At 73.4% G+C, this 57,671-nt stretch carries 40 protein-coding genes, 3 tRNA genes and 4 pseudogenes (2 of these 47 only partly in view); 19 read left to right on the top strand and 28 right to left on the bottom strand.

The window, feature by feature from the left end; all coding sequences use genetic code 11:
* Nucleotides 1–234: the 5' end (the start) of a molybdopterin oxidoreductase family protein gene (locus RM812_RS17935; protein ID WP_311573581.1), read on the bottom strand. The gene continues 1,872 nt to the left of window position 1, outside the view; 234 of the gene's 2,106 nt are visible here — the first part of the coding sequence; the start codon lies at nucleotides 232–234; its stop codon lies off the left edge, out of view.
* Nucleotides 235–337: 103 nt separating this feature from the next.
* The gene (locus tag RM812_RS17930) at nucleotides 338–1,024 is read right to left on the bottom strand and encodes a SanA/YdcF family protein (RefSeq protein ID WP_311573580.1); all 687 of its coding nucleotides are present in this window, start codon (nucleotides 1,022–1,024) and stop codon (nucleotides 338–340) included.
* A 164-nt stretch (nucleotides 1,025–1,188) separates the two neighbouring features.
* On the opposite strand from RM812_RS17930, the gene RM812_RS17925 reads away from it, so the two are divergent.
* The 5 genes and pseudogenes from RM812_RS17925 to RM812_RS17905 all read left to right on the top strand — a co-directional run.
* Nucleotides 1,189–2,028, top strand: a complete 840-nt coding sequence (locus tag RM812_RS17925; protein WP_394816466.1) for a sirohydrochlorin chelatase — start codon at nucleotides 1,189–1,191, stop codon at nucleotides 2,026–2,028.
* 59 nt (nucleotides 2,029–2,087) lie between these two features.
* A complete protein-coding gene (locus RM812_RS17920; RefSeq protein ID WP_311573579.1) occupies nucleotides 2,088–3,362 on the top strand; it encodes a deoxyguanosinetriphosphate triphosphohydrolase in 1,275 nt (424 codons plus the stop codon).
* Nucleotides 3,363–3,507: 145 nt separating this feature from the next.
* Nucleotides 3,508–4,773 carry an NAD(P)/FAD-dependent oxidoreductase gene (locus RM812_RS17915; RefSeq protein ID WP_311573578.1) on the top strand — a complete coding sequence of 422 codons (1,266 nt, stop codon included), beginning with the start codon at nucleotides 3,508–3,510 and terminating at the stop codon, nucleotides 4,771–4,773.
* Nucleotides 4,774–4,865: 92 nt separating this feature from the next.
* On the top strand, nucleotides 4,866–6,782 hold the full coding sequence (gene dnaG, locus RM812_RS17910; RefSeq protein WP_311573577.1) for a DNA primase: 1,917 nt from the start codon (nucleotides 4,866–4,868) through the stop codon (nucleotides 6,780–6,782).
* A gap of 166 nt (nucleotides 6,783–6,948) precedes the next feature.
* Nucleotides 6,949–8,223: pseudogene (locus RM812_RS17905) on the top strand (sigma-70 family RNA polymerase sigma factor); the annotation flags it as partial.
* Between the two features lie 7 nt (nucleotides 8,224–8,230).
* On the opposite strand, the gene RM812_RS17900 reads toward RM812_RS17905, so the two are convergent.
* The 5 genes from RM812_RS17900 to RM812_RS17880 form a co-directional block, all read right to left on the bottom strand.
* On the bottom strand, nucleotides 8,231–8,569 hold the full coding sequence (locus RM812_RS17900) for a hypothetical protein (protein ID WP_311573576.1): 339 nt from the start codon (nucleotides 8,567–8,569) through the stop codon (nucleotides 8,231–8,233).
* A 35-nt stretch (nucleotides 8,570–8,604) separates the two neighbouring features.
* Entirely contained in the window at nucleotides 8,605–10,536 is a 1,932-nt protein-coding gene (locus RM812_RS17895; RefSeq protein WP_311573575.1) for an ABC transporter ATP-binding protein, read from the bottom strand.
* Entirely contained in the window at nucleotides 10,536–12,269 is a 1,734-nt protein-coding gene (locus tag RM812_RS17890; protein ID WP_311573574.1) for an ABC transporter ATP-binding protein, read from the bottom strand. The genes RM812_RS17895 and RM812_RS17890 overlap by 1 nt, the downstream gene beginning before the upstream one ends.
* Nucleotides 12,270–12,404: 135 nt before the next feature.
* On the bottom strand, nucleotides 12,405–13,859 hold the full coding sequence (locus tag RM812_RS17885; protein WP_311573573.1) for a xylulokinase: 1,455 nt from the start codon (nucleotides 13,857–13,859) through the stop codon (nucleotides 12,405–12,407).
* Nucleotides 13,860–13,914: 55 nt separating this feature from the next.
* Entirely contained in the window at nucleotides 13,915–14,220 is a 306-nt protein-coding gene (locus RM812_RS17880; RefSeq protein ID WP_311573572.1) for a YtxH domain-containing protein, read from the bottom strand.
* A 148-nt stretch (nucleotides 14,221–14,368) separates the two neighbouring features.
* On the opposite strand from RM812_RS17880, the gene RM812_RS17875 reads away from it, so the two are divergent.
* The 3 genes from RM812_RS17875 to RM812_RS17865 all read left to right on the top strand — a co-directional run bounded on the left by RM812_RS17875 (nucleotide 14,369) and on the right by RM812_RS17865 (nucleotide 14,848).
* Nucleotides 14,369–14,441 (top strand) — tRNA-Asn (locus RM812_RS17875).
* 5 nt (nucleotides 14,442–14,446) lie between these two features.
* Nucleotides 14,447–14,519: transfer RNA gene (locus RM812_RS17870), tRNA-Asn, on the top strand.
* Between the two features lie 255 nt (nucleotides 14,520–14,774).
* A tRNA-Ile gene (locus RM812_RS17865) sits at nucleotides 14,775–14,848 on the top strand.
* A 351-nt stretch (nucleotides 14,849–15,199) separates the two neighbouring features.
* Here RM812_RS17865 and RM812_RS17860 read toward each other — a convergent pair.
* A pseudogene (locus RM812_RS17860) lies at nucleotides 15,200–15,716 on the bottom strand (GNAT family N-acetyltransferase).
* 205 nt (nucleotides 15,717–15,921) lie between these two features.
* Here RM812_RS17860 and RM812_RS17855 point away from each other — a divergent pair.
* Entirely contained in the window at nucleotides 15,922–16,449 is a 528-nt protein-coding gene (locus RM812_RS17855; RefSeq protein WP_311573571.1) for a hypothetical protein, read from the top strand.
* A gap of 136 nt (nucleotides 16,450–16,585) precedes the next feature.
* On the opposite strand, the gene RM812_RS17850 is transcribed toward RM812_RS17855, so the two are convergent.
* The 8 genes from RM812_RS17850 to RM812_RS17815 all read right to left on the bottom strand — a co-directional run bounded on the left by RM812_RS17850 (nucleotide 16,586) and on the right by RM812_RS17815 (nucleotide 28,576).
* Nucleotides 16,586–16,735: a hypothetical protein gene (locus RM812_RS17850; RefSeq protein WP_311573570.1), complete on the bottom strand. Its 150-nt coding sequence runs from the start codon at nucleotides 16,733–16,735 to the stop codon at nucleotides 16,586–16,588.
* Nucleotides 16,736–16,847: 112 nt separating this feature from the next.
* Complete coding sequence (locus RM812_RS17845; protein WP_311573569.1) at nucleotides 16,848–17,525, bottom strand: ANTAR domain-containing protein; 678 nt, start codon at nucleotides 17,523–17,525, stop codon at nucleotides 16,848–16,850.
* A gap of 242 nt (nucleotides 17,526–17,767) precedes the next feature.
* Entirely contained in the window at nucleotides 17,768–19,222 is a 1,455-nt protein-coding gene (locus RM812_RS17840; protein WP_311573568.1) for a sensor histidine kinase, read from the bottom strand.
* Between the two features lie 38 nt (nucleotides 19,223–19,260).
* Entirely contained in the window at nucleotides 19,261–20,310 is a 1,050-nt protein-coding gene (locus RM812_RS17835; protein ID WP_311573567.1) for a rod shape-determining protein, read from the bottom strand.
* Nucleotides 20,311–20,439: 129 nt separating this feature from the next.
* Complete coding sequence (locus RM812_RS17830) at nucleotides 20,440–25,524, bottom strand: SAV_2336 N-terminal domain-related protein (protein ID WP_311573566.1); 5,085 nt, start codon at nucleotides 25,522–25,524, stop codon at nucleotides 20,440–20,442.
* The gene (locus tag RM812_RS17825) at nucleotides 25,514–26,539 is read right to left on the bottom strand and encodes an AAA family ATPase (protein ID WP_311573565.1); all 1,026 of its coding nucleotides are present in this window, start codon (nucleotides 26,537–26,539) and stop codon (nucleotides 25,514–25,516) included. The genes RM812_RS17830 and RM812_RS17825 overlap by 11 nt, the downstream gene beginning before the upstream one ends.
* Before the next feature lie 37 nt (nucleotides 26,540–26,576).
* Nucleotides 26,577–28,220, bottom strand: a complete 1,644-nt coding sequence (locus tag RM812_RS17820) for a VMAP-C domain-containing protein (protein ID WP_311573564.1) — start codon at nucleotides 28,218–28,220, stop codon at nucleotides 26,577–26,579.
* Nucleotides 28,217–28,576, bottom strand: a complete 360-nt coding sequence (locus RM812_RS17815) for a CU044_2847 family protein (RefSeq protein WP_311573563.1) — start codon at nucleotides 28,574–28,576, stop codon at nucleotides 28,217–28,219. Before RM812_RS17815 ends, RM812_RS17820 begins: the two co-directional genes overlap by 4 nt.
* Nucleotides 28,577–28,797: 221 nt before the next feature.
* Here RM812_RS17815 and RM812_RS17810 point away from each other — a divergent pair, with 221 nt between their 5' ends.
* Nucleotides 28,798–32,433 (top strand): S8 family serine peptidase, encoded by a 3,636-nt coding sequence (locus RM812_RS17810; protein WP_311573562.1) that lies wholly within the window; start codon nucleotides 28,798–28,800, stop codon nucleotides 32,431–32,433.
* Nucleotides 32,434–32,493: 60 nt separating this feature from the next.
* On the opposite strand, the gene RM812_RS17805 is transcribed toward RM812_RS17810, so the two are convergent.
* From RM812_RS17805 to RM812_RS17790, 4 genes and pseudogenes are all read right to left on the bottom strand, one after another.
* A complete protein-coding gene (locus RM812_RS17805) occupies nucleotides 32,494–32,616 on the bottom strand; it encodes a hypothetical protein (RefSeq protein ID WP_311573561.1) in 123 nt (40 codons plus the stop codon).
* Between the two features lie 49 nt (nucleotides 32,617–32,665).
* Entirely contained in the window at nucleotides 32,666–34,036 is a 1,371-nt protein-coding gene (locus tag RM812_RS17800) for a carboxyl transferase domain-containing protein (protein WP_311573560.1), read from the bottom strand.
* Nucleotides 34,029–35,503, bottom strand: a pseudogene (locus tag RM812_RS17795) (acyl-CoA synthetase). Before RM812_RS17795 ends, RM812_RS17800 begins: the two are co-directional and overlap by 8 nt.
* Nucleotides 35,504–35,727: 224 nt before the next feature.
* A pseudogene (locus tag RM812_RS17790) lies at nucleotides 35,728–36,343 on the bottom strand (hypothetical protein).
* Nucleotides 36,344–36,568: 225 nt separating this feature from the next.
* Between RM812_RS17790 and RM812_RS17785 the strand changes: the two are divergent.
* Both RM812_RS17785 and RM812_RS17780 read left to right on the top strand, forming a co-directional pair.
* Complete coding sequence (locus RM812_RS17785) at nucleotides 36,569–37,342, top strand: IclR family transcriptional regulator (protein ID WP_311573559.1); 774 nt, start codon at nucleotides 36,569–36,571, stop codon at nucleotides 37,340–37,342.
* Nucleotides 37,339–38,181, top strand: a complete 843-nt coding sequence (locus RM812_RS17780; protein WP_311573558.1) for an SMP-30/gluconolactonase/LRE family protein — start codon at nucleotides 37,339–37,341, stop codon at nucleotides 38,179–38,181. Before RM812_RS17785 ends, RM812_RS17780 begins: the two co-directional genes overlap by 4 nt.
* A 514-nt stretch (nucleotides 38,182–38,695) precedes the next feature.
* Here RM812_RS17780 and RM812_RS17775 read toward each other — a convergent pair.
* From RM812_RS17775 to RM812_RS17755, 5 genes are all read right to left on the bottom strand, one after another.
* A complete protein-coding gene (locus RM812_RS17775; RefSeq protein ID WP_311573557.1) occupies nucleotides 38,696–40,099 on the bottom strand; it encodes an NAD(P)/FAD-dependent oxidoreductase in 1,404 nt (467 codons plus the stop codon).
* Nucleotides 40,089–41,291 (bottom strand): MAB_1171c family putative transporter, encoded by a 1,203-nt coding sequence (locus RM812_RS17770; RefSeq protein WP_311573556.1) that lies wholly within the window; start codon nucleotides 41,289–41,291, stop codon nucleotides 40,089–40,091. The genes RM812_RS17775 and RM812_RS17770 overlap by 11 nt, the downstream gene beginning before the upstream one ends.
* A gap of 31 nt (nucleotides 41,292–41,322) precedes the next feature.
* Nucleotides 41,323–42,507: an MAB_1171c family putative transporter gene (locus RM812_RS17765; protein WP_311573555.1), complete on the bottom strand. Its 1,185-nt coding sequence runs from the start codon at nucleotides 42,505–42,507 to the stop codon at nucleotides 41,323–41,325.
* On the bottom strand, nucleotides 42,504–43,034 hold the full coding sequence (locus RM812_RS17760; protein WP_311573554.1) for a toxin: 531 nt from the start codon (nucleotides 43,032–43,034) through the stop codon (nucleotides 42,504–42,506). The genes RM812_RS17765 and RM812_RS17760 overlap by 4 nt, the downstream gene beginning before the upstream one ends.
* Before the next feature lie 91 nt (nucleotides 43,035–43,125).
* Nucleotides 43,126–44,361, bottom strand: a complete 1,236-nt coding sequence (locus tag RM812_RS17755) for a DUF6545 domain-containing protein (RefSeq protein ID WP_311573553.1) — start codon at nucleotides 44,359–44,361, stop codon at nucleotides 43,126–43,128.
* 290 nt (nucleotides 44,362–44,651) lie between these two features.
* On the opposite strand from RM812_RS17755, the gene RM812_RS17750 reads away from it, so the two are divergent.
* Genes RM812_RS17750 through arfA form a run of 5 tightly spaced genes read left to right on the top strand, consistent with a single transcriptional unit; the run spans nucleotide 44,652 to nucleotide 50,352 of the window.
* Nucleotides 44,652–46,001 (top strand): extracellular solute-binding protein, encoded by a 1,350-nt coding sequence (locus tag RM812_RS17750; RefSeq protein ID WP_311573552.1) that lies wholly within the window; start codon nucleotides 44,652–44,654, stop codon nucleotides 45,999–46,001.
* Nucleotides 45,998–46,939 carry a carbohydrate ABC transporter permease gene (locus RM812_RS17745; RefSeq protein ID WP_311573551.1) on the top strand — a complete coding sequence of 314 codons (942 nt, stop codon included), beginning with the start codon at nucleotides 45,998–46,000 and terminating at the stop codon, nucleotides 46,937–46,939. The genes RM812_RS17750 and RM812_RS17745 overlap by 4 nt, the downstream gene beginning before the upstream one ends.
* Nucleotides 46,936–47,799: a carbohydrate ABC transporter permease gene (locus RM812_RS17740; RefSeq protein WP_311573550.1), complete on the top strand. Its 864-nt coding sequence runs from the start codon at nucleotides 46,936–46,938 to the stop codon at nucleotides 47,797–47,799. Before RM812_RS17745 ends, RM812_RS17740 begins: the two co-directional genes overlap by 4 nt.
* Nucleotides 47,800–47,821: 22 nt before the next feature.
* A complete protein-coding gene (locus tag RM812_RS17735) occupies nucleotides 47,822–48,790 on the top strand; it encodes an arabinan endo-1,5-alpha-L-arabinosidase (RefSeq protein WP_311573549.1) in 969 nt (322 codons plus the stop codon).
* Between the two features lie 56 nt (nucleotides 48,791–48,846).
* Nucleotides 48,847–50,352, top strand: coding sequence for an arabinosylfuranosidase ArfA (arfA, locus tag RM812_RS17730; protein WP_311573548.1), 1,506 nt, complete (start codon nucleotides 48,847–48,849; stop codon nucleotides 50,350–50,352).
* Between the two features lie 50 nt (nucleotides 50,353–50,402).
* Here arfA and RM812_RS17725 read toward each other — a convergent pair whose 3' ends face one another.
* Nucleotides 50,403–53,192 (bottom strand): beta-galactosidase, encoded by a 2,790-nt coding sequence (locus RM812_RS17725; protein ID WP_311573547.1) that lies wholly within the window; start codon nucleotides 53,190–53,192, stop codon nucleotides 50,403–50,405.
* A 95-nt stretch (nucleotides 53,193–53,287) separates the two neighbouring features.
* On the opposite strand from RM812_RS17725, the gene RM812_RS17720 reads away from it, so the two are divergent.
* A complete protein-coding gene (locus tag RM812_RS17720; RefSeq protein ID WP_311573546.1) occupies nucleotides 53,288–53,746 on the top strand; it encodes an RrF2 family transcriptional regulator in 459 nt (152 codons plus the stop codon).
* Nucleotides 53,747–53,842: 96 nt separating this feature from the next.
* Here the strand turns inward: RM812_RS17720 and RM812_RS17715 are convergent, their stop codons facing one another.
* Nucleotides 53,843–55,408: a substrate-binding domain-containing protein gene (locus RM812_RS17715; RefSeq protein ID WP_311573545.1), complete on the bottom strand. Its 1,566-nt coding sequence runs from the start codon at nucleotides 55,406–55,408 to the stop codon at nucleotides 53,843–53,845.
* A gap of 278 nt (nucleotides 55,409–55,686) precedes the next feature.
* Here RM812_RS17715 and RM812_RS17710 point away from each other — a divergent pair, with 278 nt between their 5' ends.
* The gene (locus tag RM812_RS17710) at nucleotides 55,687–56,655 is read left to right on the top strand and encodes an arabinan endo-1,5-alpha-L-arabinosidase (RefSeq protein WP_311573544.1); all 969 of its coding nucleotides are present in this window, start codon (nucleotides 55,687–55,689) and stop codon (nucleotides 56,653–56,655) included.
* A 262-nt stretch (nucleotides 56,656–56,917) separates the two neighbouring features.
* On the opposite strand, the gene RM812_RS17705 is transcribed toward RM812_RS17710, so the two are convergent.
* Nucleotides 56,918–57,671, bottom strand: partial view of an aldose epimerase family protein gene (locus tag RM812_RS17705; RefSeq protein ID WP_311573543.1) — the 3' portion only. Its footprint extends 395 nt past the window's final position; the window shows 754 of its 1,149 coding nt (coding positions 396–1,149); the start codon falls outside the window, past its right edge; the stop codon is at nucleotides 56,918–56,920.

Below are 57,671 nucleotides of genomic sequence, written 5' to 3'. Positions count from 1 at the left end.
CCACGGGGCCGGCACCAGCGCGCCGTCACCGTCACGCACCAACGGGGAGGTCAGGCGCACGCTCGAGGAGAGCACCGCCGGCGCCGTACGCCCCTTGCCGCACAGGGCCCCCCGGTTCACCGGGAAGTCCGCGCGCTCGCTCACCTCGACACTCCCGTCGGCGGCGGGCGTCAGATTCATCCCGCACTGCAGGGCGCAGTACGGGCAGTGCGTGGGCGTCGCGGTGTTCTGCATGCCGCCCAGCCTGCGGCGCCCGTGTTACGCGACCGGGCGGCGGTTTGTTACGCCACCGGGACGGTGACCTCCCCGCCGCCCTCCGGCCATGGTGAGGGGCGCTTCACCGCTCTCCGGCCAGGGCCCGCGCCACCCCCGTCTCCTTCGGCCCGAGGAAGGTGGGATCCGGCTCGAACACCGCGTCCAGCGCCGCCTTGCCCGCCGCGAGGATCTCCCGCGCACCCCCGTAGTACCAGGTCGCGTCGTGTACGGCATCGACCCCGACGCCGTACGACACCACACCCGCCTCCTGGCACAGCGCCACCGCCCGCCGGATGTGGAAGCCCTGGCTGATCAGCACCGCCCGGTCCACGCCGAAGATCTTCTTCGCCCGGACGCAGGAGTCCCAGGTGTCGAAGCCCGCGTAGTCGCTGACGATCCGCCCGTCGGGCACGCCGTGCCGCACGAGGTACGCGCGCATGGCGTCCGGCTCGTCGTACTCCGCACGGCTGTTGTCGCCGGTCACGAGCACCACCTCGATCCGCCCCGCGCGGTACAGGTCGGCCGCCGCGTCCAGCCGGTGGGCCAGGTACGGAGACGGCTCGCCGTCCCACAGCCCGGCGCCGAAGACGACCGCGACCTCGGTACGGGGCACGTCGGCCGTGGTGCGCAGCCGGTCGCCGGTGACCAGGTGCATCCACGTCGCGGGCAGCAGGGCCAGCACGCAGACGGCCATGACCCCCTGGACCAGCCTCCGCCATCCGCTACGGGTGCGCGGCAGGCGCGGTCTGCGAAGTCTCGGGCGGCGCATCGGACGGTTCCCTCCCCGGTCGGTTCCTGCCTCCAGGGACGTCCGGGCGGGCCGTCCGGTTCGCCGCCCGCTCACAGGCGGGGCCCGGCGCCGTGTGAACCGACGGAAAACGCCTGTGACACCCACGCAACGGGGAGGCAACGTCCCGCCTCCACCATCGCTGCATGACGGCGATGACAGCGTTGGGCAGCAGGACGAGCAGGAACCCGAGCAGGACGCGCACGGGGAACCCCGGCGGCGCACCCGCCCTGGTCGTCGTCGCCCACGGCAGCCGCGACCCGCGTGCGCTGCGCACCGTACGCGCCCTCCTCGACCGGGTCGGCGCCCTGCGCCCCGCCCTGCCGGTGCACCTCGGGCACATCGAACTGAACGCACCCCTGCTCCCGGACACGCTGGCCGCGCTCGGCGACGGAGCGGCCGTCCTCGTCCCCCTCCTCCTCAGCCGCGGCCACCACGTCGAACGGGACATCCCCGACATGGCGGCGGCCTCCCCGGCCCGGACCCGCGTGGCCGCGCCGCTCGGCCCGCACCCCCTGCTCGTGGACGCCCTCCACGACCGCCTCACCGAGGCCGGCTGGCCCTCCCACGCCCCCCGCGACAGCGCCGTCGTCCTCGCCTCCGCGGGCTCCCGCGCCCCGGCCTCCCGCGCGGACACGGCCCGCACGGCAGAGCTCCTCACCGCCCGCCTGGGCGTCCCGGTCGTCCCCGCGTACGCCTCGGCGGCGGCCCCGACGGTGCCGGACGCGATCCGCGCCCTGACCGCCCGGGGGCACCGCCGCATCGCCGTCGCCTCGAACTTCACGGCCCCGGGCCGCTTCGCGACGGAGTGCGCGGCGGCGGCCCCGTGGATCGCGTCCGCCCCCCTGGGCACCCACCCGGCCATGGCCCGCCTGCTCCTGCACCGCTACGACCAGGCACTTGTGACAGGCGGCGAGGACAACGCACCTGAAGGGGCGCGGGGAACTGCGCGACCGGCCACAACCGAACCCGCACTCGCCCGATAACCGAAGCAGGCAGACGCACGGGCCCCCAACTGTCACACCTTCCGCATACTGTTCACGACATGGAAGGCATCACACCCCCACCCCCGTACGACCCCGCGTCAGTGGCCCGCTTCGCCCCGGAACCGGACAAACGCCCCGGCCGCACCGCCTTCCAACGCGACCGCGCCCGCATCCTGCACTCCGCGGCCCTGCGCCGCCTCGCCGGCAAGACCCAGGTCGTCGCGCCGGGGGAGCGCAACCCCGTCTGGGACGCCAGCCCCCGCACCCGCCTCACCCACTCGCTGGAATGCGCCCAGGTCGGCCGCGAACTCGGCGCCGCCCTCGGCTGCGACCCCGACCTCGTCGAGGCCGCCTGCCTCTCCCACGACCTGGGCCACCCGCCCTTCGGCCACAACGGCGAACAGGCGCTCAACACGTTCGCCGAGGACTGCGGCGGCTTCGAGGGCAACGCCCAGTCGCTGAGGCTCCTCACCCGCATCGAACCCAAGCGGTTCACCGAGGAGGGCTCCGTCGGCCTCAACCTCACCCGCGCCACCCTCGACGCCGCCACCAAGTACCCCTGGCCCCGCGGCGCCCACCCCACCGACCCGGCCTCGCCCAAGTTCGGCGTGTACGACGACGACCGGCCCGTCTTCGAATGGCTGCGCAAGGACGCCCCCGGCGCCCGCGCCTGCTTCGAGGCCCAGGTCATGGACTGGGCCGACGACGTGGCGTACTCCGTGCACGACGTCGAGGACGGCCTGCACGCCGGCCACATCGACCCGAACTGCCTGCTCGCCGACCCCGAGCGCGAGGCCGTCTTCGAGGTCGCCGTCGGCCGCTACGTCCCCGCCGGCACCGACCACGCCGAACTCGCCGCCGCCCTCGACCGCCTCCTCGCCCAGGACTGGTGGCCGCACGGCTACGACGGCTCGGCCGTCGCCCAGGCCCGGCTGAAGGACGCCACCAGCCAGCTCATCGGCCGCTTCTGCCTCGCCGCCGAGACCGCCACCCGGGACGCGTACGGGGCCGGCCGGCTCACCCGGTACACCGCCGAGCTGGTCGTCCCCCGCGAGGCCCGCATGGAATGCGCCGTCCTCAAGGCGGTCGCCGTCCGGTACGTCATGCAGCGCACCGAGCAGGAGCGGCTCCGCGCCGACCAGCGCGTCGTCGTCGCCGAACTGGCCGAGGCGCTCACCGCCCGCGCCCCCGAGGGCCTCGACCCCCAGTTCCGCTCCCTGTTCGACCGGGCCGCCGACGACCGGGCCCGCAAACGGGTGATCGTCGACCAGATCGCCTCCCTCACCGATGTCTCGGCCCGCTCGCTTCACGCCCGTCTGACGGGGCATCCATGAGACTGGCGGGACAGGTGTGACCAGAAAGGCCAGGCGGCGCCCGAAACACGGCCCTCCTTGGCCTGATCGGGCCACTCCCTCTTCCCGCACCTTGCCGCGTGCGGGACGCTCGCATGTGGCGGCACCCCGACGAGGAGGCAGACAAGTGGTCGACGCGGATCAGACATTCGTCATCGTCGGAGGCGGCCTGGCCGGCGCGAAGGCGGCCGAGACGCTCCGTACGGAGGGCTTCACCGGCCGGGTGATCCTCATCTGCGACGAGCGCGACCACCCCTACGAGCGCCCGCCGCTGTCCAAGGGCTACCTCCTCGGCAAGGAGGAACGCGACAGCGTCTTCGTGCACGAGCCCGCCTGGTACGCGCGGCACGACATCGAGCTGCACCTCGGCCAGACCGTCGTCGCCGTCGACCGCGCCGCCAAGACCGTCCACTACGGCGACGACGGCACCCGCGCCCGCTACGACAAGCTGCTCCTCGCGACCGGCGCCGAGCCCCGCCGCCTCGACGTCCCCGGCACCGACCTCGCGGGCGTCCACCACCTGCGCCGCCTCGCCCACGCCGAGCGCCTCAAGGGCGTCCTCGCCTCCCTCGGCCGGGACAACGGCCACCTCGTGATCGCCGGCGCCGGCTGGATCGGCCTGGAGGTCGCGGCGGCGGCCCGCGAGTACGGCGCGGAGGTCACCGTCGTCGAGCAGGGCCCGACCCCGCTGCACGGCGTCCTCGGCCCCGAGCTGGGCGCCGTCTTCGCCGAACTGCACGAGGCGCACGGCGTCCGCTTCCGCTTCGGCGTGACACTGACCGAGATCGTCGGCCAGGACGGCATGGTGCTGGCCGCCCGCACCGACGACGGCGAGGAGCACCCCGCGCACGACGTGCTCGCCGCGATCGGCGCGGCCCCGCGCACCGCGCTCGCCCAGGCCGCGGGCCTGGAGATCGCCGACCGCGCCCACGGCGGCGGCATCGTCGTCGACGCGAACCTGCGCACCTCCGACCCCGACATCCACGCCGCCGGCGACGTGGCCTCCTTCCACCACGCCCTTTTCGACACCCGGCTCCGCGTCGAGCACTGGGCCAACGCCCTGAACGGCGGCCCGGCCGCCGCCCGCGCGATGCTCGGCCGGGAGCTCGTCCACGACCGCGTGCCCTACTTCTTCACCGACCAGTACGACCTGGGCATGGAGTACTCCGGCTGGGCGCCGGCGGGATCGTACGACCAGGTGGTGATCCGCGGTGACGCCGCCAAGCGCGAGTTCATCGCCTTCTGGGTGAAGGACGGCCGGGTGCTGGCCGGGATGAACGTGAACGTGTGGGACGTCACAGAGCCCATCCAGCAGCTGATCCGCTCGAAGGCCCAGGTGGACACGGAGGCGCTGGCGAACCCGCACGTCTCCCTCGAAAGCCTCGTCCCGTAGGCGGCGGTCCCGCCCGCACCGCTTCCGGCGGGCCGGGCTCCCGGCCGGTCACCGCGCCGGGGGATGCCGGCGCCGCCCCGTAGAATCGCCATGTGGCAGGACGGATCAACGACGAGGACGTGAAGGCGGTACGGGACGCGGTCCCGATCGACGCCGTCGTCTCGGAGTACCTCCAGCTGCGCAACGCGGGCGGCGGCAACCTGAAGGGGCTGTGCCCGTTCCACGACGAGAAGTCCCCGTCCTTCCAGGTCAGCCCGAGCAAGGGGTTCTTCCACTGCTTCGGCTGCCAGGAGGGCGGCGACACCATCACGTTCGTGATGAAGATCGACCACCTCACCTTCTCCGAGGCGGTCGAGCGCCTGGCCGGCCAGGCCGGCATCACCCTGCGCTACGAGGAGGGCGGGTACAACCCGACCCACCAGCGCGGCGAACGCATCCGCCTCGTCGAGGCCCACAAGATCGCCGCCCAGTGGTACGCCGAGCAGCTCGCGACCGGCCCCGAGGCCGACACCGGCCGCGCCTTCCTCGCCGAGCGCGGCTTCGACCAGGCCGCGGCGGAGCACTTCGGCGTCGGCTACAGCCCCCAGGGCTGGGACCACCTCACCCGCTACCTGCGCGGCAAGGGCTTCAGCGACAAGGAACTGCTCCTGTCCGGCCTCGCCCAGGAGGGCCGCCGCGGCCCCATCGACCGCTTCCGCGGCCGGCTGATGTGGCCCATCCGCGACATCGGCGGCGACGTCGTCGGCTTCGGCGCCCGCAAGCTCTACGAGGCGGACAACGGCCCGAAGTACCTGAACACCCCGGACACGGCGATCTACAAGAAGTCCCAGGTCCTGTACGGCATCGACCTCGCGAAGAAGGACATCGCCAAGGCCTCCCGCGCGGTGGTCGTCGAGGGCTACACCGACGTCATGGCCTGCCATCTCGCCGGTGTGACCACCGCGATCGCGACCTGCGGCACGGCCTTCGGCGGCGACCACATCAAGATCCTGCGCCGGCTGCTGATGGACAACGGCTCGGCCCGCGTGATCTTCACATTCGACGGCGACGCGGCCGGCCAGAAGGCGGCCCTGCGCGCCTTCGAGGACGACCAGAAGTTCGCCGCCGAGACCTACATCGCCATCGCCCCCGACGGCATGGACCCCTGCGACCTGCGCCTGGCCAAGGGCGACGACGCGGTCGCGGACCTGGTCCAGCCGCGCACCCCGCTCTTCGAGTTCGCGCTCCGCCAGATCGTGAGCCGCTACGACCTGGACACCCCGGCCGGCCGCGCGGCGGCGCTGGACGAGGCCGCACCGGTCGTCGCCCGCATCAAGAACAGCGGCGCCCAGCACGAGGTCGCCGTGCAGCTCGCCGGCATGCTCGGCATCCTCGACACGCAGTTCGTGGTCAAGCGCATCGCCCAGCTGGCCCGCTGGGCCCGCGACCGCGGAGGCAAGGGCCCCGCCCCCGACCGGCAGCAGCGCGGCGGCGGTGCCCCGCAGCAGTACGCCGCCCCCGACCGGGCGGCCCCCAGGGGCCCGGCGCTGAACCTGCGCAACCCCGTCTTCGCCACCGAACGCGAGTTGCTCAAGCTCGCCCTCCAGCGCCCGGAGCTGGTCTCCCCGGCCTTCGACGCGTACGGCGTCGACGAGTTCACCGCCCCGCCCTACGCCGCCGTACGCCAGGCGATCCTGGAGGCGGGCGGCGCCGAGGTCGGCGTCCAGGACCCGCAGGACTACCTGGTCCGGGTGCGCGAGGCCGCCCCGGACGACGCCGTCCGCGCCATGGTCACCGAGCTCGCGGTCGAGGCGATCATGCGCCGTGCCGTCGACGAGATGTACGCGGGCGAGGTGCTGGTCAGGGTGCGGCGCCGTGCCGTCGAGCGCCGCGTCCGTGACGTCAACGGCCGGCTGGCGCGCCTGGCCGGTCACGGCGACCCGGCCGAGCTGGCCGCCGTGCAGAACGAGCTGTGGGTCCTCCAGCAGTACGACCAGACCCTGCGCGTCCACGGCGCCGCGGCCCTCTGACACCGCCCCCGGGTATCCGTCCGGTCACGGACCGGACGCAAAAAGTCACCGCACGCCCCTCGTGGCGGCGTTGTGTCGTACCCCACACTGGGTGCGGTGCCTGAGTCCTCGGAGCGCGGCCGATCCGTCCCGAACGGATCCTGATCCCCGCGGTTCCGTTCAACACGTACGGGACGGACAGCGGCGAGCGAGCCGACTCCGCTCCCGAAGTACCGCTGCCGCCCCCCGCCGGCAGCGTCCATCCTGGAGGTCGCCCCCCGTGCAGACCCAGACCCTCGCCCAGACCGACGCGCGTACCGACGCACGTACCGACGGCGCGGAGCCGGACGCCGAGAGCACGGTCCTCGTCGCGATGCCCCCGCGGCACCGTGCCGTGCACCACCCCGGGAACCGGCCGGACGAGCCGTCCGCGGCGGACGCCGACGCCCCCGAGCCCACCGCCCCTGAGCCCACCGGCCCCGAGCCCACCGCCCCGGATCCCGTCGCCCCCGAGCCCGCCGACCCGTCGCCCACCCGCACGGAGACCGGCGGGCCCTCCTCCGACCTGTTCCGCCAGTACCTGCGGGAGATCGGCAGGATCCCGCTGCTCACGGCGGCCGAGGAGGTGGATCTCGCCCGCCGGGTGGAGGCCGGGCTGTTCGCCGAGGAGCGGCTGCGGCTCGCCACCGACCTGGACAGCCGGCTCGCCCTGGACCTCGACCGGCTCGTCGTCATGGGCCGCGTCGCCAAACGCCGCCTGATCGAGGCGAACCTGCGGCTCGTGGTGTCGGTGGCGAAACGCTACGTCGGACGCGGACTGACCATGCTCGACCTGGTCCAGGAGGGGAACCTCGGCCTGATCCGGGCCGTGGAGAAGTTCGACTACGCCCGCGGCTACAAGTTCTCCACCTACGCCACCTGGTGGATCCGCCAGGCCATGTCCCGGGCCCTGGCCGACCAGGCGCGCACCATCCGCGTCCCGGTCCACGTCGTGGAGCTGATCAACCGGGTCGTCCGCGTCCAGCGCCGCATGCTCCAGGAACGCGGCTACGAGCCGACCCCGCAGGAGGTCGCCGCCCACCTGGACCTGGCCCCCGAACGGGTCGGTGAGGTACTGCGCCTCGCCCAGGAGCCCGTCTCCCTGCACGCCCCGGTCGGCGAGGAGGACGACGTCGCCCTCGGCGACCTGATAGAGGACGGCGACGCCACCAGCCCCGTCGAGTCGGCCGCGTTCCTGCTGCTGCGCGAGCACCTGGAGGCGGTCCTGTCCACCCTCGGCGAACGCGAGCGCAAGGTCGTCCAGCTCCGCTACGGCCTGGTCGACGGCCGCCCGCGCACCCTGGAGGAGATCGGCGGCATCTTCGGGGTGACCCGGGAGCGGATCCGCCAGATCGAGTCCAAGACCCTCGGCAAGCTCCGCGACCACGCCTACGCGGACCAGCTCCGCGGCTACCTCGACTGAGCCCGGGTCAGGTGCCCGGGTCCGTCGCCGCCCGCCGCTTTTGGGCGTCGACACCGGCGCCGACCGCCACGCCGAACCCGAGCCCGAGCGCGAGGCCCAGGCCCAGGTTGCCGCTCAGCTGCCCGAGGCCGATGCCGAGGGCGACCCCGATCGGCAACCACAGCGCCAGCCCCGAGCCCGGCAGCTCCCTGGCGCCGTCGTCCCCGGCCCCGGCCGGCGCCGCGTCCGCCTCCGGCCGCCCCGGGTCCTGCCCTTCCTGCCCCGGGCCCTGGCCCGGGACTTGCCCCAGGTCCTGCCCCGGGTCCTGGCCCGTGTTCTGCCCCGGGTCCTTGCCGTCGTCCGTCATCGCGTCCCGCTCCCCCTTGCGTTCGTGGCCGCCGGTCAGTCGAGCTCGGCGACCGCCTGCGAGAACTGCGCCGCGTACAGGCGCGCGTACCCGCCCCCGGCCGCCAGCAGTTCGCTGTGCGTGCCCTGCTCGATGATGGACCCGTTCTCCATCACCAGGATCGTGTCCGCGTCCCGGATCGTCGACAGCCGGTGCGCGATCACGAACGACGTCCGCCCGTGCGCCAGCTTGGCCATCGCCTTCTGGATCAGCACCTCGGTCCGCGTGTCCACGGACGACGTCGCCTCGTCGAGGACCAGGATCACCGGGTCGGACAGGAAGGCCCGCGCGATGGTGATGAGCTGCTTCTCACCGGCGCTCACCCCCGTGCCCTCGTCGTCGATCACCGTGTCGTAGCCGTCGGGCAGCGTCCGCACGAACCGGTCGGCGTGCGCGGCCCGCGCCGCATCCTCGATCTCCCCGCGGGTGACCTCGCGGGATGCCCCGTACGCGATGTTCTCCGCGATCGTGCCGCCGAACAGCCAGGTGTCCTGGAGCACCATGCCGATGCCGGACCGCAGCTCGTCGCGGGACATCTTCGCTATGTCGACGCCGTCCAGGGTGATCCGGCCGCCGGAGACCTCGTAGAACCGCATCAGCAGATTGACGAGCGTCGTCTTGCCGGCACCCGTCGGACCGACGATGGCGACCGTGTGGCCCGGCTCCACCTTCAGCGACAGGTCCTCGATCAGCGGCTTCTCCGGGTCGTAGCGGAACGACACGTGCTCCAGCTCCACCCGCCCGCGCAGGTCCTCGGGCCGGGCACCCGGGATCGGGTCCGCCGACTGCTCCTTGGCGTCCAGCAGCTCGAAGACCCGCTCCGCCGACGCCACACCCGACTGCACCAGGTTCGCCATCGACGCCACCTGCGTCAGCGGCATCGAGAACTGCCGGGAGTACTGGATGAACGCCTGCACGTCACCGATGGACAGCGAGCCCGACGCCACCCGCAGACCACCCACCACCGCGACCAGCACGTAGTTCAGGTTCGACACGAACATCATCAGCGGCTGCATGATCCCGCTGTTGAACTGGGCCTTGAACCCGGCCTCGTACAGCGCCTCGTTCTGCTCGGCGAACTGCTGCGCCGACTCCTCCTGGCGCCCGAACACCTTCACCAGCGCGTGCCCGGTGTACATCTCCTCGATGTGCGCGTTCAGCTGCCCGGTCGAGCGCCACTGCTGCACGAACTGCGGCTGCGACCGCTTGCCGACCCGCGTGGCCACCACGAAGGACAGCGGCACCGTCACCAGCGCGACCAGCGCGAGGATCCAGGAGACGTAGAACATCATCGCCAGCACGCCGATGATGGTGAGCAGCGAGTTGATCAGCTGGCCCATCGACTGCTGGAGCGTCTGCCCGATGTTGTCGATGTCGTTCGTCGCCCGGCTCAGCACCTCACCGCGCTGCCGCTTGTCGAAGTACGACAGCGGCAGCCGGGACAGCTTCGTCTGCACGTCCTCGCGCATCCGGAACATCGTCCGGTTGACCGCCCGGTTCACCAGCCGCGTCGCCACCGCCATCAGCAGCCCCGCCACGGAGAACACCGCGAGCGCCAGCAGCAGCACGTGCCCCACGGCGGTGAAGTCGATGCCCTCGCCCGGCGTGAAGTCCGTGCTGCGCAGCATGTCGGCGACATCGCCGTCACCGCGCTCCCGCATGGACGCGAGGACCTGCTCCTTCGTGGCCCCGGACGGCATGTCCCGCCCCACGATGCCCGCGAAGACCAGGTCGGTGGCCTTGCCGAGGATCTTCGGCCCGATCACGTTGAGGCCGACGCTGACGACCACGCAGGCCACCAGCACGTAGATCGTCACCCGCTCCGGCCGGAACCGGGCGACGAGCCGTTTGCCCGACGCCTTGAAGTCCATCGAACGCTGGTCGGGGGCGCCGGCCCCGGCCATCATGCGACCGCCAGGCCCTGCCATCAGGCAGCCTCCGCTTCCGTCAGCTGGGAGAGCACGATCTCCCGGTAGGTCTCGTTGTCCGCCATCAGCTCGTGGTGCCGGCCCACGCCGACCACCCGCCCCTCGTCCAGCACGATGATCCGGTCGGCGTCCCGGATGGTCGCCACCCGCTGCGCCACGATCACCACGGTCGCCTCGGCCGTCTCCCGGGCCAGCGCGGCGCGCAGCGCGGCGTCGGTGGCGTAGTCGAGCGCCGAGAAGGAGTCGTCGAAGAGGTAGATCTCCGGGCGCTGCACCAGCGTCCGGGCGATCGACAGCCGCTGCCGCTGGCCGCCCGACACATTGGTCCCGCCCTGCGCGATCGGCGCGTCGAGCCCGCCCTCCAGCCGCTCCACGAACTCCTTGGCCTGCGCCACCTCCAGCGCGTGCCACAGTTCCTCGTCCGTGGCGTCCGGACTGCCGTAGCGCAGGTTGGTCGCGACCGTGCCCGCGAAGAGGTACGGCTTCTGCGGCACCAGGCTCACGACCCGCGCCAGCAGCTTCGGGTCGACGGTCCGTACGTCCACCCCGTCGACGAGCACCTCCCCGTCGGTGGCGTCGAACAGCCGGGGCACCAGCCCGAGCAGCGTGGACTTGCCGCTGCCGGTCGAGCCGATGACGGCGGTCGTCTCGCCGGGCCGCGCCACCAGCTCGATGTTCCTCAGCACCGGCTCCTCGGCCCCCGGATACCGGAACCCGGCGCCCCGGAGCTCCAGATGCCCGTGCCGGCGCAGCTCGGTGACCGGCGCCACCGGAGGCACCACACTGCTCTCGGTCTCCAGGACCTCCTGGATCCGCTCCGCGCACACCTCCGCGCGCGGCACCATCATGAACATGAAGGTGGCCATCATCACGGACATGACGATCTGCATGAGGTAGGCCAGGAACGCGGTCAGATCGCCGATCTGCATCCCGCCGCTCTCGATCCGGTGGGCACCGAACCACACCACGGCGATCGACGACAGGTTCACCACCGTCATGACCACCGGGAACATCAGCGCGAGCAGGTTGCCGGTGCCCAGCGCCACCTCCGTGAGATCCGAGTTGGCCTTGCGGAACCGCTGCTGCTCGTACTCGTCCCGGACGAAGGCGCGGATGACGCGGTTGCCGGTGATCTGCTCGCGCAGCACCCGGTTCACCGTGTCCAGCCGGTCCTGCATGGCCCGGAACAGCGGGCGCAGCCGCCGTACGATCAGCATGACGCAGACCGCCAGCAGCGGCACGACCGCGACCAGCACGCCGGACAGCGGCACGTCCAGACCCAGCGCCAGCACGATGCCGCCGACGCACATGATGGGCGCCGAGACCATCAGCGTGAACGTCATCAGCGCCAGCATCTGGACCTGCTGCACGTCGTTCGTCGTCCGGGTGATCAGCGAGGGCGCGCCGAACGTGCCGACCTCGCGCGCCGAGAAGGACTGCACCCGGTCGAAGACGGCACCCCGTACGTCCCGGCCGAGCGCGGAGGCCGTGCGTGCGCCGTAGTAGACGGCGCCGATGTTGCACACCACCTGGGCCAGGGAGATGCCGACCATCAGGGCGCCGTAGCCCAGGATGTAGCCGGAGTCCCCCTGCACGACACCGTTGTCGATGATGTCCGCGTTCAGGGTCGGCAGGTAGAGGGTGGCGCAGGTCTGCACGAACTGCAGTGCCACCAGCAGGGCGATGGGTTTGTGGTAGGGCCTGAGACAGGCCCGCAGGAGTCGTATGAGCACGCTGGGTCTCTCGGAGTCGGCGGCAGGGGCGGGTGGTTGCCCCTGGCCCCCATCGTCGAACACTCCACCCGTGTTACCTCAACCGATTAACCCGTCAGGGCCGTCCTTCCGGCCCTGCGGGCGGCACGCGGCCCCTCACGTGCGCAGCGCCCCCGGATGCGTCTGCTCCCGCACCGACACGAACTGCTGCCGCACCGCCTGCCCCACCGCCAGTTCCTCGCCCGGCTCCAGCACCTGCGCGACCGCGCCCTGCCAGACGGGCGGGGTGCGCGGGTCCAGCGTGCCCTGGGAGGCGCCCAGCGCCCACGCCGCCTGCCGGGCGGAGCCGATCGCCGCGTAGTCCGCCGGCTGCGGTACGACGACCTGCGTCCCGAACAGGGCGGGCGCCGCCGCCCGCACGGCCGGCAACTCTGCCGCCGCGCCCAGCAGGAAGACCCGCCGTACGTCCACGCCCCGGCCGCGCAGCACGTCGAGGGCGTCGGCGAGACCGCACAGCATGCCCTCGAACGCGGCCCGCGCCAGGTGCTCCGGCTTCATCGACTCGCGCCTGAGCCCGGCGAGCGTCCCGGCGGTGTGGGGGAGGTTCGGCGTGCGCTCGCCCTCCAGGTAGGGCAGCAGCACCAGTCCGTGCGCGCCCGGCGTCGACTTCATCGCCAGTTCGGACAGGCTCTCCAGGTCCGGCACGCCGAGCAGTTCCGCGGCGCCGCGCAGGGTCCGTACGGCGTTCAGGGTGGTGACGACCGGCAGGTGCATGCCGGTGGCGTCCGCCAGGGCGGTGATCATCCCGGACTGGTCGACGAGCGGCTCGGTGTGCACGGCCATCACGGACCCGGAGGCGCCCAGTGACACCACCGCGTCGCCCAGTCCGATCCCGAGCCCGAAGGCCGCGGCCATCGTCTCGCCGGTCCCGGCGGAGATCAGCAGCCCCTCCGGCGTCGTACCCGCCGCTTCCGCCGGGCCGATGACCTCCGGCAGCATCACCTGGTGCCCGAGCGCCAGCTCGACCAGGTCGGGCCGGTAACCGCCGGTCGCCGCCGACCAGTAGCCGGTCCCGGACGCCCCGCCCCGGTCGGTGGTCCTCCTGGCCGGCCGGCCGAGGAGCTGCCACACCAGCCAGTCGTGCGCCTGGAGCAGTACGGCGGTCCGGGCGGCGGCCTCGGGCTCGGTCCTCGCCAGCCACCGCAGCTTGGCCACCGGCTGCGCGGCCTGCGGCACCGAGCCCACGGCCTGCGCCCACGCCTCACGCCCGCCGAGCGCGTCGATCAGGTCGGCCGCCGCGACCTGGGAGCGCTTGTCGCCGCCCACCATGGCCGGGCGCACGGAGTTGCCCTGCGCGTCCAGCGGCACCACCGAGTTCGCCTGCGCCGAGACGCCGATGGCCTGCACGCCCTCGAGCAGCCCGCCGCCGGCGGCCTCCCCGAGGGACAGCAGCCAGGCCTGCGGGTCGACGTCCGAGGGACGGCCCCCGCCTTCGGGGCTCTCCACCGGATGCGGTGCGTAGCCCTGCCGCAGCACGGCACCCGTGTCCGAGTCGCAGACGACGATACGAGTGAAATCGGGCGAACTGTCCAGCCCGGCGACTATCCCCATGCCCGAAATTCTGCCGTACCGGAAGAGGTGTCCGTACCCGGTGGGGGCACGGGCGTCAGGTGTTGCTGGTGCCCCAGGCGTCCGGACCGCTGCCGTTCGCGCCGCGTTCGCGCAGCGAGCGGACCCGCTGGGCCACCGAGTCGGGCATCCGGTCGCCGACCTTGTCGCTCACCACGTGGAAGGCCTTGTCGGCGAAGTGCCTGCCCTGCTGTGCCGCCGACTCCGCGGTGTTGCGGACGGCCGGGTTCTGCGCGACCTGCCGCGCGGACTTCCGCAACTGCTCGTAACGCTCGCGCCCGGCCTTCGCGCCCAGCACGTAACCCACCGCGAGTCCGACGACGAACGTGAGCCGGTAACGCATGGCGGCCACCCTTCCCTTGCCCTGGCTTTCCGGTGTCGGGGGGTACTGATTGGCGAAGCACCCCCCTGCTTGCGCTAATGTATGTGTCGCAGCGAGCGCACGCCCCCTGGGGGATACCCCGGAAGGCACGTTCGATGCGACGAGACTTTCCTCCGTAGCTCAATTGGCAGAGCAGCCGGCTGTTAACCGGCAGGTTACTGGTTCGAGTCCAGTCGGGGGAGCTCGGTCCTCCGTAGCTCAATTGGCAGAGCAGCCGGCTGTTAACCGGCAGGTTACTGGTTCGAGTCCAGTCGGGGGAGCATGGTGAACGAGGACCCCACCGGGGTCCTTTTTCATGTCCGGTCTCCTGCCCCCGGGAACGTCCGGCGGACCCCTGCCGGGCCCCTGCCGGAGACCTGGCCCACTCCTGGCGAGTCCCGGGAACCGCACGGCACGCTGCGGAGTCCTCAAGGTCATGAGGGCAGCCGTGGAAGCCGACCATCCGAGGCAGGAGATCGTATGAGCGGCTATGCTGCGGCAGACGGCGCGCACACATGTACGCGACACGCCGCTATGGGGCGGTAGCTCAGCCGGTTAGAGCAGCGGACTCATAATCCGTCGGCCGTGGGTTCGAGTCCCACCCGCCCCACTCCTGCCCTCCCGGGCAAAATCGTTCTGACCTGCGTCGGAGCGTTCGGCGTCGGACTCGGTTACCGGGTCCGTGGCCGATTCTCTCCGCGGGGTGGTCACAGAGTGGTCACGCGTGCCGGAAGTTCGCCCAGCCGGAGCCTTCCGGGCCCGGGGGATGAGCGCCGCCGCCCGCTCCGCGCCCTTACGGGCCTGCGTTCGTACTTGCACCGGTTCCACCACGCCGCCGAGCAGTGGCGTCGGCACGGTGACCGGCGCCCCGCGTGGACTGCGCCGCCGCCACCTCGCCGCACGCCCACGCCGGCCTGCAGCCACCGGGACCATGCATCGCCTGGCCGTGCGGTCCGCGGGGTCAGGAGGGCTTGAGGTCGGTGCGCGGGTTGATGGCCCAGTGGTTGCTTCGCAGGACTCGGTCCGCGAACGTGACGTCTTGTTCGGTGATGAAGAGGAAGCCGAGGGATCGGCAGATGCCGTTCGAGGCTCCGTTGCTCGTTGCCGGAAACGCGTGCACGACACCCCAGCGATCCTCGTCCCGAGCCTGTTCGAGAAGGGTTCGGGCCGCGCGCTTGCCCAGGCCGCAGCCCTGGAACTGCGGCAGGATCATCCATCCGATCTCTGAGACGGGCCCTTCGTCAGTGTCATGGGACCAGATGGTCACCGACCCGGCCACCACGTCGGGAGTGTCCGGGTCGGGAATGATCATCCTGATCCAGGAAGGCATCGGCGGCCGCCTCCATGGTGTCGCGACGCACCTTGTCGGCCATGCGATCACGCGGCAGTGGGCCGCCGAGATCGGCCATCATGACGGGGTCGCACCGCATCCGGACGTACGCGTCGACGTCGTCCGGTGTGACGTTGCGCAACTGCACGGGGCCCTCCTTGCCGTTGTGCTCGGTACGGTCACATGATGCGAGGCGGCGGTCAACACCGCACGCCGTTTCGCCACGCGGCCTCGGGGTCGAAGCAGGCAGGGTGGTCCGCGAAGCAGGCCGCTTCCGCGACGAATTCGGGCCTCTCCTGTCCGTGTGGACCAAGACGCCGCGCCCTGTCGGTCCGGGCCGGTACCGTGCCGGCATGACTGAGGACGAGGACTATCTCGACAAGAGCCCGTCAGCCGCTCAGATGGGCAAGGCGGCTGAGTACCTGGTCGCGGCATCCTGCATCCTCGCCACCCAGGGTGAGTTGAACGTCTCGACGGCCCAGGTCGACAACCAGGGGGTGGATCTGGTCTTCCACCGGCAGGGGAGCCCGGTGACCCTGGCCGTACAGGTGAAATCGCGCATGTCCACGACCTCGGTTGTTCAGAAGGGCCGGTATCTGGCCGACGTCCGGTCTCAGACGTTCCGGGCTCGCGATGACCTGGACATGCTCTTCGTGGCGGTAGATGTCGAGCGCAGGGCGATCATGACCGCCTGGCTGATACCGAGCGGCGTGTTCGGCGAGATGGTGAGTGAGCCCAACGGCAAGGGGAAGTACCGGTTCGCCGCCTCCCTGAAACCGGACTCCAAGGATCGCTGGTCGCCGTACCGGCTGACAGGTCCGGAGCTGGCACAGCGGATCCTGGCCCGGCTCTCGGAGGTGGAGAAGGCCGCGCCACGCTGAATCGCTCCCGTCCTCGCCCGGCCACCTGCGGGTTTCGTGCCAAGAAGGAGCCCGGCGGGCAGCTCGGCTGCGTACCCGCCGGTAACCCTTCGCCCCCCTCATGATCCGCCGGCCCTGAGTTCGAGCGGCCTCGTCGCTACGGGCCGTCCGTGTCCTCCGCGGTGTCCTCGTCGTCGCGCTCCCCCTCCGCCTGGGAGGGAGTGGTGTGCGGCGGGTCCTGGCGCTCCGGGGTGCCCGGCTCGTCGTCGCGTTCGCCCTCGGCCTGGGACGGGGTCTGCTCGCTCATCGTGATGCCTCCTGAAGCCGGACGGGTTTCGCGCCGAGTACCCCCGCCGGACGGCGCGGCACACCACCGCCGGAGGGATCAGCCGGTCCTCCGACGCCGGCGGGCCCGGCTCTCAGCGGCCGATCCGGGCCAGCGCCGTGCGCAGGGCCGCACGCACCTCCGGCGGCGGGGCCGGGCCGTCGTTCTCGGCGCCGGAGGTGACCGCCGCGGCGACCGCGCGCAGCTTGGTGTTGGACAGCTGGGAGGCCTCCCGCAGGATGTGCCACGCCTCGTCCGGTGTGCAGGCGTGCAGGGCCATCAGCACGCCCCGCGCCTGGTCGATGACCGGGCGGGAGGCGAGGGCGTGGCGGAGCTGCTCCACCTCCTCCTGGAGGACGTGCAGCCGCTCGGCGGGGGCCGCGGCGCGTTCGGGCGCGGGTGGCGGTTCCGGGCGGTGGGCCGTGACGCGCAGGGGGTCGGTGGGGTCCAGGCCGGCCAGCTCCAGGACCCGGAGCGGCTGGCCGTGCCAGTTCGTCGCCGTGGCCGACACCGCCCGCCGGTGGCTGTAGCCGTCCAGCAGGTCCAGGAACCGCAGCCCCGCCCTGTCCATGAACACCACGTCGCGCATGTCCAGGTCGACCCGGGCGAGGCCGTCGGCCGGCAGTGCGGCCAGGGCCTCGGCCAGGATGTCCGCGCACCCGTGGACGAGCTCTCCCCGCGGGACGAGCAGCGCCCGGCCCGCGTCCACTCGGCCGTCGATGACCAGGATGGCCGGCCTTCCCGCCGGACGTGGTGGTGCCGCTGGGGTCATGTCACCCGCCTTGTCCGTCCTTCGTTCGGTCCCTGACAGACGTTCCGCAACGTTCCGCAACGTCCCGCAGCCCGCCCGCCCGTCGGCCCCCGGTGGCCGGCTGCGCTGTCGGTGCGCCTGCCCGTCGGACGGTGGACTACACCCGGGAAAGAGGAATGACCGGTCCATGGGTGGGTAATGGCGCTGACCGGTCGTGTGCCGCCCGAGCACCCGGCCGCTCCGTGCCGCCCCGGCACGCGCGCTCACAGCGGTGACCGCCACACGACCGTCGTCCCCTCGCCGGACCGCCCACTCCCGCCCTCGCCGTTCCCCTGCCTCTCGCCGTCGTCGAAGACCGTCAGCAGTACGGCGTCCCGGCCGTCCGGCAGGGCGGCGTTCGCGTCCACGGCGACCTCGACCCGAAAGACGCCCGGCCGGCGGGCCGCGGCGGTCAGGGCGTGGCGCAGGGCGGTGACGAGGCGGTCCGCGACCCGGTCCGGTACGCGGGTGTCGACGGCGCCCGTGAAATGCGTGGACGGCGGGAAACCGAGCAGGGCGGCGGCGGACGCGGTCTCGCGCAGCACCCGGCCGCGCAGGCCGGTCGGCGGACCGGCCGGCGGCTGCTGCAGCGCGACGATCGCCGTACGGACCTCCTGGACCGTGGACCGCAGCTCGTCCACCGCTCGGCCGAGGAGGTCGCCGACGCCGTCCGCGCCGGGGCGGCGCTGTGTGGACTCCAGCATCATGCCGGTGGCGAACAGCCGCTGCACCACCAGGTCGTGCAGGTCACGGGCGATGCGGTCACGGTCCTCGTAGACCGCGAGGCGCTCCCGGCCGCGCCGGGCGTCGGCGAGGACGAGGGCGAGCGCGGCCTGGGAGGCGAACTGGGTCGCGAGCAGCCGTTCGACGGCCGTGTACGGGCGGTCGCCGCGGCGGCGGGGCAGGGCGAGGGTGCCGATCAGCCGGCCGCTCGCCCGCAGGGGCAGCATCATGCTCGGCCCGAACCGGTGCCGTACGTGCGTCGTCATGCGCGGGTCGGTCGCCGAGTCCGCGAGGAACACCGGCTCGCCGCCCAGGAGCTGCTCCAGGACGGGGCTGCCCGGCGCGATGGCCGTGCCGACGATGCCGGCCGGGTCGTCGGGTGTCGAGGCGGTCACGATCTCCATGCCGCCCTCGGGGGTCGGCTGCAGGATGACGCCCGCCGCGGCGTCGGCCAGCAGCCGGGCCCGTTCGGCGACCGTCGTCAGCGCGTCGTCGGCGCTGTCCTCGGTGAGCAGCGCGGTGGTGACGGCTGCCGCGCCCTCGATCCAGCGCTCGCGCTGCCGGGCCGTCTCGTACAGCCGGGCGTTGCCGATCGCGATGCCGGCCTGCGTGGCCAGCACCCGCAGCAGCTGCTCGTCCTCGGCCGTGAACGGGCCCCCGCCGGGCCGCCCGGTCAGGCGGAGTTCGCCGAACTCCTCGTCCCGTACGTGGATCGGCATCCGCAGCAGGTGCGCCGTCCCCGGTGCGCCGTTCCCGCCCGGGGTGCGGATCTCCGTGAGGCCGTCCCGGTCGGGGTCGGCGGTGACCAGGGTCACCGAGGCGGCGCCGGTCAGCTCGGCGGCGCCGTCGACGACGCGCCGCAGGGTGCCGCGCAGACCGAGGTCGGCGCCGACTCCCAGGACGGCGTCGAGGAGGCGGGTCAGTCGGGGCGGGAGGGGCGCGGGCTGCGCGGTCATGCGCTCGTTCCCGGTGCGGCGGGAGGGGCAGGGCGGGGTCAGTCGGACGACGTCGGGTGCAGGGCCAGCGGCTCGATCCGGCCCTCCAGCATGATGCCGAGGCCCTGGACCGCGCACACGTCGGGCCGCTCCGCGATGTGCACCGGCATGCCGGTGGCCTGACGCAGCATCTGGTCGAAACCGGGCAGCAGCGCGCTCCCGCCGACCATCATGATCCCGCGGTCGGCGAGGTCCGCGACCAGGTCCGGCGGGCAGACCCGCAGCACCTTGCCGATGCCGTCGAGCACGGCCGTCAGCGGTGTCTGGATGGCGTTGCGCACGGCGGCGGTGTCCACGTGGACGCTGCGGGCGAGCCCGGTCGCCACGTCCCGCCCGTGGATCTCCGTCGACGCCGGTCCCTGCGAGGTCAGCCCGTTGCCGGACAGGGCGATCTGCAGCGGCCGCACGGACTGGCTGGGCAGCAGCAGCTCGTGCTGGTGTCGCAGGTGCTGGACGATCGCGTGGTCCACGGCCTCACCGCCGACCGGGATCCGCTCCGCGCACACGATGGAGCCGAGGGAGAGCACCGCGACCTGGGTGGCGTGCGCCCCGCAGACCATGACCATGGTCGCCTCGGGCTGCTCCACGGGCAGTCCGCAGCCGACCGCCGCGGCGATCAGCGTGTCGACGAGTTCCACGCGGCGCGCGCCGAGCCCGACCAGCGTCTCGATCGCCGCCCGCCGCGCCAGCGGATCGGCGTCGTGCGGGGTGCAGGCGGCGGCGCGCAGCCGGGGCTTGCGGCGCAGGTTGCGGCGGATCTTGTCACCGAGCAGGTGCCGCAGCATGCGCTGGGCCATCTCGATGTCGACGACCGTGCCGCCGGAGACGGGCCGCACGACGCGGATGTAACCGGGGGTGCGCCCCGTCATCCTCTCCGCGAACTCGCCGACCGCGATGAGCGCCCCGGTGCGGGTGTTGACCGCGGCGGCGGACGGCTGGTCCACGACGAGTCCGGCACCCTTCACGTACACGCGGGTCCGCGCCGCGCCCAGATCGACGGCGAAGTGGCAGCGGCGCAGCTGCTCCAGACTGGCGGTACTGGCGGTCATGCAGATCCTCCCGAGAGCGCGGACCGTGCGGGCCGCCCGGTGGCCGGCCTCTCAGGCATCGTGCGCCCGGGCCGGAGCGGTCGCCTTCCGGAGGGGGCCGGGCGGGGGGCCGCTGAACGGGGGGGACGGTCAGCGGTTCTCGGCGGCGGTGAGCAGGGCACGCAGATCCGGTACGAGGAGTGCGTCGCCGTCCGCCGCCCGCAGTTCCCGCCGGACTCGTTCGCCCCGCCAGTAGCCGATGAACGGCAGACCGACCGCGCGCGCTGCGGACTGTTCGGCGACGCAGGAACCGATCAGCACGCACGCGTCGGCGGGGGCGCCGAGCCGCTCCAGGGCTCGGTGGAGGACGTCCGGGTCGGGCATGAGGCGGCTGAGATCGGCGTCCCGGCCGTGGACTCCGCCCGTGAGACGGCCCAGCAGGTTCCGCCGCCGCAGATACGCGGCGACCGGGGCCGGCGCCCGGTCGGTCACCACGGCGGTGGGCACCTTGCGGGTGTCCAGCGCCAGGACCAGCCGGGCGGCCAGGGGGGTCGCCCGCGCGGTGCGCGCCGCGCGCTCCTCGTGCCGTTCGAGCCTCAGGCGCACGTCCTGGGCGAGCCGGTGTCCGGCGAGCGCCCGGATGAGGTCGAGGGTGCCGGCGTACCCCTCCGACGCGGCCCGGGGCAGCGGTACCCCGGCCAGTGCGTCCTCGGGATCGCGCCCCTCCACGACGAGGCGCGCGATGTCCAGCAGCACCTCCCGTTCCGCGGCGGGCCGGTACAGCCGGGCCACCACGTCGTCGAAGCCGAGGAGCACGCACCGGGCGCCGGCGATCAGGTCCGCGGGTGAGACCGCCGCGCGGCGGACCCGGGCACGGGTGCCGGCCAGGGCCGGGGCCGGGGCAGGGGCCGGGGCGGGGTCCGGGGCACGGTCGGGCCGCGGGCCGAAGGACCATCGGACGTCGTAGCCGGGCACGTCCACCCGCTCGAGGTCGAAGGTACGGCCCTCCCGGACCGCGGCGAGGGGGCCCTCGGTCAGCTCGGCGATCACCGCGCGCAGGTCGGTTCGCCGCCCGGCCACGGCCTCGACCGGGTCCGCCACGCGCCACACCGCGTCCACCCCCGGCAGCCCGGTGGCGAGGACGTGCTCGGACAGGTCGACCTCGAAGTACTGCCAGGCCGCACGGGTGCGGTCGGGCGCCGACCGCACCCGGGGGGAATCCGGCAGGGCGAGGTCGCCGCCGGGCAGCCGTAGGACCACGGCCCGGGACGCGTCACGGGGGACGGGCACCCAGCCGCCGGCCGGCATGGGGAAGGGCCCGCGCACCGCTCCACCGGCCGGCGCCGCCGCCTCGGGGCCCCCGGCACCGACGACCAGCCGGTACCAGCCGGTGGCGTCGGCCAGCGGCCGGAAGGCGTCCGGCGCGAGGGTGGGGCCGTCCTGCCTCTCCTCGTACACCACGTCGCGGTAGAGGGAGTCCGAGAGGGCGACGACCGCCTGTGCGCCGGAGGCGTCCAGGGCCGCGTCGACCGACCCGGCGTCGGCGCGGAAGACCTGCTCCTCGCTGCCGTCGGGCCGGAACTCCGCCTGCCAGAAGTCCACCCGCAGCCGCAGGCCGCCCACGCGCGCCAGCCGCCCGGGCAGTCCCTCCACGGTAGCCCGCAGGAGGCGGGCGGCCTCCACCCGCGGCCCCAGCAGCACGAGGACGCCGTCCGGATCGTCCAGGAGCCGGTACGCGTCACCGTCGAGCCCACTGTCCGTCAGCAGGTCCGTGACCACGCCGCGAAGGGCGGCGGGGGCCTCGTCGCCCCGGGCGCCGTCGGCGAACGCGTAGCGGACGCAGTCGCGGAAGTCGGTGTCGAAGCCGGCATCGGCCTCGGCGGCCTCGGCGGCCTCCGCCTCCTCCGCGGCCTCCGCGGCCGCGTCCGCCGCGACCTCCGCGAGGATCTCCGCCCTCTCCAGGGCCGTCTCGTGGTCGAGGTCGTCGGCCGACTCGGCCGACCGGTCCGGCTCCTCCGGCTCCCCCAGCAGGGGCGTCCAGAGGGCGTCTTCCGTGGGGAAGGGGCCCTCCGGAAGTTCGTCCGGCGCCAACACGCCGCCGCCGGCCCCGTCCGCGTCCTGATCCGCGTACTCCCGCCACGGGCCGTGGACCGCCGGTTCGTGCTCCTCGCGCAGTTCCCGGCCCAGCGCCGCCAGAGCCGGGCTCCGCCCCCCGGACAGCTCGTACTCCTCGTACACCTCCAGGGCCTCCTCGCCCCGTCCCTGGCCGCGCAGCGCGATCAGGTACAGGCGGCGGAAGTCCTCCCGGTGCGGGTGGGCGCGCAGCAGGCCGGCCAGGTCGGTGGACACGTGGGCGTACCGGCCGAGGGCCAGGTCGATCTCGGCGCGCTTGGTGTACAGGGCGAGGCGCAGCCGCTGCAGGCGGGTGCGGGCGGTGCGGGCGGCCGGGCCGGGCACGTTCGCCAGCGGCTCCGCCCCGCGCCACAGCGCCAGTGCCTCGGCGACCCGGTCGCGTGCGTCGGCGAGCGATCCCTCCAGCCGGGCCATGTCGGCACGCCGCACCAGGTAGTCGCAGTGCACCACGTCCACGTAGTCCGCGCTGGTGTGCACCGCGTAGCCGTGGGCCGGCGTCGCCAGCACGCCCGGGCCCAGCACGGCCGCCAGCCGGTTCGCGAGGCGGGCCAGCTCGGCGCGCGGGTTCCCCGGCTCGTCGCCCGGGTCCCACAGCCCCCACCGCAGCTCGTCGTGCGTCACCGTGCGGCCGTGCTTGAGCAGGAGCACGGCGAGCAGCGCGCGGACGTCCGGCTCGAGGTCGGGGGTGCCGTCGGGCAGGTCGACCCGCAGCGGGCCGAGGACGCGGTACCGGCGCCGCCGGTACACCTCCCGCGCCCGCGTCGACAGCACCGGATGCGTGAGCGTCTCCCGGCCCCGGGCCTGTGTCGAGGGCGAGGCGGACATCAGCTGGTCGAAGGCGTGCGCGTACTGCATCCGCAGACTGCCCGGCAGATGACCGAGGTGGCGGGAGTCGACCGGGACCGTCACGTGCGACGTGCCCGACGTCAGCCGCAGCAACACCTCGCACAGGGCCCGCAGGTCCCCGGAACGGCCGGCCGGCCCGAGCGTCCGGCCCGGTTCGAAGAGACTGAGCCGGACCGTCCCGTCCGGCAGGAGCACCACCCGGGACGTCTCCAGCGCGCCGTGCGTGACGCCCACCTCGTGCACGGCGGCGAGCGCGCGGGCCAACTGGGCCCCGATCGACACGGTCAACGGCGCCGGAAGCCGGTGACCGTACGACCGCGCGAGGGTGTTCAGCGCGATGCCGTCGAGGTGCTCCATGACGACGTACGGGATGTCGCCGTCGATGCCGACGTCGTGGACGGCCACCACGTTGCGGTGGCTGATCCCCTGCAGGAGCCGCGCGGCGCGCAGGAACGCCTCGCGCCGCGCGCGGTCGGTGAGCGTCTCGTGCAGCCGGATCGTCACCGTCCGGCCCTCGGCCCCGTCCTCCGCCAGCCACAGCCTGCCGGTCGGGGCGAGTCGTCGCAGCGGCCGGTAGCGACCTGCCAGTCCCGGCGGCAGGGGCGACGCGACCGGCGCCCGCGCCACGGCGCCCAGCTGCCGCGCGCTCTCCTGGCTGATCGTGGCGACCACCTCGGTCCGCACGGCCCGCTCGGTGCCGTCCGGGGAGGGGACCAGCGCGCGGAACTCGCCGGGCCCGCGCCCCGCGCGTTCGTCGATCAGGCAGCCGGCCCGCAGCAGGAGCTCGCGGGTGCGGCTGCGGGCGGTGCGGGGCAGGCCGCGCAGCAGGAGGTCGCGTACGCCGGGACGGAAGGCGTAGGAGCCGGCCGGCCCGGGGAGGGACGTGAGCATCCCGCTGAGGATCACCTCGGCCAGGTGCTGGGGGCGCGGACGCGGCTCGACGGCGGCCTGCACGAGGCGCATGACCGGCAGGTCCGGACGCCCGAGGGCGAGATGGCCGGCCAGCCGGAACGCCTCCGGGGACGCCGTCGCGCGAAAGCGCAGCACCAGTTCCTCGGCGGACAGCGCGGCGAGGTCGGTACGGTCGTCGGCGTCCGCGGGCAGCGGGCGGTGCAGCGGGGCCGCGGCGCCGGGGTGCTCGGTGCCGCCCGGGCTCGCGACCAGCGACGCCCAGTTGGCCAGCCACCGCGGGTCCGGCTCCAGCACCGGGACGGGCACGGCCCCTTCGGGCCCGAACGGGACGGTGGTGTCGTACGGGCGGAAGGTGAGCGTCGCGTCGGCGGCGGCGCGGTGCGGCGCCGACAGCCGCCCGGGGACCGGGGGCAGGGCGGTGTCCCGCCACAGGTGCTCGGGCAGGGGCTGGACGACGGCCAGCGGCATCTGGCGCGCCCAGCGGCGCAGGGTGCGGTACCAGAGGGTGCCGGCCGGGCCCTGGCGCCACTGCGGGCCCATGCAGTCGCTGATCAGGAGGGTGACCGTACGGCCGTCGGCGGGCGCGTGGGCGCCGCCGCCCCCCACCGTGCCGTCCGGCTCGGCCCGGTGCAGGGCGACCGTGCGGAAGACGCCCGACTGGGCCAGCACCGTGTGCAGTTCGCGCACGAAGGGCCGCCAGACGGGCATCGTGGGCCCGGCGTCGTGCACCAGGTTCAGACGCAGCCAGCGCTCCCGCGCCGGGCGCATGACCGGAAGCCACCAGCGCGGGTCGGCGCCGAGGCGGGCGATGCGGTCGGCGGTCGCCCGCTCGTCCACCACCCGGCCGAGCGGCGCGTCGGTACGGCGCTGCAGGGGGCGCAGGGCGCGTTGCAGTGCCAGGGGGTGGCGCAGCATCGGCGGGGCGGGGGCCAGCAGGGACCGGTGGGGTTCGGTCGCCGCCGCCCCGGGGGAGGGGGCCGGGGACGGCAGGCGCAGCGGGGTGCGGGCCGCCCCGGGAGCGGGGCGCGGCCTGTCGCGCCGGTCCCGTCCGTCCCGGTCCCCCTGCGGCCGGCGCGGGTCCCGCCGCTCTTCCCGGTCCCGCCGCTCCTGCTGCTCCGCCGCCCGCCCGGGGTCCACGGAAGGCGGCGGCCCGTCGGCGTCCGTCCGCGTCGGCCCGTCGGGCTCGTCCGGTGCCGCGGCGTCCCCGACGGGCTCCATCTGCCCGGCCAGCCACAGGAGTTCCGCCAGCTCCAGCGGGGTCGGGCGCACGTCGGAGGCCGCCCGGGCCAGGATCTCGGCCAGGCGGGGCAGGGGAGCCGGCGAGCCGGGGTGGTCAGAAGGCATCCGGCTGCGGGGCCTGGCCCAGGTACGGCATCAACTGCTCGGCCAGTTCGTCGAGGGAGTCGGTGCCGAGACCGGAGGCACGGGCCAGGTAGATCGCGTTCAGGAGCTGGTCGGTGGCCAGGTCACCGCTGCCCACCCGGGACAGGAACCGGTCGATCAGCCGCCGCGCGTACGCGTCGGGCTCGCCCAGGTGGGCGCGGACGATCCCGGCGAGATGGCCGTCGTCCGGCTGCCGCAGGCGCAGCGCGACGCAGCGGCGCAGGAAGGCGGGCGGGAACTCGCGCTCGCCGTTGCTGGTGAGGACGACGAAGGGGAAGGCCTTGCAGCGGACCCGGCCGCGCTCCACCGGCACCCGCTGATCGGTGCCGTCGACCATCACCTCCGCACGCCGGTCCGGGGTGTCCCGGGAGGCGCGCACCAGTTCGGGGATCTCGTACTGGCCCTCCTCCAGGACGTTCAGCAGGTCGTTCGGCAGGTCCAGGTCGCTCTTGTCGATCTCGTCGATGAGCAGGGCGCGGGGGCGGGCGTAGGGGAGGAGAGCGGTGCCGAGCGGGCCGAGGCGCAGGTGGTTCTCGATGCCCGTGCCCGCCGCCGGGCCGTCGTGTTGTTCGGCGGCGTGGCGCGCCGCGTACAGCCGGGAGAGCGGGTCGTACGTGTAGAGGCCGTCGTGGAGCGTGCTGCGGCTGGTGATGTTCCACCGGAGGACCGGGCCGAGCCGCAGTTCGCGGGCGACCGCGTAGGCGAGGGACGACTTGCCGGTGCCGGGCGGGCCGGTGACCAGCAGCGGGCGCCGCAGGTACAGGGCCGCGTTGACCAACTGCACCGTGTGCTCCGTGGCCTGGTAGGTCGCGGCGCGGTGGGTGCGGTCGGGCGAGGTGGCGGAGGCGTCGGCGGCCTCGTCCGGCGGGTCGAGCACGGGGCCGCCGTCGAAGGCCCGCCAGGGCGGGGGAGGGGGCAGCCTGGTGATGCCGTCGTGCGGGGTCGGGGCGCCGGTGTAGACGGGCCACAGGGGCATGGGTTCTTCTCTCCGGACGGTCGGTGCGGCGGGCGGCTCAGCCGACGGGCGAGTGCAGACAGGCGGCGGGGTCGGTGAAGCAGCGGGGGTCGTCCCACAGGAGCTGGACCTCCCTCGCCCAGTGCTCCTCGGGGACGTCGGCGGCGTCCGCGGTCTCGCGCAGCTCCATGACGAGACGGGGGAGTTCGGACGGCGGGACACCGGCCACGGACACGGCGAGCTCGTCGAGGAACGCCGTGCCGGAGCAGGGGCCGTCGTGTTCGCCGCCCGGGCACCCCCGGCGCGGCCACAGCAGCACGGGCACGGGGACGTTGAGCCCCACCTCGAAGTGCTCCCGTACGGCTCCGGGCGGGGCGGCGTAGCCGGCGAGCTCCGCGTCGTCCCGCAGCCGCTTGCGCAGGCCGGCCGGCCGCTCCCGGGTGCCGCAGTCGACGCGGTGCAGCGTCGCGCCCGGACTGACACCGAGCTTGCGCCACTTCTTGCGCAGCTGGTGGCGGAGCCGTCCGCTGCGGTGGCGGTAGTGGTCGGTCACGACGAGGGGGTAGGCGCAGCCGAGCGGCGTGGGGTCGTCCTCGCCGCACTCCCAGTGCGCCACCGGTTCGTTCAGCCACTCCCGCGGCAGTACGAAGGTGAGCAGCTCGTCGGCGCCCGGATCGAGCTGCGCGAACGCCTCGTCGAGGCGCTCCTGCACGAAGGAGCGCACCGAGCCGCGCGCCAGCCGGCGCGCGGCCACCGGGCGGCGCTGTCCGTCGCGGTAGGCGGACACCTCGACGGTGACCTGGTCGGCGCCGGCGCCGCTGTGGTCGATCTCGACGACGATCGGCGACCATGTCGCGGGGTGCGGCGGCGGGGCGTGCAGCAGCCGCTCCAGCCGGTCGGCGAACCGGGCCACGGCGGCCGGGTCCGGCACCTCCCACTGCACGTACGCGGCGGCCTCCCACAGCGAGGCGAACCCCTGTTCCGGCGGCGGCGGGTCGAAGGCGTCCGTGGCGGAGACGTACAGCCGGTTCGGATCGCACCTCAGGCCGGTCTCCTCGGCCCGGCGCACCAGCGCGTACAGGCGCCTGCGGGTGTCCGCCCGGTGGCCCTGCGTCGGCACCAGCGCGCCGAGTTCCGGCCAGTAGCGGGCCATGACCTCGACGGGCAGCATCCTGCCGACGCGTACGTCCCGGGCGCCCGCGACCGAGGAGACCATGCCGGTCACCGTGCCGTCGGCCAGCGTCACCGCCGCGCCGCTGAACCCGGCCGCCAGCGGCTGCCCGTGCGCCGTGAGCGCCTCCAGCTGGGCCCACTCGTCCGCGATGAGCGGGCCGGGCAGGGCGCGGTAGGAGGCGAGCGTGCCCTCGTCGTACTTCTTCGGGAAGCCGTAGATGACCAGCTCGGGCGCGCCCTGCGCGGCGCCGGGCGGGGCGAAGACGGCCGGGGCGAGGGGCACCTCGCACTCCAGCTCCAGTACGGCCAGGTCGCCGCGGTCGTCGGCGCCGGCCCGCCAGCCGCCGTGGACGGCGACCGTGGCTCTCAGCTCGCCCAGGTCCCGGCGGCCCGGGAAGCTCGCCGTGATCGTCGCGCTGTCGCACCACCTGACCACGTGGGCGCAGGTGAGCAACCGGCGTGCGGAGACCAGGAATCCGGCGCCGACCTCGTTGCCGCACTCGATGCGGGCATGCCATGCGCCTCTCATGAGCGGAGGGCGGCTTCGGGGCCCTGCGGACGCGTCGTGGACGACTGGGGCGACCAGCTCAGTTTCACCACCAGATGGCCTTCCGCCGAGCCCTTCGCGATGATGGCACCCGCCTCCGCGCTGAGCTTGACCCCGAACTCCAGCTCCACCGAGTCGGGTTTGAGGGCGCCGTCCCGGAAGACGCGCAACGCCGACTCGGCCGCGGACCGCACGCCCTCCAGGGCGCCCTCGAAGGTGCCGGCCGCCTGGGCCGGGCCGTCCCCGCGCGAGACCAGCCGGGCGCCGTCCTCGTCGTCCAGGCCCTCCACGACCACCTGGGCGCCGTCTTCCGTCTTGAACTCGACCAACCCGTCCATGAGCCGCTCGCTCCCCGTGCTCGGTGCCTCTGCGGAAAGCCATTGTGACGGACGGTACTTGGCCGTGTCCCGCGTTCCACCACCGGCACGTTGCGCCACTGGCGGAAACCCGCCAGGGCGTCAATCCGCCAGGCTCAGCCAACTCCGGTGCCGCACAAGCCCCGTGAGACTCCTCGTAGCACTCGTCTCAGCACTCCAAGACGACCTGAAGAGAGGCGTGCATGAGCACAGGACCAGTCAGACGCGGGGCGACCCTCCTGTCGGCGGGGCTCGTGATCGCGCTGCTGCCGGCCGGAACGGCGGCGGCGGCGCAGGAACCGCCCAAGGACCCTCCGGCCCGCACCCCGGCGGCGGCCGCGGCCCGTACCGTCACCCTCGTCACCGGCGACCGGGTGACCGTCACCGACCTGGGCGGGGGGAAGAGAACCGTCACGGTCGAGCGGCCCGAGGGGGCGGCCGGAGCCGTGCGCACCCAGAGCTCCGGCGGCCGGACCACCGTCGTACCGGACGAGGCACTGCCGTACCTGCGCGCCGGCACCCTCGACGAACGGCTCTTCGACGTCGACGCGTTGCTGAAGCAGGGGCTCGCGGACACCGAGACCGGCGAGCTGCCGCTGATCGTGACCTACGGCAAGGGCGTGCGGGCGGCCACCCCGAAGGGGACCGAGCGGACGCGGGCGCTGCCCAGCGTGCGCGGGGCCGCCGTCGAGGCCGACAAGGGCCGCGAGTTCTGGCGCGAGTTCACCCGGCGCGGCGCCGGCATCGACGGTGTGTGGCTCGACGGGCGGGTCACCGCCGCCATGGCCGAGTCCAACGCGCAGATCGGCACGCCCGAGGCCTGGCAGACCGGGCTGACCGGCGAGGGCGTCACCGTGGCGGTGCTGGACAGCGGCGTGGACGCCGGCCACCCCGACCTCGCCGGGCGGGTGGCGGAGAGCCGGAGCTTCATCCCGGGCGAGGAGGTCGCCGACCGGCACGGGCACGGCACCCACGTCGCCTCCACCGTGGGCGGCAGCGGCGCCGCCTCCGACGGCAAGGAGAAGGGCGTCGCGCCCGGCGCCCGGCTCGCCGTCGGCAAGGTCCTCAACGACCAGGGCACGGGCAGCGAGTCCGAGATCATCGCCGGCATGGAGTGGGCCGCGCGGGACGTGGGCGCCGACGTCGTCTCCATGAGCCTCGGCTCGTCCGAGCCCAGCGACGGCACCGACCCGATGGCCGAGGCCGTCAACACCCTGTCCCGCGAGACCGGCGCCCTGTTCGTCATCGCCGCCGGCAACTCCGGTGCCCCGTCCTCCATCGGCTCGCCCGGCGCCGCCGACGCGGCCCTGACCATCGGCGCCGTCGACTCCTCGGACCAGGCGGCCTACTTCACCAGCGCCGGACCCCGCTACCGGGACAACGCGCTCAAGCCCGACCTGTCCGCCCCGGGCGTCGGCATCCTCGCCGCCCGGTCCCGGCTCAGCGAGGGCAGTGGCGACTACACCTCCATGGACGGTACGTCGATGGCGACGCCGCACGTCGCCGGGGTGGCCGCCCTGCTCGCCCAGAAGCACCCCGACTGGACCGGCGCGCAGCTCAAGGACGCGCTGATGTCCACGTCGAAGCGGCTCGACGCCTCCGCGTACCAGTTGGGTACGGGACGGGTCAGCGTGCCCGAGGCCATCGGTGCCGAGGTCACCGCCACGGGCAGCGCCGACCTTGGCTTCCACTCCTGGCCCTACGACGGCAACAAGCCGGTCACCAGGACCGTCACCTACACCAACTCCTCGGAGAGTCCCGTCGAGTTGAGCCTGTCCGTGCAGGGCGCGCCCGACGGCGTCGCCACCCTCGCCGACACCACCCTCACCGTCCCCGCGCACGGCACGGCCTCGACGACCGTCACCGGCGACGGGACCAAGGCGCCGGTCGGCAACAGCAGCGGGCAGATCGTGGCCTCGGCCGGCGGTGCTCCCGTCGCGCACACGGCGTTCGGGCTGGTCAAGGAGGAGGAGCGGTACACGCTCACCGTGCACGTCAAGGACCGGGCGGGCGCTCCCGCCGACGCCGCCCTGCTGCTGCAGCGGCTGGCCGGGGGCTTCGACCCGGCGCAGGCGTACGTCGGTGACTCCGGCACGCTGGAGCTGCGGCTGCCGCCCGGCTCGTACAGCCTGGCCTCCTACCTCGACGTGCGCGGCAGCCACGGCGCCGACTCGCTCGGGCTCGGCTTCCTCGCGGCGCCCGAGGTCGTCCTCGACGGGGACCGCGAGATCACCCTCGACGGCCGGAAGCTGCGCGAGATCAGCGCGGACGTCGACCGGCGTACCGAGACCCGGCAGCTGCTCATGGAGTACGACCGCAGCGCGAACGGCTCCGACCTGTTCAGCGCGGTCCAGGTGCCCCTGAAGTACGACAGCGTCTTCGCCGCGCCCACCGAGAAGGTCACCCAGGGCGCATTCGAGTACCGCACCGTGTGGCGGCTCGGCAAGCCGCTGCTGGAGGTCAAGGGGGTCTCGGACGCCGTGGTCCAGCCGGGCGGCACCCTGACCGAGGGCCGCAGCCGGCTGCCGCTGGTCGACGTCGGTGACGGCCCGTTCACCGGTGTCGGGGGCAAGGCGGTCCTCGCCCGGCTCACCGACGACGCCGACCCGGCCGCCCTGGCCCGGGCCGCGCAGGACGCGGGGGCGAAGGCCCTGTTCGTGACCGACGACGCGCCCGGCCGGCTGACGGCGTGGTGGGGCACGGACGACAACGCCGACCGGCCGATCCAGATCGCCACGGTCTCCGCCGCCGACGCGGCCCGGCTGCGTGCGGCCGGCCGGGTCGACATGACCGGCACCCGCAACACGCCGTACGTGTACGACCTGTCGGAGGGACACGCCGGCGCGGTTCCCGACCGGGACCTGACCTACGAGCCCGGCAACCGTGAACTCGCCGCCGTGCACACCAAGTACCACGGTGCCGAACCGGCGAGCGGGGGCGAGTTCCGGTACTCGATCACCGACACCTTCCCCATAGGCCTCGGCTTCAAGGAGCGGATCGACTACCCCGTCGAGCGGACCGAGTACGTGTCGACCGGCCCCGGTCAGCTGTGGCAAGAGTCCGTGGACTCCGCCGGCGGCGCGCTGGAGGAACGCGGCGGACTGGTCCGGTACGAGGGCGGCTCGCGCCCCGAGCTCAACTGGTTCAAGCCCGTCTGGCACCCCTACCTCGGCACCGGGCTCGGCTGGGGACAGCAGCGCACGGGCAACCAGCTCCGGTTCAACGCCCCCGGCTGGGGCGACTCCGGCCCCGACCACACCGGCTTCGGCGACGTGTGGAGCGAGGACAGCGGGATGTCGCAGACGACGTCGGTGTACCTGGACGGCGAACTGGTCGACCAGGGGCCGAGTTCCGCCGCCTACGTCTGGGACGCGCCGGCCGACGAGCGCACGTACCGGCTCGTCACCGACACCGCGCTCGACCCGGGGCGCTGGAAGCACGGGACGAAGGGCCACGCCGAGTGGACCTTCCGCTCGGCCGCCACACCGGACGACCGACGGACCTTCCTGCCCCTGATCAACCTCTCCTTCGACGTCGACACCGACCTCGCGGGCGAGGTGCGCGGCGGGAAGAAGCTGCGGGTCGGGCTCGGCGCGGAGTACGTGGCGGGCGCCCCGGACACCGGGACGCTCGGCGGCGGCAAGCTGGAGGTGTCGTACGACGACGGGAAGTCCTGGCAGCAGGTCGGGCTGCGCGGTGGCGGTGACGGGGCGGCGTCCTGGTACGGCACGCTGAGCGTGCCGCGCGACGCCGGGCACGTCTCGCTGCGGGCCTCGGCACGCGACGACCGGGGCGGCTCGGTCACGCAGGAGATCGTGCGGGCCGTGACCGTGCGGTGACACGCGGACGGCGCCGCCTCCCTGGGACGGGGAGGCGGCGCCGTCGTGTCTCTCGGACCGTCAGACCAGCCAGCCGACGAAGTGGACGAGGCCGGCGAGGATGTCGGTGAGAAGGTTCATGATCGTGCAGCTCCTTGCGCTGTGCATGTGTGGGACCTGTTGTGGGACTGGTGCGTCGACCACGGTCTGCAGCCCGTCGCCCGCACGCCGTAAGTCTCGTTGGTCCCGGTGGTCACATCCGCTCTCCTGAGCGACGATCACCTGTTCCAGGGAACACCTGATCGCCTGTTCGGATCACTCCCAGCTCGGCCAGGTCCTGCGGGCGCAGCCGCAGTTGACCGGCCGTCGCCTCCACCTCCTCGGGCGGGCGCTTCAGGATCGCCGCGGCGAGCTCCGGCGCGATGACGGAGAAGTAGCTGTCCGGCGTCACCCAGGTGCTGCCGGGCGCGGCCAGCGCCAGCGCGCCGCCCGAGCCGCCCTCGCCCACCACCAGCGTGGTGACCGGGGTGCGGACCGAGGCCACCGCGCCGAACAGGTCGGCGATCGCCGCCCCCACCCCCTGCCGCTCCGCCTCCGCGTCGTTGGCCGCGCCCGGCGTGTCCACCAGGGTCAGCACCGGGATGCCTAGCCGGTCCGCGAGGCGGATCAGCCGGGCGGCGGTGCGGTACCCGGCGGGCCGGGTGGCCGTCCCCGTCTGGGCGGCGTACGCGATCGTCCGCCCCGCGTGCTCACCGAAGCCGCAGAGCATGCCGTCGGGGTCGGTGCCCCCGCAGCGGTCGCCGGAGAGGGCGACGCGGTGGGTGAAGTAGGCGTCCAGGTAGGTCCGGGCGCGGGGGCGTTCGGGCGCGCGGGCCCGCCGGACCGCGTCCCACCCGCTGACCGGCAGGCCCCTCGCGCCCAGCGGCTCGGGCACCGGCGCCGGGTCGCCGGACGGCGCCGTCAGCAGCCGCAGCCACCGCCCCAGCGTGCCGCGCAGCTCCCCGGGCGGTACGACGGCGTCCGCGCTGCCCGCCGCCACCTGCGCCTCGGCCGTGTACGCCGCCGGGTCGGCGTCCGGCGGCCGGACCCGCGAGCCGGCGAAACCGACCTGGGCGCCGGGCAGCGCGAGCACCACGTCGGCGCCCGCGCCCAGGGTCGCCCAGCCGCCCCCGGTGGCGGGGTCCCGCAACACGGCTATCTGCGGCAGACCGGCCCGACGGGTGAGCGCCGACTGCCGGGCCACCCGCTGGAGCTGGGTCAGCGCGAGCATCCCCTCCTGCATCCGGCTGCCGCCGGTGGCGACCAGCGGCACGACGGGCAGCCGGTGTTCACGGGCGTAGGTGTACGCGGCCTCCAGCCGGTCGCCGGTACGCCGACCGAGCGAGCCGCCGAGGAAGCCGAACTCGAAGGCGAGCAGCACGGCCCGGGCGCCCTCGACGTGCCCGGTGCCGCAGACGACGGACTCCTCCTCGCCGGTGCGGTCGGCGGCGCGGGCGCGCGAGGCATCGTAGCCGTGCCAGCCGAGCGGGCCGTCGGGCTCCGGCTGCCCTTCGGGGTGGGGCAGTTCGGCGAAGTCGTCGGTGAGGAGGGCGAGGAACTCCCGCGCGGACAGCCGCTCAGCCATGGGCCAGCGCCCGCTTCATGATCTTCCCCATGTCGTTGCGCGGGAGGACGTCGAGGTGGCGGACGACACGGGGCCGCTTGTGCGGGGCGAGCCGCCCGGCGACGTGATCGGCCAGCACCTCCAGGGTGGGCGGCGACTCGGGATCGGCCGGCACGATCCACGCCACGATCCGCTCGCCCAGATCCGGGTCGGGCTCCCCGGTGACGGCGGCCTCCCGGACCCCCGGATGTTCGAGGAGCGCGTTCTCGATCTCGCCGGCCCCGATCTTGTACCCGCCGCTCTTGATCAGGTCGGTGGCCTTGCGGCCGACGATGCGGGCGTATCCGTCGGGGTCGCGCACCGCCATGTCACCGGTGCGGAAGAAACCGTCCTCGGTGAAGGCCGCGGCGGTGGCGTCCGGGCGGTTGAGGTACTCGGTGAACAGGTTCGCACCGCGCACCTGGATCTCACCGACGCTCTCCCCGTCCCACGCCGCGATCGGCGCGCCGTCCTCCTCCACGAGCCGCAGCTCCACCCCGGGCAGCGGCACGCCCACGGTCCCGGCACGCGGTTCGCCGTCGGCGCGGACGCTGGTGTTCATCAGCGTCTCCGTCATGCCGTACCGCTCGATCACCCGCCGTCCGGTCGCGGCGGCGATCCGCTCGTGGTCGTGCACGGGCAGCGCGGCCGACCCCGACACCAGCAACCGGGCCCCGGCGAGCGCCTTCGCCAGCTCCGGGTCGCCGGGCAGGGACTCGGCGATCCGGTGGTACATCGTCGGCACCCCGAACAGCATGGTCGCGCCGTCGTTCAGCTCCCGTGCCGCGCCCTCGGTGGAGAACCTGCCCAGGTGCCGCACGGAACCGCCGCGCCGCAGCGGGCCGAGGACGCCGAGCACGAGGCCGTGCACGTGGAACAGCGGCAGCCCCTGCACCAGCACGTCGTCGCCGGTCCACTGCCAGGCGTCGGCGAGCGCGTCGAGGGTCGTGGCGAGCGCACGCCGGGGGATGACGGCTCCCTTGGGCGGGCCGGTGGTGCCGGAGGTGTAGACGACGAGGGCGGGGTCGCCGTCGTCGGCGTGGTCCTCGGGGACGGGACCGGTGGCGTGGGGGGGGGGGGGGCGGGCGCGTCGCCGCCCCCCCGCTCCAGGGCGTCCAGAGCCGACGGGAGCCGGCTGCCCGGTGGCGCCAGGACGAGCGACGGTTCGCTGTCGGACAGGATGTGCGCGAGTTCCCCGTCGCCGGACTTCGGGTTGAGCGGTACGGCGGGCACCCCGGCCAGCAGTGCGGCCACCACGGCGACGGCGGTCTCCAACTCCGGTGCCGCCCAGACGGCGACCCGCCCGGCGGCCCGGATCCGTCCGGCCGTCGCACCCGCCGCGGCGGCGAGTTCGGCGTACGTCAGCGAGCGCTCGCCGAACCGCAGGGCGGGCCGGTCGGCCGGAGCGCCGGGCGGGGTCGGGGAGAGGGCCGGGAAGAGAGAGGACACGCTGCGCACTCCTTGGTTGTTGCTCACGACTGCCGGTTCCTGGCGTGGGCCTGCCCGAGGCCGGGCAGGTCCGGTACCGGCCACACCAACGCCGGCACGGCCGCCACCACGATGCCTCCGTACACCATCACCCGCCTAAAGAAACGCTCGCGGTCCGGGTCCGCAAGGCCGCCCGCCGGAAGAGGACCCGGGGGAAGAAGGCGGGGCGACGCCCGGAACGGCGGTCAGCGGTCGCCGACCGCCGTCCGCTGGAGCAGCCCCCAGGTGAACTCCGCGACCACCTCGTGGCGTACGCCGTCCCGGTCCGGGGCGGTGAAGGCGAGCCCTGGGGTCCCCCCCCACGGAGTGGGGGAGGCCCGGAGCCGAGCCCTGGAGCGGTCGGGCGGGCGCGAAGGCGCGGGCCGCCTCGTCGACCGTGCAGGACCAGGGGGTGAGGTCGTCCAGGGTGCGCAGCCGCGGTCCCTCGGCGCCCGGGGCGCGGACCAGCCACGAGTTCCAGACGACGCCCTTGTCGGCGACGAGCACCTCGAAGCGCAGGTCGGGCCAGAGGGGGAGCGCCCACTGCCGGATCTCGCACTCCAGGTCGCCGATCCGGCGGGGGCGCACCGACTCGGGCTCGCCCAGGACCGAGCGGTAGCGGGAGGCGGCCGAGCGGGCCCGAGGAGAGCGGAGCATCGCCTGCCAACGCTTGTTGGCTTCCCGCATGTCCGCGAGCGAGGCGCCCAGCTCGCGGCGGGCGTCCTCGACCGGGCCGGGGTTGTGGTCGGCCATGCGGCGCAGCAGCACGAGCTGGAAGTCGAGCGGGGTGAACGGGCCGGCGGGCCGCTTTCCGGTGGGCATGGGGACATCGTGACTCACGGGCGTGGCTCATGGACGTGGCCGGTGGCTGGTGAGCGGGGGCCGGTGGTCCTGCACGTGAGACCCGTGCAGGGGGGCGCACGCCCATTGCCCCGGCAAACGCGATATGAGTAGCCTGTGTTCGCCATTCCGATCGCCTGTTGATATCTCGAACAACGCGGGATTCGTCACCGCAGGCGCCTGAGACACCTAGGGAGGGGGCCGGACATGGGACGTCTCGTACCCGCCGTGACCCGGGCTCTCGACATACTGGAGCTCTTCCTCGACGGGGACGGCGCGCTCTCCGCCCCCGACATCGTGCGTCGGCTCCAACTGCCGCGCACCACCGTGCACGAGCTGGTCACCACGCTCGCCGCCCGCAAGTACATCGTCCCCGTGCCCGGCCAGCCCGGTCGGTACCGGCTCGGCGTGCGCCCGTACCAGCTCGGCGCCCGCTACGCCGAGCACCTCGACCTCGCGGCCGAGGGCCAGCAGGTCGCCCGGACCGTCGCCGAGACCTGCGACGAGACCGTGCACGTGGCGATCCTGGAGGACACCGACGTCATCTACATCGCCAAGGTCGACTCCACGCACGCGGTGCGCATGGTGTCGGCGGCCGGCCGCAGGCTGCCCGCCCACTGCACGTCCGTCGGCAAGATGCTGCTGGCCTCCCTTCCCGAGCCGGAGCTGGCCGGCCGCTTCCCCGACGGCGCCGAGCTGGCCGCGATGACTCCGAACAGCATCACCGACCCGGCCGCGCTGCGCGAGACCCTGACCCGGATCCGCGAGCGCGGGATCGCGGTGGAGAACCGCGAGTCCAACCCGGACGTCTCCTGCGTGGCGGCCCCGGTCCGCGACCGCACCGGCCGGGTCGTCGCCGCGCTGTCGATCTCCGTGCCCATGATCCGCTGGAGCGAGGAGCGGCGCGCCGAGCTGGAGGAGCTCGCCGTCAAGGGCGCCACCGACCTCTCCGAGCGGCTCGGCCACCGGAGCGTGGCATGACGTACGAGGTGGCGGTACGGGCCGAGGCGACCCTCGGCGAGGGCCCGACCTGGGACGCGCGGGCGGGGCGGCTGATCTGGGTCGACATCCTGGGCTGCCGCGTGCACACCTACGATCCCGCCTCCGGGCGCCGGACGGTACGCACGACCGAGCAGCACGTGGGCGCCGCGAAGCCGCGCGCGGGCGGCGGCCTGGTCCTCAACCTGCGCGACGGGATCGGCCTGCTCGACCCCGACGACTCCTTCCGCTGGCTGCACCGGGAGGCCGTGCCGGACCGCCGCGGCAACGACGCCGCCGTCGCCCCCGACGGCAGCCTGTGGGCCGGCACCATGCGCTACGACGAGGCACCGGGCGGCGGCACGCTCTCCCACGTCACCGGGGACGGCGCGGTCGAGGTCGTCCTGGACGACGTGGCGGTGAGCAACGGCACCGGCTGGAGCCCCGACGGCCGGTCGATGTACTACGTCGACTCCCCGACCCGCCGGATCGACGTCTTCGACGCCGCGGACGGCTCCCTCACGAACCGACGCACGCTGGCCACCGTCGAGGAGGGCGCGGGCTTCCCCGACGGGCTCACCGTGGACGCCGAGGGCTGCGTGTGGGTCGCCCTGTGGGACGGAGGCGCGGTACGCCGCTACACCCCGGCCGGTGACCTGGACCGGGTGATCCCCCTCCCGGTCCCCCGGATCACGGCCTGTGCCTTCGGCGGCCCCGACCTGACCGACCTGTACATCACCACGGCCCGGGTGGGCCTGACGGCCCCGCCTCCGCTGGCGGGCTCGGTACTGGTGGTACCGGGCGCGGGCAAGGGGGTGGCCCAGCCGCCCTTCGCGGGCTGAGGGACGCGGGGCCGACGGGGCAGGACCGCCCGGCGGCGGGACCGCTGACCGGGCCGTGACGCGTGGCGTACGGCCCGCGGCGAATCCGCCGGGGCCGGCCCGGCCCGCGACCGCCTGACCGGCCGCGGTCGCTGTTCGCGGCCGGGTCGCTCGGCAGGGCGACCCCGCCCACCTGCCCCAGACCGTCCTGTCCCAGGCTGCCCTGCCCCGGCGGCCGGCCTCGTCCTTGGCCGGGCTCGCCCAGGTCGGCCTGGTCCAGGCTCGTCCTGCTCCGGCGGTGGGTCTCGTCCTTGGCCGGGCTTGCCCAGGTCGGCCTGGTCCAGGCTCGTTCTGCTCCGGCGGTGGGTCTCGTCCTTGGCCGGGCTTGCCCAGGTCGGCCTGGTCCAGGCTCGTTCTGCTCCGGCGGTGGGTCTCGTCCTTGGCCGGGCTCGCCCCAGGTCGGGGCTGCCTCAGGCCGGCCCCTGCCCCAGGTCGGGGCCGTCCCCGCCCGGCGGTCGCACCGTCGCCCGGGCGGTCATACCGCCGTTCGGTCCAGCCCCCGGAGTACCTTCCGTTCCCCCGCGGTCAGCGGGGGCTCGGTCAGGCGGGGGAGTGCGGGGCCGGCGAGGGCGGCCAGGATGGCGGCGGGGTGGAGCATGCGGGTCGGGGGCGTGCGCATGCTGGTGACGTCCCAGATCGCCGAGGCCGCGGCGTAGGAGCCCGTGGCCGCCTTCGTCATGCGCCGCGAGTACGCCGTCACGACGCGGTCGGCGAGGCCCGGCCGTCCGCCGCGCACCCCCGGGTAGAGGACGTCCTGGCCGACGGCCATGGACCACGCCGCGTCCACCGACCGCGCCGCCCCCCGCAGCACCCGCCGGGCGAGCCCGGGCGCGCCGAGGCTTCCGGCCCGGTCCAGCTCACGGCCGAGGACGCGCGCGCCGAACGCGGCCACCGACATGCCCTGCCCGTACACCGGGTTGAAGGTGGCCAGGGCGTCCCCCAGGACGACGAAACCGTCGGGCCATCGGGCGGACTTCTCCAGGTACCGGCGCACGTTGCTGGTGGACCGGCTCAGGTGCACGTCGGTGAGCGGTTCGGCACCGGAGACCAGCCGCCCCACGATGGGGTCGGGCAGTTCGAGCGTGTACCGCAGGAACCCCTCCGGATCCGTCGGCGGCTCACCGCCGCGTGTGCCGCCGCAGCTCACCATCCACCGGTCACCCTCGATCGGCAGGATCATCGCGCTCCGCCCCGGCCGCGACACGTACGGGTCGGGCTGCACGAGCGTCAGCGGGAACCGCTCCGCGCCCTGCGGCACCCGGTAGACGCGCGTCGCGTTGACCAGCCCGGAGTCCACGGTGTACTCCCGGACGCCGGACAGCCCGAGCCCGTCGAGCCAGGTGACGACCCGGGTACCGCGCCCGCTCGCGTCGACGACGAAGTCCGCGTCGAGCTCCGTCTCCCCGTCGGCGGCCGCGACGCGCACCCCCCGTACGCGACCGGCGGACCCCGTCAGCCCCACCGCCACCGCCCTGCGGACCTCGACCGGGCAGTGCTCCCGCACCGCGTCCCGTACCGTCCAGTCCAGCAGTGCCCGGCTGCACGTGAGCATGACGGGCCCCTCGCGCCGCCACCGCCGCAGCCAGCCCTCGGGCGTGCGGGCCAGCAGGCCGGAGCTGAGGGACACCTCGTGGGCTCCGGCGGCGAGCAGCCGTTCGCGCAGGTCCACGCCCGGCACCAGCTCCTCCATCGCGGCCAGCCCGCCGGCCATGAGCAGGTGCGCGTGCCGCCCCTGCGGCAGCCCGCGGCGGTGCTCCGGCCCCTCGGGCAGCTCGTCACGGTCCAGCACGATCACCTCGTCCACCCCCGCGGTGGACAGCACGGCCGCGGCCAGCATTCCGGCCAGGCCGGCACCGATGACGACAGCTCTACGCGACATGGGGCTCCTCGGGTTCAGCCCTGGGTCCGGTCAGGGCAGACGGAACCGCGCCGTCGGGCGCGGTGGGCGGGCGGTCCAGCGCCTGCGCCAGTTCCACCAGCCCGCTCGGGCCGGAGACCTCGGTGGCGTGCAGGCGGTACCTGCCGGCGGTCTCGGGCGGTTCCTCGCGGGCGGCGGCCCGGCGCGCGGAGTCGGCGAGCATGGCCGCCTCCGCGGCCAGACGGGCCTGGTGGGGGGAGCGGCCCGCGCGCAGGGCGGTGTCCCGCACCCGCTCACGGACCCGGTGGTCGAAGTACGGCGCCAGCGTGAGCAGGGCGTCGTGGATGGACACCTCGCGCCACTGGAGCCGGGCCTGGGGAAGCTGCCACCAGGCGGTCGGGGGCTTGGGGGCGGTGGACACCGACTTCACCAGGGACCACAGCGGCTCCAGCCGCCGGTAGTCGCCCAGCCCCCGCCACTGGGCCACCACGGGCGGCAGCAGCCTCGGCAGCAGGAACCCCGCCGAACACAGCAGCGCGGCCAGCGAGGCCATCGGCGGGGCGACGGTGGTGGACAGGAAGTCGAGGTCGTGACCCCACCAGCGCGCCACGACGGCCGTGTACTTGGTCAGCTGGAACCCCACCACGTCCAGCAGCGCCCCCAGCAGGATCAGCCGCAGCCCGGTCCGCAGCGGTCCGCCCACCTCGCGGCCCCACTTGACGCAGACGGTGCACATCACCAGCATCGCCGCGCTGTGCCCGAGCAGGTACAGCAGGATCATCTCCCGCATGAACGGCGTGTCGGCGTAGTACGTGTCGAGGTCGGTCAGCCGCTCGGTGTCCGTGTCGGCGAGCGTGAACAGCACGACGATGGCGACCACCAGCAGACCGTAGGCGGCCATGCTGCGCAGCACCATGCGCCGCACCCGCGCGCGGGAACCGCCCCGCCAGTTGATCAGCAGCACGAGCACGGCGCAGCTGTACGCGGAGAGCATGCCGTAGGTCAGCGGGGCCCCGAAGTTGGGGATGCCGGTGAGCTCGTTGACGGTGGCGAGGGTGGCCGGGGCGGCGCAGACGAAGACCAGCGCGCCCAGGACGATCGCCACGCAGGTGGACAGCGTCAGCGGGTTGCGCAGGGCCGTGCGCGGACGGCGGAAGAGCAGTACGGAGGTCATCGCGAACACGAGGGCCGCGAGATACACGACGAGGCTCATACCGGCAGGTTCCTCTCGCCCGGGGCCCGGTTCACGCGGTTCCCGCCGTGGTCGCACCGCTCGGCACGGCGGGGACCGGCGGCACCGGCGTGGTGCCGGCCAGTACGTCGGCGATCCGGCCGAGGGCGGCCGGGCCCGGCACCCGGTCGGGGAGCGGACCGGCGCCGTCGGACGGCGGGACCTCCCCCTGCGGGGCCGCCTCGCGCCGCAGCGCGGCGGTGATCGCCGCGGCCCAGGCGGCGGCCTCCGCCCGCTGCGGGTCACCCGTCGCCGCCAGTACCCCGGCGTGGGTCCGGTCGTACAGATCCCGGTCGAAGTAGGCGTCCAGGTGGCTCAGCGCGTTGTGGACGCTGGTCTGGCGCCACATCAGCCGGGTGGTGGGGGAGGCGAACCGGGGCCGGGGCAGCCGCAGCGTCCGGCGGGTGAGCAGGTCGTCCAGGGCCCGCTCCAGGGGTTCGAGCCGGGCGTACGTCCGCCGGGCCCGCCGCCACTCGGTCACCCGGGGCGCCACCAGCGGGACCAGCACCCCGACGACCGTCAGCAGGGCGCCGAGCCCGGCGGCGGCCGGGGGAACGGTGGTACCGAGCGCCGGCCAGTCGCGCCCGGACCAGCGGCCGCCCACCGCGACCAGCTTGGCCACGCTGTACCCGGCTCCGCACACCGAACCGGTCCCGAGCAGCGCCAGCCCCGCCCGCAGCCCGCCCCGCACCTGGCGCGCCCAGCGCAGGGCCGACACCGCGGTGACGGTGACCGCGGAGAGGTGCGCGACCAGGTACAGCACGATCATCTCGGCGAGGAACGGAGTCGTCGCGTAGTAGGTGTCCAGGTCGGTGCGGCGCTCCACCGGCGCGTCACCGAGGGCGAAGGTCACCGCGATGCCGAGGACGACGGCGGCGTAGGCGAGCGTCCAGCGGCGGGCGGTGCGGTGCACCCGGGGGCCTCCGCGCCAGTGGACGACGAGGACCTGGGAGGCGGCGCAGTACCCGGTGATCGCCGCGTAGGTGAGCGGAGCGGCGAGGTTCGGCACGCCGCTCAGCCGGTTGACGGCGCCGACCGTCGGCGGCGCTCCGAGCAGGAAGCAGAGTCCGGCCAGTCCCAGTACCGTGCAGATGGCGCGCAGGTACGGGTCGCCGCGGTGCCGCAGCAGGTCGGGGGCCTTCACCACCAGGCCGAGCCACAGCACCCCGCAGCTGATGTAGTTGATCAGGCCGTTCATCTCTTCGTCCCGCGGTAGTTGAGCGCGGCTCCGATGCGTCCGGCGAGGTCCTGCGGGTCGTCGGGTTCGCCGCCCTCCGCGGCGAACACCGAGTCGGTGGAGGCCTCCAGCCAGGTGCGCAGCCTGCGGCCCATCAGCATGCCGAAGCGGTCCGCCTCCTGCTCCTCGGCCAGGGAGAAGTCGGTGCGCGCGGCGACCGGACGGGGCCCGGCACCGGCGGCGGCCCGGTCGGTGTCCGCCTGACGGCGGCTCATGTGCCACACCTCGTGGCAGAGGATGACGATCTGGTGCCACACGGCGGCGCGCTCGTCCACCACCACGTCGTCATGGCTCTCCCGCTCCAGCCACAGCCCGCTCGCGGTGTGCGGCGGGAACGCGGCCCGGTGGACGATCACTTCGCGTCCCCGCCACGCGCTGACGGAGGCGACGAGCGCCTCGAACAGCACCTCGGGATCCGCCGGGACCGCCACCCGGATGGGGTCGATGAGGGCGTCAGCGAGACGACGCATCTCCTTCCTGGTACGCACCGCTGTCTCCCTGTTCCCCTGGGGGTTGATCGGTCACCTGTGCAATATGCCAAGTCGGGTGCCGTCCGGGCCAGTTCTCCGTGCGGCGCGGTCACTCGGTGACCGCCACGGTGTCCTCGGGCGCCGCGGCGCGGGCGCGGACCTGCCGGATCAGGTCGGGGTGGCGCAGGGCGTGCGAGACGGCCCCGATCTCGCGGAGCAGGTCCGTGGTGTCGGGGTCGTGGGTGCCGTCGCCGCCGTCCGCGCGGGGCCCGGCGTCGACCGCGTCGAGGATCGCCACCGCCGCGGCGAGCGCCTTCGCCCGCTGAGGGGGGACCCCGAGGCCGAGGGCGGCGGCGTACGACCGCTTCCGCAGCCGCTCGTCGGTGCGCCGGCCCAGCGGCAGCAGGACGTCGCGGATGAAGGTCTCGCGGCGGGTCAGGCGCAGCTCGGGGCTGGCGCGCAGGACGAACGGCACGCCGGAGCCGTTGACGCTCCGCATCAGCCGGTACAGCGGTCGCAGTCGGCGGTGGGCCAGCCGGATCCGCCGGCGCTCGTGCAGGTACTGGCCGGCGTGCGGCAGGATGAAGCCGACCGCGATCGACACGGCCGACAGGCAGGCCAGGGCCGGGGCCACGTCCAGGCTGAGCCGGTCCAGGTCGTTGCCGGTCCAGCGGGCGGTGACGGCGGTGAGCTTGGCGGCGTCGAAAGCCAGGTTCAGCGCGTAGCCGACGCCCAGGAACTTCAGTCCCCAGCGCAGCCAGGCATCGAATCCGCCGGTGCGGATCCAGTTCCAGATCAGCTTCGAGGTGATGAGGACGGCGGTGGTGTGCGCGAGGAGGTAGAGCAGGATCTCCTCGCGCATGAACGGTGTGTTGGCGTAGTAGGTGTCCAGGTCCCGGGTGCGCTCCACGGGCACGTCCGCGAGGGCGAACAGCACCCAGAGCAGCACGATCACACCTCCGTAGGCGGAGACGACCCGACGGGTCGCCCGGCGCGTCGAGGCGGAGTGCCTGGTCAGCCCGTCGCGCCAGGCGATGATCAGCAGCAGGCAGGAGCCGCAGAACGCGGTGAGCAGCGAGTACACCCAGGGCGCCGAGATGTTCGGCACGCCGGTGACGCGGTTGACCCGGGCGATGGTCGAGGGCGCCACGAACACGAACACCGCGCAGGCGAGCAGCAGCAGGCCGCCGACCGCGCGCAGCAGCGGGTCCTTCCAGAGCCGGATGATCGTCGGCAGTTTGATGGCCAGGGCGGCGGCCAGGACGGCGGCCGGGATCCACCAGAAGGACGTGTAGAACTCGCCGACGAACGAGGCCGGAGCCATGGCCGCGTCGACCGGACTCATCGCGTCCCCCGCTCTCACTCGCCGCCGTGCCCAAGGCGCTGCTCGGGCCGCGCTGGAAGCTCTACTCGGGCCGTACTCAAGGCCGTTCGAGCCTACGCGGACGGAAGTGCCCGCGTCAGGAGAGGGAGGCGCGCGAAAAGTCCTGGCCCGAGTTCTTGTCCGAACCATTGACGTGCAGGCGCTGCACACCTACGGTCCCGTTCGAAGTTACGAGCGTCATCCGATATCTCGAACAATCTCGAAACAACCTCGAACAATATCGAAACAACCATGAGCAGATGGGGCAGGGCATGGGACGACCTGGCCTGGATCGCAGGCACTTTCTGGCCGCGGCGGGCGGCCTGACGGTCGCGGGCAGCTTCGGCTTCGCGGCCCTGGGTACGGGCGCCGACGCGCTCGCCTCCGGAGCGGACACCCGCGTGCGCTACTGGAACCTCTTCAGCGGCGGCGACGGCTACAACATGATCGCGATGCTGGACTCCTTCCGTAAGGACAACCCCGGCATCGACGTGAAGGACTCCACCCTCCAGTGGGGCAGCCCCTTCTACACCAAGCTCGCCATGGCGGCGGCCGGCAACCGCGCGCCGGACCTCGGCGTCATGCACCTGGGCCGCGTCACCGGCTTCTCGCCAGGCCGCCTCCTGGACCCCTGGGACGTCGGCCTGCTCGCCAAGTACGGCGTACAAGAGAAGGACTTCAACCCCGAGCTGTGGAAGCGCGCCGTCATCGACGGCAAGCTCTACGCCCTCCCGCTCGACATCCATGTCCAGCTCTGCTTCTACCGCAGGGACGTGCTGAAGAAGGCGGGGCTGCTCGGGGACGACGGCCGGATGGTCCCGGTGACCTCCACCGAGGAGTGGTTCGACGTCCTGAAGGAGGCCAAGAAGGCCACCAAGAAGGGTCTGCAGACCCTCGGCCTGCACGTCAACGACCTCAACGTCCAGTGGTGGATGTTCGTCGCCTTCTACACCCAGCTCGGCGGCACCTGGTTCGACGCGGCCAACACCGAGGTCACCTTCGACACCGACAAGGCCACCGAGGTCCTGGAGTTCCTGCGACGGCACATCACCGACGGGTACTCCGTCTCGGGCGCGGCCGACGCCGAACAGTTCGTCAACGGGGCCCCCTTCACCTGGGAGGGGAACTGGTCGGTGCCGGTCTTCGACGGCGCCAAGCTGGACTACGGCGCCACCCCGCTGCCGCCCGTCTTCGGCAAGCAGGCCACCCACGCCGAGTCGCACGCCTTCGTCCTGCCGCACCAGTCCGGCCGGGGCGGCGCAGTGAACGAGGCCGCCCACCGGCTCGCCGCCTACGTCGTGCGGCACGCCCAGCAGTGGGCCGGCGGCGGGCACATCCCCGCGTACACGCCGACCCTGTCCTCGGCCGCGTACCAGAAGCTCCAGCCGCAGAGCGAGTACGTCTCCGCGATGGACCACCAGGCCACCGAGCCGAAGGTGTGGTTCGCGGGCTCGACCGGGCTGCTCGCCCAGCGCCTCGGGCCCGTGGTGATGGCCTCGACCGCCGGGTCCGCGAAGCCGGGGACCGTCGCCCGCCGGATGAAGGGCGTCCTCACCGAACTGCTCGCCATGAAGAACCCGATGGACGGCAGGACCGCCGCACAGGGAGGTGCGGTCGCATGACGACGACCAGCGCTGAAACGATTATTCGCCCGGCGCGGGCGAGCACCGCCGCGGACAGCGCCACCGTCCGGCGCAGGCAGGGCTTCCAGCACGGCGGCTGGTTCGTCGCCCCCTTCCTCGTCCTGTTCGCGCTCTTCGTCGTCTGGCCGCTGCTGCGCGGGCTCTACCTCAGCTTCACGGACGCCAACATCTCCGGCGACGACGCGAGCTTCATCGGCCTGGACAACTACCGCGAGGCCCTCCAGGACCCCCTGATGTGGGACTCGCTCGGCCACAGCGCGTACTTCACGCTGCTCGTCGTGCCCTGCATCACGGTCCTCGCCTTCTTCCTGGCGATGCTCGCCCACCACATCGAGCGCGGCAAGTGGCTGTGGCGGCTGTGCTTCTTCCTGCCGTTCCTGCTGCCGTCCACCGTCGCCGCCAACCTGTGGCAGTGGCTGTTCAACCCCGGCACGGGCATGATCAACCATGTCTTCGGCATCGAGACGCCGTGGCTGAGCGACACGTCGTACGCGATGCTCGCGGTCGTCATCACCACCCTGTGGTGGACGGTCGGCTTCAGCTTCCTGCTCTACCTCGCCGCACTCCAGGGCATCCCCGCCCACCTCTACGAGGCCGCCAAGCTCGACGGCGCGAACGCCTGGCACCGCGCGGTCCACATCACCCTGCCGATGCTGCGCAACATCACCGGGCTCGTCATCGCCCTGCAGATCCTCGCCTCGCTCCAGGTCTTCGACCAGGCCGTCGTGATGCAGGACTTCGGTCCCGGCCCCGAGGAATCGACCCGCACCTTCGTGCAGTACACCCTCGAACAGGGCTTCACCAGCTACCGCGTGGGCTACGCCTCCGCGATCTCCATCATCTTCTTCGTGATCATCGCGGCCGTCGCCCTCGCGCGGATGTGGCTGCTGCGCAACCGTGAGGAGGGCGGCCGATGACCACCGCCGCAGCACAGACCCGGACCAAGCCCCGCAGGGCCTGGACGACCGGCCAGATCGTGCTCACCCTCCTCGGCACGGCCGTCTCCGTGGTGTTCCTGGCGCCGCTCGCCTGGGCGCTGTTCACCTCCCTGAAGTCGGAGACCGAGGCCGTCGAGGTGCCGCCGCACTGGCTTCCGAAGGACTGGACCGGCCAGGCCTGGTCGGCCATGTTCGAGAACGGCAACATCACCAACTGGTTCGTGAACTCCCTGGTCGTCTCCGTGTGCGTGACGACGATCGTGCTGCTGGTGAGCGCCCTGGCCGGATACGGTTTCGCCCGCACCGAGTTCCGGGGCAAGGGCTTCCTGATGGGCCTGGTGATGGCCGGCCTCATGATCTCCCCGGCCGTGCTCGGAGTGCCGCTCTTCACCACCGTCCAGCAGATGGGGATGGTCGACACCTACTGGGGCATGATCCTGCCGCAGTGCGCGCCCGCCGCGATGGTCTTCATCCTCTACAAGTTCTTCCAGGGCATCCCGCGCGAACTGGAGGAGGCCGCCTTCATCGACGGCGCGGGCCGCTGGCGCGTCTTCTTCACGATCATCGTGCCGCTGTCGCGCCCCTCGCTGGCGGCGGTCGGCATCTTCACCTTCATCAGCTCGTGGAACAACTTCCTGTGGCCGTACATGGTGACCAACAACCCCGACCTGATGACCATGCCGAACGGCATCGCGACCGTCATGAACTCCTACGGCATCCAGTGGGCCCAGCTCATGGCCGGCGGCCTCATGGCGGGCCTGCCACTGATCGTCGTCTTCGTCTTCTTCCAGCGCCAGATCGTGGCGGGTGTCGCCCACACCGGTCTGGCCGGCCAGTAGCCCCCGCGAGGAGAACCCGACGTTGAAGCGCCTCAGAACCGTCACCCTGCTCGCCGCCGCCGTCGTGGCCCTGCTGCCGGCCACGGCCCGGGCGGACGTGACGTACCCCGACCCCCAGCCGGTCACCGGCCAGCAGATCATCCACGACCCCACCGTCATCCGCCTCCACTCCGGTGACTACGTCGCCTACTCGACCGGGGGCGTCATCGGCGCCCGGACGTCGAAGGACCGCGTCCACTGGACGGACGCGGGCAACGCCTTCGCCGAACCCCCGAGCTGGTGGTACGAGTACAACGACACCGGCGACCCGTGGGCCCCCGACATCTCCTACCGCGCCGGCCGCTACTGGCTCTACTACGCGGTCTCCTCATGGGGCACCAACCACTCCGCGATCGGCGTCGCCACCTCCCGCACCGGCCTGCCCGGCACCTGGACCGACCACGGCAAGGTCCTCACCTCCGAGACGACCGACACCTGGAACGCCATCGACCCGGCGATCGTCCGGGCCGACGGCCGCCTGTGGATGTCCTTCGGCTCGTACTGGTCCGGCATCCGCATGGTCGAACTCGACCCGCGCACGGGCAGGGCGGCCGAGGACGCCACGGTCCACCACCTGGCCACCCGCCCGGACGAGCCGTACGCCGTCGAGGGCCCGTACGTCGTCAAGCACGGCCGCCACTACTACCTGTTCGCCTCCTACGACGCGTGCTGCTCGGGCGTCACCTCGACGTACAAGATCCGCGTCGGCCGCTCGACCTCGGTGACCGGCCCGTACACCGACAGCACGGGCAAGCCCCTCCTGGAAGGCGGCGGCGACCTCCTCCTGGCGGGCCACGGCCGCCACGTCGGCACGGGCGGCCAGTCCGTCTTCCGCGACCGGGGCCAGGACTGGCTGGCGTACCACTACTACGACGCGGACGACGCCGGCACGCCCAAACTCGGGCTGAACGCCCTGACCTGGAAGAAGGACGGCTGGCCGGTCGTCCGATAGGGACACGACCGGACCGGCCCGCCGCAACGAGCAACAGAACCCCCCGAAAGGAAGCAATGCGAACCGCCCGCTTCACCCTCGACCCCGCCTTCACCGTCGGTGAAGTCAACCCCCGCCTCTTCGGCTCCTTCGTGGAACACCTCGGCCGCTGCGTCTACACCGGCATCTTCGAACCCGACCACCCCACCGCGGACGCGGACGGCATCCGGCAGGACGTCCTGGAACTGGTCCGCGAACTCGGTGTGACCGCCATCCGCTACCCCGGCGGCAACTTCGTCTCCGGCTACAAGTGGGAGGACTCGGTCGGCCCGGTGGAGGACCGCCCCCGCCGCCTCGACCTCGCCTGGCGCTCCACGGAGACCAACCGCTTCGGCCTCTCCGAGTACATCGCCTTCCTCAAGAAGGTCGGCCCCCAGGCCGAACCGATGATGGCCGTCAACCTCGGCACCCGAGGCGTGGCCGAGGCCCTGGAACTCCAGGAGTACGCCAACCACCCCTCCGGCACGGCGCTGTCGGACCTGCGCGCCGAGCACGGCGACAAGGACCCCTTCGGCATCAGGCTCTGGTGCCTCGGCAACGAGATGGACGGCCCCTGGCAGACCGGCCACAAGACCGCCGAGGAGTACGGCCGCCTCGCCGCCGAGACGGCCCGCGCCATGCGCCAGATCGACCCGGACGTCGAACTCGTCGCCTGCGGATCCTCCAGCCAGGCCATGGACACCTTCGCCGAGTGGGAGGCGACGGTCCTCCAGGAGACGTACGACCTCGTCGACTACGTCTCCCTGCACGCCTACTACGAGCCGCTCGACGGCGACGTCGACTCCTTCCTGGCCTCCGCCGTGGACATGGAGTCGTTCATCGAGAACGTCGTCGCCACCTGCGACCACATCGGCGCCCGCCTCAAGTCCAAGAAGAGGATCAACCTCTCCTTCGACGAGTGGAACGTCTGGTACCTGTCCCGGACCGAGGCCGAGGTCAGCGCCCTGGACTGGCCCGAGGCCCCCCGCCTGCTCGAGGACAACTACAGCGTCACCGACGCCGTCGTCTTCGGCTCGCTCCTCATCGCCCTGCTCCGGCACGCCGACCGCGTCACCGTCGCCTGCCTCGCCCAGCTCGTCAACGTCATCGCCCCGATCATGACCGAGCCGGGCGGCCCGGCCTGGCGCCAGACGACGTTCTTCCCGTTCGCCCAGGCCTCGACGTACGGCCGCGGCGAGGTCCTCGACGTCCGGGTGGACTCGCCGACGTACGAGACGAAGAAGTACGGCGAGGCCGACCTGCTGCACGCGACCGCCGTGCGCGGCGAGGACGGCTCGGTCACCGTCTTCGCCGTCAACCGCTCCCGCACCGAGTCGCTGCCGCTCGACGTCGCCCTGAGCGGCCTGGACCTGACCGAGGTCGTCGAGCACAGCGCCCTCGCGGACGCGGACCCGGACGCCCGCAACACGCTCGCCGAGCCCGAGCGGGTCGTCCCGCACCCGGTCGAGGGCACGGCCCTGAAGGACGGCGGGCTGACCGCCGTCCTGGAGCCGCTGTCCTGGAACGTCATCCGGCTGCGCTGAGGCGCACCGGCCGGGCCGGCGCCGGCCGGGGGGCGGGCAGGCCGGCCGGGTCAGCGTCGGCCGGGGGAGGCGACCGGTGTCACCGGTACCCCTCCGGCCGCGCTGCCCAGCAGCTTCAGCCGCACCGTCCCCGGCCCCGACGCCGACCGGCCGTCGGCCAGCACCGCCAGCGCCAGCGTGTTGGCGGCGGCGCGGGTGCGCAGGATGCCGTTCGGCAGGACGAAGGTCTGCGGCGCGCCTGTGCCGCCGCCCGCGTACTCGCCCATGTTCCAGCCGTTCAGGAAGACCTGGACGCGGTGGTCGCGGGCCGGGTCGTCGTCGAGGACGAGCCCGATCGAGGCGTCGACGTCCGGTGGGACGTCCAGCCGGAAGGTGGTCCGGTACCAGGTCACGCCCTGGCGCCGGTCCTGGCGGGGGAAGGACGCCGAGGACGCCAGGGACACCGGCTCCCAGCCGCCGTCGTCGTACCCGGGCAGATGCCAGCCGTGCCGCTCCCCGTACAGACCGCCGTTGTTGAGCGGCCCGCGCACGGGGTCGGGCGCGGCCACCCCCCGGATCCGCCAGTGCACCCGGGGCGACGCCCCCTCGAAGGCGACCGACGCCAGCCCGCGGGCGGCCCGGTACGCGTCCTGGTCGTGCTGCGTACGCCGGACCAGCACGGACAGGACCGGGGAGTGGGCCGGGGAGCGGACGCGGGAGCCACCGGCATCGGGCCGCTCCCGAAGCGCCTCGCGAAGCTCCTGCGGCACCCGGAAGCCGGCCGTGGCGGTCCACGTGCCCGTGCCCTTCGCGTCCGCCTCCCGCCCCGGGCGGTGCGTGCCCAGCGGCTCCCCGTCCAGCCAGGCCATCAGCAGCCCCCGCGCGCCCGTCCGGTAGGTGAGGGACACGGACTCCAGGCCCGACGCTCCGGTGAGCCGGCCCCGGTACCAGACGTCGCCGTAGTGGAAGCCGTAGTCGTCGGCGAAGAGCACGGGCTGCCCGGCGGGCACGGGGGTCGTGCTGTTCGACGTCCGCCGGTCGGCGACCGTCCACCCCGAGTCGTCGTAGCCGGGCCGGGACTCGGGGTTCTCGGTGCGGCGCCGCCAGCCGTCGAGCGCGGGCAGCGCCGGCTCGGTCACGCCGGGCAGCGGCCAGACGGTCATCAGGCTCAGCCCGCGGCCGACGGACGCCTGTACCGCCTCGCCGTTCCAGGTGACGTGGGTGATGCCGCGCGGCGCCCACACCTCCAGCTCGTGCTCGTCGACGGTGTCACCGGTCAGCCGGATCGTGGCACCGTCCAGGGTGACGTCGCGCAGCAGCGCCGGGCCGCGCACCAGGACCCTGCCCGACGGGGTCTCGTACGGCCACAGCCGCAGTGAGGCGGCGTCGTCGGCGAAGAGCAGGAGCAGGGTGCGGTCGGACCCGGCGCTGCGGACCCGCACCCGGGTCAGCCGGTCCTCCCCGAGCGGCACCGTCACATGCAGTCTCCCCTGGTCGTACGCCCAGGCGGCCGCCTCGTCCAGCCGGGTCGGCCAGGGCTCCTCGGGGCAGTCCAGCACCAGGTGGGCCATCTCGCCGGCCCGGCCCACGAAGGCGGCGATGTCCAGCCGTCCCACGCTCAGGGACACCATGGGCTGCACGGTGGCGTACGCCAGCTTCCGCCCCGCCCCCAGGTGGAGGCCGGTGGCGAACAGCTTGGCGTCCCGGGCGGGGACGGTGACCCTGACGTCGGTCCCGCCCATCGGCAGCGTGGAGGTGACGTCCGTGGCGGAGTCGTTGCGCAGGACGTAGGCGTGGGTGCCGGTGTCCGGGTCGGTCAGGTGCCGCACCTGGATGCGGGCGTCCGAGGCCCTGACCTCCGGCGCCTCTTCCAGCCGGGTGAAGCCGGGGACGTGGCGCAGGAGGTGACCGAGCTGGTGCAGCGGGGCGAGCCGGTCCGTCGGCCTGCGGGCCTCGTCGATCGGCGCGGTCGGGTCGTAGGTGGGCGTGGGCGCGGACGGCGCGGGCAGCCAGCCCCAGGAGGTGCCGCCGAACGCCGTGCGGACGTTGTGCAGCGTGACCCCTTGCGCGAGGTGGGCGAGATGGACCCGCCTGGCCTCGGCGGCGTCCCGGATCCCCGCCGCCTCCGCCCGGGCGAGGGGGAGGTCGTCGGGGAGCACGGGGACGTCGATGCCGTCGGCGCGGACCTTCTCGTGCAGGTGGGTCAGGGCGCGCGGCGGGGCGTCGACCCGGTAGAGCAGGACCGTGCCGGTGCCGCGCGTGAACTGGTGCCGGGCGGCGATGGCGTTGACGCGGGTCAGCCACTCCTCGGCGTGGCGCAGATACGCCGGGTCGGTGGTCCGGGCCCGGGCTCCGGTCGCCGTCAGCCAGCCGGGGAGACCGCCCGCGTCCACGTCCGCGCCGATGTACGGGCCGGGGTGGAGGACGACGTACAGACCGGTCTCCGCGGCCGTGCGCAGGAAGAGGTCCAGATCGCGGACGCCGGTGAAGTCGTAGCGGCCCGGGGCGGGGGAGTGGTGGGCCCAGGCGAGACGGACGCAGACCGCGTTGAAGCCGTACGCGCGCATCTTCTGCAGCACGTCCCGCCACAGGGACGGGCTCGGCAGCCGGAAGGGGTGCAGCTCGCCGGACCACAGCGTCAGGCGTCTGCCGTCCACCAGCAGGGAGTGCCGGTCCAGGGCGACCCGGTGGCGCACCCCGTCGGCGCCGGGCGGCCCGGGCGGCGGCCCGGTCGGTACCGGGCCGGGTGCGCCGGAGGCGGGCAGCGCCCCGCCGCTGGCGCTGCCGCCGAGCGCGAGGCCGAGGACGGTGGTGCCCGCGAGGGCGCTGAACGCTCGTCTGCTGAGCCTGCTGAGCTCCAAGGGAGCCTCTCCTGTTGCCTGTACTCCTGGTCCTGCCGCCTGCGCGGGACCGCCTGTGCCGGGTCATTCTCCCAGCGGACCGCACAATGGTCGGTATGAGGATCTCGGCGCGTGCGGACTACGCGGTACGGGCGGTACTGGAACTGGCCGTCCAGCAGGACGATTCCCCGGTCAAGGCGGAGGACGTGGCCGCCGCGCAGGACATCCCGCACAAATTTCTGGAAGGGATCCTCGGGGACCTGCGGCGTGGTGGCGTCGTCGAGAGCCGGCGCGGCGGTGGCGGCGGCTACCGGCTGGCGCGCGAGGCGTCGGCGATCACGGTGGCGGACGTGATCCGGGCGGTGGACGGCCCGATCGTCTCGGTGCGCGGGGAGCGGCCGACGGGTCTGGTGTACACGGGTACGGCGGGTCCTCTGCTGCCGCTGTGGGTGGCGCTGCGCGCCAATGTGCGGCGGATCCTGGAGGGCGTGACGATCGCGGACCTCGCGGCGGACGCGCTGCCGGGCCCCGTACGGGAACTGGCCGCGGAACCGGCGGCCTGGGAGAACCCATAGGGCCTGTCTGACCATTCCCGCCGGTGCGGCGGGGCCCGGCACGGGCGGGCGGGGCCCGGCAGCGGTACGTCCGCGCCGTCGTCCGCCCCGTCGGCGTCAGGGGCCGCTCGGCCGGCACAGCAGGGGCTTGTCCAGTTCGGAGCAGGGGCGGTGGCCCTTGGAGCGGATGATGTCCTTGCCGACCTCGTTGGCGAGGTAGCGCAGGAAGCCCGCGGCGATCGAGTCCGCCGGCGGTTCGCCGTACGTGTAGGCGATCTCCGTCTCCCAGTACGGGTAGGCGCCCTCGTCGGTGCCCTCCAGGGTCGCCGGGTAGCCGTCGATGCGCACCTGCCGCACGCCGTCGTGGGCGGTGGCGGCGCCTGCCTCGCTGTGGCCGAGGGCACCGGGGGTCGAGGCCACGGTGTCCAGCAGGGCGGGGGTGTCGGCGACCTCGCAGCGGCCGGCCCTGCTCCGGTCCAGGCTCCGGCAGTCGCTCGTCGTCACCGCGAGCAGCGGGCGGCCGTCCAGCACGCGTTGCTCGAGCGCGGTCCGGGTGCCGGAGCCCGGATTGCGGCTGACGAGCTGGACGGGCAGGTCGTTGCCGTTGACCTGCTTCCAGTTGGTGACGGTCCCGGCGTAGATGTCCCGGACCTGCTTCAGGGACAGGTCCCGGACGCCGGTGTCCTCGTGCACGACCAGGCTGAACAGGGACAGGGCGACGGGTCTGGGCAGGAGCTGCGGGCGGCCGGTGGACTTGGGTCCGTCGCTGAACGAGAGCCGGTCGCCCAGCCCGCGGCCGTCCTTCAGCCCGGCCTTGTCGCCCTGCGCGGCGAGGGTGTCCAGCCCCGGGACGCTGCCCGCGAAGGAACGGTCGGACAGCGGGATCCGGGCGTCCGTGCACGTCTTGGTGTACTGCTCGGCGGCCTGCTCCAGGATCGGCCGGAACGCGGTGGAGCCCGACAGGTGGAGCGTCCCCTCGGCGCAGTCCAGCGGCGCGGCCCGGGTGTCGTCGTCCCGCACGAAGGTGGACACGGACTGGGCTGCGCTCACCAGGACGAGCAGGGCGAGCAGCCAGCGCACCGGACGGGAGGCGAACGGGTAGTACTCGGTCTTCTTGATGGTCCCGCCGCGCACCCCTCCGACGACGCCCGCCATGACCTCCGGGTCGGGGAAGTCGGCCTCGGTGAAGTCCGGGACGCGGTCGAGGACCGCCAGCACCTTGTAGTGCGCCCGGCGGTTGAGCTTCACCTTGGGCAGCCTGATGACACCGTCCGTGGCCCCGAGGCCCGGCGTTCCCGGTGCGAAGAAGTCGCGCAGCACGGTGTGGCTGCACTCCGTCACGACCATGCCGACCACGCGGCGGCCCGGGAACGCCACGCGTATGCCCACCGGGTCGTTGGCGGGGGCCACGTAGTCGTCCTCGACGATCGGGGTCCAGCCGACGTTCTCGATGCGCAGCAGGACGACCGACGGGTCGCGCAGGTCGGCGCCGTCCCACTGCATGCGCTGGAGCACCCCGGCCTCCGGCCCGGAGGACGTGGCCGAGTCCCGGGCGCTGGTGTCCATCTGCACGCGGTAGCCGAGTCGTTTGCGGCCCGCCAGGAAGAACTCCCACAGGGCGGCGGCCACGGGCACGGCGAGGCCGAGCACGGCGATCACGGACTCCCACGGAACACCGTTCATGACCGACTCCCGTCTCAGGGCGGAGGCGAGTGGATGGAGAGGCCATGGTCGCCGGGGACAGGAGTGGCCGACGGCGGATGTGTGGAGCATCCGTCCCGAATTCACCGGTGCGTCACCTGTGGCACGCGGTGTTCTCCGGACGTTGGTTGCCGATGCTGTTGCCCTCGCTGCCGCCGACGCTGTGCGAACCATTGACGCGCAAGGGGTTCGATTCTACGTTCCGTCCGAAAACACGATCGGTGTTCGATACTGCGAACAGGAACAGGAGCGTTCCCCCCATGAGCCGTACAAGAGCCGCACTCCTCGCTCTCCCCACCGCCGCCCTGCTCGCGCTCGTCCCGTCCACGGCGTCGGCGTACCCCAACCCCGGCCGGGTCACCGGCTCCGTCGTCGTGCACGATCCGACGATGATCCGCACCTCGTCCGGGCAGTACCAGCTCTACGCCACCGGCGGCGGCATCAGCAGCCGGACGTCGTCCGACCGCACCGCCTTCTCCACCGGGGTGGACGCCTTCGGGGCCCGGCCGAGCTGGTGGTCGCGCTACTCCTCCGTCCCGGAGGCCTGGGCGCCCGACGTCTCGTACCACGGCGGCAAGTACCTGATGTACTACTCCGTCTCGTCGTTCGGCTCCAACACCTCCGCCATCGGGCTGGCCGGCTCCACCACCGGGCAGCCGGGCAGCTGGACCGACTACGGCATCGTCCACACGTCCAGCTCCTCCAGCGACCACAACGCCATCGACCCCAACCTCTTCGTCGACGACGACGGCAAGTGGTGGCTGTCCTTCGGCAGTTGGTGGACGGGCATCAAGATGATCCGGATCGACCCGTCCACGGGCAAGCAGCTCTCCTCCCACACCACCCGCTACTCGATCGCCTCCCGGCCGTCCGGGACCAAGGCCGTCGAGGCCCCGTACGTCGTCAAGCGGAACGGGTACTACTACCTCTTCGCCTCGTACGACACCTGCTGCGCCGGCACCAGCTCCACGTACAAGGTCAAGGTGGGCCGGGCCACGAGCGTCACCGGGCCGTACTACGACAGGAACGGCGTCTCGATGATGAACAACGGCGGGACGCCCGTGCTCGAGTCGCACGGAAGCGTCATCGGCCCCGGCGGGCAGTCGATCATGAACGACGTCGACGGCGACCTGATCGTCTACCACTACTACGACGGCAACGACAACGGCACGCCCAAGCTCGGCGTCAACCTCCTGAACTGGAGCAGCGGGTGGCCCGTCGCCTACTGAGCGGCGCGGGTCAGCCCGTCCGGCCCATGCCCGTCGCGACCGACTCCAGGCCGTTGGCGCCCCTGACCCGCGCGGCCGTGAGGCCGCCGGGGGCGGGGACGCCGGGCGGGGTGGGACCGGCGGGCAGCGGCTGCCTCCGTCGGTGGGCGGCCCGCGCGGGGAGCGCGGGCCGCCCTCGCACACGGAGGGGGACGGGGCACCGTTCAACGCACGCGAAGAAAATGTGCCCTCAAGCCCTCAAGCCCTCAAGGCCTCAAGCCCCTCACGCCTCGAACGAGTGCACCGTCGTCGTCCGGTACGTCTGCCCGGGCCGCAGCACGGTCGACGGGAACGACGGCTGGTTCGGCGAGTCCGGGTAGTGCTGGGTCTCCAGGCACAGGGCGTCGCCCTGCCGGTAGAGGGAGCCGCCGGTGCCGGTCAGGGTGCCGTCGAGGAAGTTGCCCGAGTAGAACTGCAGGCCCGGCTGGTCGGTGGCGATGCGCAGGGTGCGGCCCGAGGACCGGTCGCGCAGGGTCGCGATGTGCTCGGGACGGTCGGTGATGCCCTTGTCCAGGACCCAGTTGTGGTCGAAGCCCTTGGCGGTGACCAGCTGCGGGTGGGCGTCGCGGATGTCCCGGCCGATCGGCTTGGCCCGGCGGAAGTCGAAGGGCGTACCGGACACCTTCGCCAGCTCGCCCGTCGGGATGAGGCCCGCGTCGGTGGGCGTGTAGCGGGACGCGGCGATCGACAGCTCGTGGTCCTCGATCGTGCCGCTGCCCTCGCCGGCCAGGTTCCAGTAGACGTGGCTGGTGAGGTTGACGACGGTGGCCTTGTCGGTGGTGGCCTCGTAGTCGATGCGCCAGTCGCCGCGCGCGGTGAGCGTGTACGTCACCGTCGACCTGAGGGTGCCCGGGTAGCCCATCTCGCCGTCGACGCTGGTGTAGTGCAGGACCAGGCCGACGTCGGAGCCCTCGGTGAACGGCTCGACGTCCCACACCCGGTAGTCGAAGCCCAGGGCACCGCCGTGCAGGGAGTTC

The organism is Streptomyces lancefieldiae (genome assembly GCF_031845825.1).
In the GTDB taxonomy this organism is placed as follows: domain Bacteria; phylum Actinomycetota; class Actinomycetes; order Streptomycetales; family Streptomycetaceae; genus Streptomyces; species Streptomyces lancefieldiae.
The sequence above is the reverse complement of the archived record's forward strand: the minus strand, read 5'-3'. Positions and strand labels throughout refer to the sequence as shown.

What these genes read in the sequence shown, in the direction of transcription:
- RM812_RS17850 (WP_311573570.1), bottom strand. Translation starts at nt 16,735, where the DNA reads ATGAGCGAGCAGACCCCGTCCCAGGCCGAGGGCGAACGCGACGACGAG.
- RM812_RS17825 (WP_311573565.1), bottom strand. Translation starts at nt 26,539, where the DNA reads ATGCCCCTGTGGCCCGTCTACACCGGCGCCCCGACCCCGCACGACGGC.
- RM812_RS17815 (WP_311573563.1), bottom strand. Translation starts at nt 28,576, where the DNA reads ATGGACGGGTTGGTCGAGTTCAAGACGGAAGACGGCGCCCAGGTGGTC.
- RM812_RS17885 (WP_311573573.1), bottom strand. Translation starts at nt 13,859, where the DNA reads ATGGGGATAGTCGCCGGGCTGGACAGTTCGCCCGATTTCACTCGTATC.
- RM812_RS17810 (WP_311573562.1), top strand. Translation starts at nt 28,798, where the DNA reads ATGAGCACAGGACCAGTCAGACGCGGGGCGACCCTCCTGTCGGCGGGG.
- RM812_RS17930 (WP_311573580.1), bottom strand. Translation starts at nt 1,024, where the DNA reads ATGCGCCGCCCGAGACTTCGCAGACCGCGCCTGCCGCGCACCCGTAGC.
- RM812_RS17765 (WP_311573555.1), bottom strand. Translation starts at nt 42,507, where the DNA reads ATGAACGGCCTGATCAACTACATCAGCTGCGGGGTGCTGTGGCTCGGC.
- RM812_RS17770 (WP_311573556.1), bottom strand. Translation starts at nt 41,291, where the DNA reads ATGAGCCTCGTCGTGTATCTCGCGGCCCTCGTGTTCGCGATGACCTCC.
- RM812_RS17745 (WP_311573551.1), top strand. Translation starts at nt 45,998, where the DNA reads ATGACGACGACCAGCGCTGAAACGATTATTCGCCCGGCGCGGGCGAGC.
- RM812_RS17710 (WP_311573544.1), top strand. Translation starts at nt 55,687, where the DNA reads ATGAGCCGTACAAGAGCCGCACTCCTCGCTCTCCCCACCGCCGCCCTG.
- RM812_RS17755 (WP_311573553.1), bottom strand. Translation starts at nt 44,361, where the DNA reads ATGAGTCCGGTCGACGCGGCCATGGCTCCGGCCTCGTTCGTCGGCGAG.
- RM812_RS17740 (WP_311573550.1), top strand. Translation starts at nt 46,936, where the DNA reads ATGACCACCGCCGCAGCACAGACCCGGACCAAGCCCCGCAGGGCCTGG.
- RM812_RS17880 (WP_311573572.1), bottom strand. Translation starts at nt 14,220, where the DNA reads ATGCGTTACCGGCTCACGTTCGTCGTCGGACTCGCGGTGGGTTACGTG.
- RM812_RS17750 (WP_311573552.1), top strand. Translation starts at nt 44,652, where the DNA reads ATGGGACGACCTGGCCTGGATCGCAGGCACTTTCTGGCCGCGGCGGGC.
- RM812_RS17720 (WP_311573546.1), top strand. Translation starts at nt 53,288, where the DNA reads ATGAGGATCTCGGCGCGTGCGGACTACGCGGTACGGGCGGTACTGGAA.
- RM812_RS17715 (WP_311573545.1), bottom strand. Translation starts at nt 55,408, where the DNA reads ATGAACGGTGTTCCGTGGGAGTCCGTGATCGCCGTGCTCGGCCTCGCC.
- RM812_RS17830 (WP_311573566.1), bottom strand. Translation starts at nt 25,524, where the DNA reads ATGCCTTCTGACCACCCCGGCTCGCCGGCTCCCCTGCCCCGCCTGGCC.
- RM812_RS17845 (WP_311573569.1), bottom strand. Translation starts at nt 17,525, where the DNA reads ATGACCCCAGCGGCACCACCACGTCCGGCGGGAAGGCCGGCCATCCTG.
- RM812_RS17780 (WP_311573558.1), top strand. Translation starts at nt 37,339, where the DNA reads ATGACGTACGAGGTGGCGGTACGGGCCGAGGCGACCCTCGGCGAGGGC.
- RM812_RS17820 (WP_311573564.1), bottom strand. Translation starts at nt 28,220, where the DNA reads ATGAGAGGCGCATGGCATGCCCGCATCGAGTGCGGCAACGAGGTCGGC.
- RM812_RS17855 (WP_311573571.1), top strand. Translation starts at nt 15,922, where the DNA reads ATGACTGAGGACGAGGACTATCTCGACAAGAGCCCGTCAGCCGCTCAG.
- RM812_RS17835 (WP_311573567.1), bottom strand. Translation starts at nt 20,310, where the DNA reads ATGACCGCCAGTACCGCCAGTCTGGAGCAGCTGCGCCGCTGCCACTTC.
- arfA (WP_311573548.1), top strand. Translation starts at nt 48,847, where the DNA reads ATGCGAACCGCCCGCTTCACCCTCGACCCCGCCTTCACCGTCGGTGAA.
- RM812_RS17800 (WP_311573560.1), bottom strand. Translation starts at nt 34,036, where the DNA reads ATGGCTGAGCGGCTGTCCGCGCGGGAGTTCCTCGCCCTCCTCACCGAC.
- RM812_RS17785 (WP_311573559.1), top strand. Translation starts at nt 36,569, where the DNA reads ATGGGACGTCTCGTACCCGCCGTGACCCGGGCTCTCGACATACTGGAG.
- RM812_RS17925 (WP_394816466.1), top strand. Translation starts at nt 1,189, where the DNA reads ATGACGGCGATGACAGCGTTGGGCAGCAGGACGAGCAGGAACCCGAGC.
- RM812_RS17775 (WP_311573557.1), bottom strand. Translation starts at nt 40,099, where the DNA reads ATGTCGCGTAGAGCTGTCGTCATCGGTGCCGGCCTGGCCGGAATGCTG.
- RM812_RS17900 (WP_311573576.1), bottom strand. Translation starts at nt 8,569, where the DNA reads ATGACGGACGACGGCAAGGACCCGGGGCAGAACACGGGCCAGGACCCG.
- RM812_RS17920 (WP_311573579.1), top strand. Translation starts at nt 2,088, where the DNA reads ATGGAAGGCATCACACCCCCACCCCCGTACGACCCCGCGTCAGTGGCC.
- RM812_RS17840 (WP_311573568.1), bottom strand. Translation starts at nt 19,222, where the DNA reads ATGACCGCGCAGCCCGCGCCCCTCCCGCCCCGACTGACCCGCCTCCTC.
- RM812_RS17895 (WP_311573575.1), bottom strand. Translation starts at nt 10,536, where the DNA reads ATGGCAGGGCCTGGCGGTCGCATGATGGCCGGGGCCGGCGCCCCCGAC.